This is a genomic window from Kribbella antibiotica, from assembly GCF_004349055.1.
Lineage (GTDB): Bacteria > Actinomycetota > Actinomycetes > Propionibacteriales > Kribbellaceae > Kribbella > Kribbella antibiotica.
Window position 1 is genome coordinate 1 of the sequence record NZ_SMKX01000011.1, and the last position, 57,671, is coordinate 57,671.

51 protein-coding genes and 1 riboswitch (1 of these 52 running past the window's edge) are annotated in these 57,671 nt (G+C 67.7%); of the genes, 27 read left to right on the forward strand and 24 right to left on the reverse strand.

Going from position 1 to position 57,671, the window contains the following annotated elements; translation table 11 throughout:
• From E1263_RS42570 to E1263_RS05985, 7 genes are all read left to right on the forward strand, one after another.
• Positions 1–391, forward strand: a 391-nt coding sequence (locus E1263_RS42570) for a hypothetical protein (protein ID WP_165956498.1), incomplete at its 5' end; no start/stop codon positions are given.
• Positions 392–519: 128 nt separating this feature from the next.
• A complete protein-coding gene (locus E1263_RS05960; RefSeq protein ID WP_202868734.1) occupies positions 520–1,131 on the forward strand; it encodes a G5 domain-containing protein in 612 nt (203 codons plus the stop codon).
• A 4-nt stretch (positions 1,132–1,135) separates the two neighbouring features.
• Positions 1,136–2,068, forward strand: coding sequence for an ArsR/SmtB family transcription factor (locus E1263_RS05965; protein WP_165956499.1), 933 nt, complete (start codon positions 1,136–1,138; stop codon positions 2,066–2,068).
• A 4-nt stretch (positions 2,069–2,072) separates the two neighbouring features.
• Positions 2,073–2,188, forward strand: a riboswitch (TPP riboswitch).
• Complete coding sequence (gene thiS, locus E1263_RS05970; protein WP_132166153.1) at positions 2,178–2,408, forward strand: sulfur carrier protein ThiS; 231 nt, start codon at positions 2,178–2,180, stop codon at positions 2,406–2,408. (Overlaps the previous riboswitch by 11 nt.)
• 1 nt (position 2,409) lies before the next feature.
• Positions 2,410–3,186, forward strand: coding sequence for a thiazole synthase (locus E1263_RS05975; RefSeq protein ID WP_132166154.1), 777 nt, complete (start codon positions 2,410–2,412; stop codon positions 3,184–3,186).
• Positions 3,187–3,197: 11 nt separating this feature from the next.
• Entirely contained in the window at positions 3,198–3,971 is a 774-nt protein-coding gene (locus E1263_RS05980; RefSeq protein ID WP_132166155.1) for a GNAT family N-acetyltransferase, read from the forward strand.
• Positions 3,968–4,357 (forward strand): RidA family protein, encoded by a 390-nt coding sequence (locus E1263_RS05985; protein ID WP_132166156.1) that lies wholly within the window; start codon positions 3,968–3,970, stop codon positions 4,355–4,357. Before E1263_RS05980 ends, E1263_RS05985 begins: the two co-directional genes overlap by 4 nt.
• Here E1263_RS05985 and E1263_RS05990 read toward each other — a convergent pair.
• Together E1263_RS05990 and E1263_RS05995 are read right to left on the reverse strand one after the other, a co-directional pair.
• Positions 4,350–5,222 (reverse strand): serine hydrolase, encoded by an 873-nt coding sequence (locus tag E1263_RS05990; protein WP_132166157.1) that lies wholly within the window; start codon positions 5,220–5,222, stop codon positions 4,350–4,352. The genes E1263_RS05985 and E1263_RS05990 overlap by 8 nt on opposite strands.
• On the reverse strand, positions 5,219–6,088 hold the full coding sequence (locus tag E1263_RS05995; protein WP_132166158.1) for a LysR family transcriptional regulator: 870 nt from the start codon (positions 6,086–6,088) through the stop codon (positions 5,219–5,221). Before E1263_RS05995 ends, E1263_RS05990 begins: the two co-directional genes overlap by 4 nt.
• Positions 6,089–6,215: 127 nt before the next feature.
• Between E1263_RS05995 and E1263_RS06000 the strand changes: the two genes are divergently transcribed.
• Positions 6,216–7,130 (forward strand): MBL fold metallo-hydrolase, encoded by a 915-nt coding sequence (locus tag E1263_RS06000; RefSeq protein WP_238161091.1) that lies wholly within the window; start codon positions 6,216–6,218, stop codon positions 7,128–7,130.
• On the opposite strand, the gene E1263_RS06005 is transcribed toward E1263_RS06000, so the two are convergent.
• Both E1263_RS06005 and pdxR read right to left on the reverse strand, forming a co-directional pair.
• Complete coding sequence (locus tag E1263_RS06005; protein ID WP_202868735.1) at positions 7,120–7,863, reverse strand: GNAT family N-acetyltransferase; 744 nt, start codon at positions 7,861–7,863, stop codon at positions 7,120–7,122. The genes E1263_RS06000 and E1263_RS06005 overlap by 11 nt on opposite strands.
• A 52-nt stretch (positions 7,864–7,915) precedes the next feature.
• Positions 7,916–9,319 (reverse strand): MocR-like pyridoxine biosynthesis transcription factor PdxR, encoded by a 1,404-nt coding sequence (gene pdxR / locus E1263_RS06010; RefSeq protein ID WP_132166159.1) that lies wholly within the window; start codon positions 9,317–9,319, stop codon positions 7,916–7,918.
• Between the two features lie 46 nt (positions 9,320–9,365).
• Here pdxR and E1263_RS06015 point away from each other — a divergent pair, with 46 nt between their 5' ends.
• Positions 9,366–10,634 carry an FAD-binding oxidoreductase gene (locus E1263_RS06015; protein WP_132166160.1) on the forward strand — a complete coding sequence of 423 codons (1,269 nt, stop codon included), beginning with the start codon at positions 9,366–9,368 and terminating at the stop codon, positions 10,632–10,634.
• Here the strand turns inward: E1263_RS06015 and nhaA are convergent.
• Positions 10,631–12,511 (reverse strand): Na+/H+ antiporter NhaA, encoded by a 1,881-nt coding sequence (nhaA, locus tag E1263_RS06020; protein WP_132166161.1) that lies wholly within the window; start codon positions 12,509–12,511, stop codon positions 10,631–10,633. The genes E1263_RS06015 and nhaA overlap by 4 nt on opposite strands.
• Positions 12,512–12,615: 104 nt before the next feature.
• On the opposite strand from nhaA, the gene E1263_RS06025 reads away from it, so the two are divergent.
• The 4 genes from E1263_RS06025 to E1263_RS06040 are packed head-to-tail and all read left to right on the forward strand — an operon-like array spanning position 12,616 to position 15,392.
• Positions 12,616–13,320, forward strand: a complete 705-nt coding sequence (locus E1263_RS06025) for a GAF and ANTAR domain-containing protein (protein ID WP_238161092.1) — start codon at positions 12,616–12,618, stop codon at positions 13,318–13,320.
• Entirely contained in the window at positions 13,317–13,550 is a 234-nt protein-coding gene (locus E1263_RS06030) for a hypothetical protein (RefSeq protein WP_132166162.1), read from the forward strand. The genes E1263_RS06025 and E1263_RS06030 overlap by 4 nt, the downstream gene beginning before the upstream one ends.
• A 9-nt stretch (positions 13,551–13,559) precedes the next feature.
• Entirely contained in the window at positions 13,560–14,699 is a 1,140-nt protein-coding gene (locus tag E1263_RS06035; RefSeq protein WP_132166163.1) for an ROK family transcriptional regulator, read from the forward strand.
• Between the two features lie 33 nt (positions 14,700–14,732).
• Complete coding sequence (locus tag E1263_RS06040; protein WP_132166164.1) at positions 14,733–15,392, forward strand: GNAT family N-acetyltransferase; 660 nt, start codon at positions 14,733–14,735, stop codon at positions 15,390–15,392.
• On the opposite strand, the gene E1263_RS06045 is transcribed toward E1263_RS06040, so the two are convergent.
• The gene (locus tag E1263_RS06045; RefSeq protein WP_132166165.1) at positions 15,336–15,878 is read right to left on the reverse strand and encodes a CGNR zinc finger domain-containing protein; all 543 of its coding nucleotides are present in this window, start codon (positions 15,876–15,878) and stop codon (positions 15,336–15,338) included. The genes E1263_RS06040 and E1263_RS06045 overlap by 57 nt on opposite strands.
• A 178-nt stretch (positions 15,879–16,056) precedes the next feature.
• On the opposite strand from E1263_RS06045, the gene alr reads away from it, so the two are divergent.
• The 5 genes from alr (at position 16,057) to E1263_RS43120 (ending at position 20,545) form a co-directional block, all read left to right on the forward strand.
• A complete protein-coding gene (gene alr / locus E1263_RS06050) occupies positions 16,057–17,193 on the forward strand; it encodes an alanine racemase (RefSeq protein WP_132166166.1) in 1,137 nt (378 codons plus the stop codon).
• Positions 17,190–18,158, forward strand: a complete 969-nt coding sequence (locus E1263_RS06055; RefSeq protein WP_132166167.1) for a D-alanine--D-alanine ligase family protein — start codon at positions 17,190–17,192, stop codon at positions 18,156–18,158. Before alr ends, E1263_RS06055 begins: the two co-directional genes overlap by 4 nt.
• Positions 18,155–18,778, forward strand: coding sequence for a M15 family metallopeptidase (locus tag E1263_RS06060; RefSeq protein ID WP_132166168.1), 624 nt, complete (start codon positions 18,155–18,157; stop codon positions 18,776–18,778). Before E1263_RS06055 ends, E1263_RS06060 begins: the two co-directional genes overlap by 4 nt.
• 94 nt (positions 18,779–18,872) lie before the next feature.
• Positions 18,873–19,019 carry a hypothetical protein gene (locus E1263_RS42575; RefSeq protein WP_165956500.1) on the forward strand — a complete coding sequence of 49 codons (147 nt, stop codon included), beginning with the start codon at positions 18,873–18,875 and terminating at the stop codon, positions 19,017–19,019.
• Positions 19,019–20,545 (forward strand): N-acetylmuramoyl-L-alanine amidase, encoded by a 1,527-nt coding sequence (locus tag E1263_RS43120; RefSeq protein WP_202868736.1) that lies wholly within the window; start codon positions 19,019–19,021, stop codon positions 20,543–20,545. Before E1263_RS42575 ends, E1263_RS43120 begins: the two co-directional genes overlap by 1 nt.
• A 191-nt stretch (positions 20,546–20,736) precedes the next feature.
• On the opposite strand, the gene E1263_RS06075 is transcribed toward E1263_RS43120, so the two are convergent.
• Genes E1263_RS06075 through E1263_RS06095 form a run of 5 tightly spaced genes read right to left on the reverse strand, consistent with a single transcriptional unit; the run spans position 20,737 to position 26,969 of the window.
• Positions 20,737–21,897, reverse strand: coding sequence for a molybdopterin molybdotransferase MoeA (locus tag E1263_RS06075; RefSeq protein WP_132166169.1), 1,161 nt, complete (start codon positions 21,895–21,897; stop codon positions 20,737–20,739).
• A 32-nt stretch (positions 21,898–21,929) separates the two neighbouring features.
• A complete protein-coding gene (locus E1263_RS06080) occupies positions 21,930–22,142 on the reverse strand; it encodes a formate dehydrogenase subunit delta (protein WP_132166170.1) in 213 nt (70 codons plus the stop codon).
• The gene (gene fdhF / locus E1263_RS06085) at positions 22,139–24,955 is read right to left on the reverse strand and encodes a formate dehydrogenase subunit alpha (protein WP_132166171.1); all 2,817 of its coding nucleotides are present in this window, start codon (positions 24,953–24,955) and stop codon (positions 22,139–22,141) included. Before fdhF ends, E1263_RS06080 begins: the two co-directional genes overlap by 4 nt.
• Positions 24,952–26,478, reverse strand: coding sequence for a formate dehydrogenase beta subunit (locus E1263_RS06090; protein ID WP_132166172.1), 1,527 nt, complete (start codon positions 26,476–26,478; stop codon positions 24,952–24,954). Before E1263_RS06090 ends, fdhF begins: the two co-directional genes overlap by 4 nt.
• Positions 26,475–26,969 (reverse strand): NAD(P)H-dependent oxidoreductase subunit E, encoded by a 495-nt coding sequence (locus tag E1263_RS06095; RefSeq protein WP_132166173.1) that lies wholly within the window; start codon positions 26,967–26,969, stop codon positions 26,475–26,477. The genes E1263_RS06090 and E1263_RS06095 overlap by 4 nt, the downstream gene beginning before the upstream one ends.
• A gap of 142 nt (positions 26,970–27,111) precedes the next feature.
• Here E1263_RS06095 and E1263_RS06100 point away from each other — a divergent pair, with 142 nt between their 5' ends.
• Positions 27,112–28,392: an FAD-dependent oxidoreductase gene (locus E1263_RS06100; protein WP_132166174.1), complete on the forward strand. Its 1,281-nt coding sequence runs from the start codon at positions 27,112–27,114 to the stop codon at positions 28,390–28,392.
• On the opposite strand, the gene E1263_RS06105 is transcribed toward E1263_RS06100, so the two are convergent.
• Both E1263_RS06105 and E1263_RS06110 read right to left on the reverse strand, forming a co-directional pair.
• Entirely contained in the window at positions 28,352–28,777 is a 426-nt protein-coding gene (locus E1263_RS06105; RefSeq protein WP_132166175.1) for a MerR family transcriptional regulator, read from the reverse strand. The genes E1263_RS06100 and E1263_RS06105 overlap by 41 nt on opposite strands.
• Before the next feature lie 9 nt (positions 28,778–28,786).
• Positions 28,787–29,818 carry an aminotransferase class V-fold PLP-dependent enzyme gene (locus tag E1263_RS06110; RefSeq protein ID WP_132166176.1) on the reverse strand — a complete coding sequence of 344 codons (1,032 nt, stop codon included), beginning with the start codon at positions 29,816–29,818 and terminating at the stop codon, positions 28,787–28,789.
• Positions 29,819–29,876: 58 nt separating this feature from the next.
• On the opposite strand from E1263_RS06110, the gene E1263_RS06115 reads away from it, so the two are divergent.
• Positions 29,877–30,920 carry an aldo/keto reductase gene (locus tag E1263_RS06115; RefSeq protein ID WP_132166177.1) on the forward strand — a complete coding sequence of 348 codons (1,044 nt, stop codon included), beginning with the start codon at positions 29,877–29,879 and terminating at the stop codon, positions 30,918–30,920.
• A 4-nt stretch (positions 30,921–30,924) separates the two neighbouring features.
• Here the strand turns inward: E1263_RS06115 and E1263_RS06120 are convergent, their stop codons facing one another.
• Together E1263_RS06120 and E1263_RS06125 are read right to left on the reverse strand one after the other, a co-directional pair.
• Entirely contained in the window at positions 30,925–32,049 is a 1,125-nt protein-coding gene (locus tag E1263_RS06120; protein ID WP_132166178.1) for a glycoside hydrolase family 75 protein, read from the reverse strand.
• 65 nt (positions 32,050–32,114) lie between these two features.
• Positions 32,115–32,537 carry a MarR family winged helix-turn-helix transcriptional regulator gene (locus tag E1263_RS06125; RefSeq protein ID WP_132166179.1) on the reverse strand — a complete coding sequence of 141 codons (423 nt, stop codon included), beginning with the start codon at positions 32,535–32,537 and terminating at the stop codon, positions 32,115–32,117.
• 57 nt (positions 32,538–32,594) lie between these two features.
• Between E1263_RS06125 and E1263_RS06130 the strand changes: the two genes are divergently transcribed.
• Together E1263_RS06130 and E1263_RS42580 are read left to right on the forward strand one after the other, a co-directional pair.
• Positions 32,595–32,999, forward strand: a complete 405-nt coding sequence (locus E1263_RS06130; protein ID WP_132166180.1) for a VOC family protein — start codon at positions 32,595–32,597, stop codon at positions 32,997–32,999.
• A gap of 27 nt (positions 33,000–33,026) precedes the next feature.
• Positions 33,027–33,197, forward strand: coding sequence for a hypothetical protein (locus E1263_RS42580; protein WP_165956501.1), 171 nt, complete (start codon positions 33,027–33,029; stop codon positions 33,195–33,197).
• Here E1263_RS42580 and E1263_RS06135 read toward each other — a convergent pair.
• Positions 33,194–33,640, reverse strand: a complete 447-nt coding sequence (locus tag E1263_RS06135) for a GNAT family N-acetyltransferase (RefSeq protein WP_132166181.1) — start codon at positions 33,638–33,640, stop codon at positions 33,194–33,196. The two genes, E1263_RS42580 and E1263_RS06135, sit on opposite strands and share 4 nt — an antisense overlap.
• A 15-nt stretch (positions 33,641–33,655) precedes the next feature.
• The gene (locus E1263_RS06140; RefSeq protein WP_132166182.1) at positions 33,656–34,369 is read right to left on the reverse strand and encodes a siderophore-interacting protein; all 714 of its coding nucleotides are present in this window, start codon (positions 34,367–34,369) and stop codon (positions 33,656–33,658) included.
• 137 nt (positions 34,370–34,506) lie between these two features.
• Between E1263_RS06140 and E1263_RS06145 the strand changes: the two genes are divergently transcribed.
• Entirely contained in the window at positions 34,507–36,528 is a 2,022-nt protein-coding gene (locus E1263_RS06145; protein ID WP_238161093.1) for a penicillin acylase family protein, read from the forward strand.
• Here the strand turns inward: E1263_RS06145 and E1263_RS06150 are convergent.
• From E1263_RS06150 to E1263_RS06170, 5 genes are all read right to left on the reverse strand, one after another.
• The gene (locus tag E1263_RS06150) at positions 36,473–37,171 is read right to left on the reverse strand and encodes a DUF4328 domain-containing protein (RefSeq protein WP_132166184.1); all 699 of its coding nucleotides are present in this window, start codon (positions 37,169–37,171) and stop codon (positions 36,473–36,475) included. The two genes, E1263_RS06145 and E1263_RS06150, sit on opposite strands and share 56 nt — an antisense overlap.
• 71 nt (positions 37,172–37,242) lie before the next feature.
• Positions 37,243–37,752 (reverse strand): hypothetical protein, encoded by a 510-nt coding sequence (locus E1263_RS06155; protein WP_132166185.1) that lies wholly within the window; start codon positions 37,750–37,752, stop codon positions 37,243–37,245.
• The gene (locus E1263_RS06160) at positions 37,749–48,947 is read right to left on the reverse strand and encodes a WXG100-like domain-containing protein (RefSeq protein WP_132166186.1); all 11,199 of its coding nucleotides are present in this window, start codon (positions 48,945–48,947) and stop codon (positions 37,749–37,751) included. The genes E1263_RS06155 and E1263_RS06160 overlap by 4 nt, the downstream gene beginning before the upstream one ends.
• A gap of 13 nt (positions 48,948–48,960) precedes the next feature.
• Positions 48,961–49,290: a hypothetical protein gene (locus tag E1263_RS06165; protein WP_132166187.1), complete on the reverse strand. Its 330-nt coding sequence runs from the start codon at positions 49,288–49,290 to the stop codon at positions 48,961–48,963.
• On the reverse strand, positions 49,287–49,679 hold the full coding sequence (locus E1263_RS06170; RefSeq protein WP_165956502.1) for a YbaB/EbfC family nucleoid-associated protein: 393 nt from the start codon (positions 49,677–49,679) through the stop codon (positions 49,287–49,289). Before E1263_RS06170 ends, E1263_RS06165 begins: the two co-directional genes overlap by 4 nt.
• Positions 49,680–49,801: 122 nt before the next feature.
• On the opposite strand from E1263_RS06170, the gene mycP reads away from it, so the two are divergent.
• Positions 49,802–51,064 (forward strand): type VII secretion-associated serine protease mycosin, encoded by a 1,263-nt coding sequence (gene mycP / locus E1263_RS06175; protein ID WP_132166189.1) that lies wholly within the window; start codon positions 49,802–49,804, stop codon positions 51,062–51,064.
• A 68-nt stretch (positions 51,065–51,132) separates the two neighbouring features.
• Here mycP and E1263_RS06180 read toward each other — a convergent pair whose 3' ends face one another.
• Together E1263_RS06180 and E1263_RS06185 are read right to left on the reverse strand one after the other, a co-directional pair.
• The gene (locus E1263_RS06180; protein WP_132166190.1) at positions 51,133–51,435 is read right to left on the reverse strand and encodes a hypothetical protein; all 303 of its coding nucleotides are present in this window, start codon (positions 51,433–51,435) and stop codon (positions 51,133–51,135) included.
• A gap of 37 nt (positions 51,436–51,472) precedes the next feature.
• A complete protein-coding gene (locus tag E1263_RS06185; RefSeq protein ID WP_132166191.1) occupies positions 51,473–51,793 on the reverse strand; it encodes a hypothetical protein in 321 nt (106 codons plus the stop codon).
• A gap of 150 nt (positions 51,794–51,943) precedes the next feature.
• On the opposite strand from E1263_RS06185, the gene eccCa reads away from it, so the two are divergent.
• The 3 genes in view from eccCa to E1263_RS06200 are tightly spaced (at most 46 nt apart) and all read left to right on the forward strand, a layout consistent with a single transcriptional unit that may run on beyond the window.
• Complete coding sequence (eccCa, locus tag E1263_RS06190) at positions 51,944–55,903, forward strand: type VII secretion protein EccCa (RefSeq protein ID WP_132166192.1); 3,960 nt, start codon at positions 51,944–51,946, stop codon at positions 55,901–55,903.
• Between the two features lie 46 nt (positions 55,904–55,949).
• Positions 55,950–56,309, forward strand: a complete 360-nt coding sequence (locus E1263_RS06195; RefSeq protein ID WP_132166193.1) for a hypothetical protein — start codon at positions 55,950–55,952, stop codon at positions 56,307–56,309.
• Positions 56,309–57,671, forward strand: the 5' portion of a protein-coding gene (locus E1263_RS06200; protein ID WP_132166194.1) for a hypothetical protein. The gene runs 140 nt beyond the window's last position; the window shows 1,363 of its 1,503 coding nt (coding positions 1–1,363); its start codon is at positions 56,309–56,311; its stop codon lies off the right edge, out of view. Before E1263_RS06195 ends, E1263_RS06200 begins: the two co-directional genes overlap by 1 nt.

Here is a 57,671-nt window from a genome sequence, read left to right on the forward strand (position 1 = left end):
CGCGGCGGGGGTGCTGGGGTTCTTCGGGTTGTGGTCGTTCCAGGCGTTGCGGACGGCGTTGGCGCCGGAGGCGGCCGAGGTGGGGATGGCGCAGACTACGGCGGCGCTGATCGGGGTGCTGACGGTTGCGGCCGGTGGGGTGATCGTGGCGGTGGTTCGGGCTGCGGTGGAGGCTGCGCGGGCGGCGGTTGAGTCGCTGGAGAGTTTCAGTGCGCGGTCGCATCCTTCGGCGGTGTTGTTGCGGGAGGTTCGGCCGGCGGAGGAGCGGTTGTTCGGGGTGTTCGGGCGGCAGGTGCCGGAGCCGCGGATCAGTGCTGGGCCGTTGATCCTGCTGGGGACTCTCGGGCTGGGCGCCGGGGTCGTGTTCGCGGCGTTGGCGGGAGTCGTTTAAACGGCGCTGAGCTCTGGTCCCGGGGTCACTCAGAGTGATATGCAGGGACCTCGCCTTGGGTTGTCCAGGCGCTGACAATCCTGCCGCGGGGGGAACCGACGGCAGGTTTGGGGGGAACTGTGCTGTGCTTGCGTGCTGCGTTCATTGCTGTTGCTGTGCTCGGCTTCGGAGTCGGGTGCGGTACGGCGGACTACACCGAACCGGCTGCCGTCGCCGCTGGGCGGGTGATCACGAAGACGGTGACGGTGCCGGCCGCGCCAACAACCGGTACGCCGACATCCGCCGTACCGGAGACGACGTCGACGCCGCAGCCAAAGCCGGTCACCACGACGAAGTCGGTCGTCGGATACAGCGTGATCCCGTTCAAGAAGAAGACGGTCACGGACGGCGATCTGCCGAAGGGCGACAAGGAGATCCGGACGCCGGGAGCCAACGGTTCGCGGAAGCTCACGTACGAGGTCACGTACGTCGACGGCAAGCAGACCGCGAAGAAGCTGATCCGCCAAGAGGTCGCGAAGCAACCGCGCTCACAGGTGACCGCGGTTGGCACGAAGGTCGAGAAGGCGGAGAGCTCCGGATGCGATCCCAACTACAGCGGCTGCGTGCCCATCGCGAGTGACGTCGACTGCTCCGGCGGCAGCGGGAACGGGCCCGAGTACGTCGCCGGTCCGGTGACCGTCACGGGATCCGACATCTACCGCCTGGACGCCGATCACGATGGAGTCGGCTGCGAGGATTGACCATGTGCTGACCTACGAGCTGACGTCCAAGGACTTGGAGGAGGTTCGGTTCGCGCTGTCGCCTGCGGCGGAAACTGTTCTGTCGCTGCGTGCGCTCCGCGACCCGGGCCGCTTCCCGCTGCAGCTCCCGTGGGTGCGGGCGGTGCAGTCGTTGCTGGAAGGACCGGACTGGGAGGTGCTTGGCCAGCTGGTGAATGCCACGATGGGGAGTCCGGACTTTCTGACGCCGCGGCCGATGTCCCCATTGACGCAGTTCGCGGATGAGCTGGAGATCATTGGGCGCGTCGATCAGGAGACGTTCGAACGACAGCTCGAAGCTGTGAACGGCGAGTCGACGACGCTGACGCCAGGGCGGGTGGTCGAGGCGCTTGGCGACTACTGGCAGACGGTGATGGCGCCGTACTGGAATCGGATGCGGACGATCCTCACCGCCGACATCACCTACCGCGGCCACATCCTCACCCAGCAGGGAACCGGCGCGATGCTCAACGAGCTGGGCCCCGCAATCTCTTATAGCCAAGGGGTCTTGAAGGTCGAGAAGGTCAGCGAGATAAGCCGTTCAGAGAGAATCAACGGCCGCGGCCTGGTCCTCCAACCGACCCTCTTCGGACCACATGCGGTCATCCCGTACGACCCCGGCGCCGACCCGTTCCTCGGCTATCCGCCCCGCGGCCAAGCCAACCTGTGGACGGTCGTCGCCCCGCCCACGCCGCAAGACCTCGCCCAACTCATCGGTACGGCGCGCGCCCGCGTCCTGCGACTTCTCACCCACCCGCGGACCACCACCGACATCGCGGCCGAGCTCCAGGTCACGCCGTCGGCGGTCAGCCAGCACCTCCAGCTGCTCCGCCGTACCGGTCTGGTCGAGCCGCAGCGGGCCGGCAAGCAAGTCCTCTACCGCACTACAGAGTTGGCCCAATTGCTGACGGGGAACTAAAGTCGAAACCAACCGCGGGAGCTCGCACCTGAGTGGGCTGAGAGGGCGACAGAGTGGGCGTCGCCGACCGCTGAACCTGAATCGGGTAATGCCGACGGAGGGAGGACGCATGACGCAGTACGACGAGTCACCGGCCGAGCACGCGGTGTGGGTGAACGGTACGGCGACCAGCAGCGGACCGGGGATGTCGGTCGCGGAGCTGGTCAAGGTGGTGTCGGATCGGCAGACCGGGATCGCGGTTGCGGTGAACCAGAGTGTGCTGACCCGCGACGAGTGGGCAGTCACGATTTTGGCTGCGGGTGACCGGGTCGAGATCGTCGGCGCGGTTCAGGGAGGCTGAGATGGACGACCCCTTCGAGCTCGGCGGCCGGACGTATTCGTCGCGCCTCATCATGGGCACCGGCGGATCGGCCAACCTGGAAGTGATGGAAGAGGCATTGATTGCCTCCGGCACCCAATTGACGACGGTCGCGATGCGTCGGCTGGGCACGGGCCACGAGGGCTCGGTGCTCGACGTACTGAAGAAGCACGGCATCGAGATCCTGCCGAACACGGCCGGCTGTCACACCGCGGCTGAGGCTGTGCTGACCGCGCGGCTGGCCCGCGAGGCGCTGGGGACCAACCTGATCAAGGTCGAGGTTGTCGCCGATGACCATCTGCTGCTGCCTGATCCGTTCGAATTGCTGGACGCCGTGGAGACGCTGGTCGCCGACGGCTTTATCGTCCTCCCCTACACGAACGACGACCCGATCCTGGCCCGCCGCCTCGAGCAGGCCGGTTGCGCGGCCGTGATGCCGTTGGCGGCGCCGATCGGCTCCGCGCTCGGCATCCGCAACCCGCACAACATCGCGCTGATCGCCGAGGCCGCGAACGTCCCGGTGATCGTCGATGCAGGCATCGGTACGGCGAGTGACGCGGCGCTCGCGATGGAGCTCGGCTGCGCGGCGGTCATGCTGGCGACTCCGGTCACCCGGGCGGAGAAACCGGCCCTGATGGCGGCCGCGATGCGGGATGCCGTGAGCGCGGGCCGCAACGCCCGACTGGCCGGGCGGGTGCCGCGTCGGTGGCATTCGGCGCTCGCTTCCTCGCCCACAACCGGACTGCCGACTTCGGGGTAATCTCCAAAGCCATGGACCTGGCGACAGTGATTGCAGCCAACGACAAGTGGATGGGTCCGGCGCCGGAAGGCTCGGAGGTCGTGGAGACCGACGAGTACCGCCTGGTTCGGCTTCCGGACCGGTTCCCGGATCCGCTGCAGGTGCAGTGGATCCGGTCGGCGCGCTCGGCGGACGCTGTTCTCAACAACATCGTCCAGCGGGCGTCGGCGTACGGGCTGTCTGAGCTTCAGGTCTACGAGAAGCTTGGCTCACCTGAGGGCCTCGCTGAGGCGCTGCTCAAGCGGGGTGCCGAGTGCTACGACACCGCCGACGTGCTCGCGCTGGCGCTGCCTGCTGAGCTCGAAGCCAGCGAACTCGAGGCGCGGTGGGTGGCCGAGCTGGAGGACGTCCGCGACGCCAACATCATCGCGTCCACGGTCTTCGGCGGTCCGAGGGCTTCCGATGAGGATCTCGCCTCACGCCTGGCGGCCTACCGTAAGCAGTCCGAGGCGGGCGCCGGTGGGATCCTAGTCGGCTATGTGGACGGCGTCCCGGCCGGAATCTCCGGCCTCGACCTGGTCGACAGCGTGGCGCGGATCTGGGGCGGCGCCGTCCTGGACGAGTTCCGCGGCCACGGCATCTACCGCGCCCTGACTGCCAAACGTCTCCAGTACGCCGCCGAGCACGGCGCCACGATGGCCCTCACCCAGGGCAGGATTTCCACCAGCTCCCCAATCCTCAAGCGCGTCGGTTTCACGTCGTACGGCCAGCAGCGCTCCTACCGTCTTCCCTTGGAGGGTCGATGAACAAGTTCGCATACCCGCAGCCCAAAGGTGTTGCTCCGGGCAACGGTTATAGCCATGTGGTGACCGGGCCTGGGCAGTGGGTTGCGATCGCCGGTCAGGTCGCCCTCGATGCCGACGGCAAGTTTGTCGGCGAAGGTGACGCCGAAGCGCAGACGCGGCAGGTGTTCGCCAATCTGGATGCGGCGCTGAAGGCGGCCGGTGCGACGTGGGACAACGTCGTGAAGCTGAACTACTACCTGACCGACATGGCTGGTCTCCCGGCGCTGCGCACGGTCCGGGATGAGTACGTCGACACCACGCGTCCGCCAGCTAGCACCGCCGTACAGGTGGTTGCGTTGTTCCGGCCGGAAGCACTGATCGAGATCGAGGCGTACGCCGTTATCTGAGCTCGTTGACCGCCAGTTGCGCGGCGAGGCCGATTGCGGCGTCGGCGCGCGGCTGGCGGGAGTCGACGCGCGCCGTCCGGGTGAAGATCGCGACCGCGTAGGCGTCGCCGGCGGGGAGGGTGACGACGCCGACCTCGTGCCGGAGCGCGCCGAAGGTGCCGGTCTTGCCAGCGACGCGGATGGCATCGTGGGGGAAGCCGGAGCCTAGGCGGTGCTGGAAAATTTGCCGTTGCATGGTGGCTTTGGCGAAATCGGTCTGGGCGGCGGAGAGCAGCTCACCTGCCCAGAGTCGTCTGAGCAGCAACGTCATGTCGCGGGGTGTGCTCGCGGAGGCGTTCGCTGCTTCGTAGACGCCGGTCGGGGTGGCTCGGTTGTTGTCAGCCAGTACGGCGAGGGCCGCGTCGGGGTCGTCGAGTCCGGTACGGCGTTGCAGGTCGAGCAGGTTGGCCGCGGTCCCCCGCCGTACCCAGGTTTGTTGCAGGCCAAAGGATTCCAGCAGCTCGGCGAGGCGTTCCAGCCCGACGACGGTGAGGAGCGCATCCGCGGCGGCGTTGTCGGAGACGGTCATCATCATGACCGCGAGATCGCGGAGCGACATCGTCACGGGGTCGGCGAGGAGCGAGAGCCCGGTCGGGCCTGGGGTGCGGGTTGCTGGTTCGAGCGTTAGCTGGGCGCGCGGGTCGAGCTCGCCGTCGTCGACAAGACGGCAGAAGCCAGCCAGGAGTGGAAGCTTGTAAACCGAAGCCATCGGTACGACGGCATCCGCGTCGAGGGAGACTGTCGATGCAGCGTCGTCGAGGGCGACCGCGTGCAGCCAGCCGCGGACGCCGGCGTCGTCGAAGACCGCACGGATCCGGGCGTTCACGGTGTCACCAACGCTTCGGTCAACCGGGCAACAACGTCAACCGGAAACGGGGTCCGGTCCTGCGACCACACCAGGCGCAACCGCGTGGGCAGCGGATCGCCCGCCAGTAGGTGACGGTCGACTCCGGGAGCGGCCAACGAGGAGTCTGCGGTCATGACGATCGCTTGGCCAGCAGCCGCCATCGCCAGCCCGGCCCGCTCGTCCGTCACTACGACCGTCCCACCGTCGGGCCGATGCATCGCCAACGTGTCGAGGAAGAGATCCCGAGCCGCCGGCGCCTCCGCCCGAGACCGAACCGCCACCGGCAACCCCCGCAACGACTTCAGTTCCGCCACAGGGTCTGAAGCCAGTCCAGCCGGTACCAACGCCCAGGTGGGGAGCAGCTGGACCGGGCCAGCCTCAAGGCCGTCTAGGACGGTGGGGTGCAGGACGACGGCGAGAGTGAGTCGGCCGGAGGAGACCTGACTGACGAGGGAGCTGGTTGGGGCGGTGACCACCGTGACTCGGCTGCCGGGGAGCGCCGCGGAGCAGGCGGCGGCTACGGCGGCGCCCGCGCTCACCGGGACCTCGGGGGTGAGGCCAAGGCGGATTTCGGGGCCTTCAGGGTCGCGGGCGACAGCCGCCTGGTGGAGTTCCTCGATGGAGGTCAAGGCGCGGCGGGCGAACGGGAGGAGCGCCGTACCGGCTGGGGTTAGCTCGACGCCGCCGGAGCCTCGCTCGAACAGTTTGGCGCCGACCAAAGCCTCGAGGCGGCGGAGACCCTGAGAGAGCGGGGGCTGGGTAATGCCGACGACGCGGGCGGCGTCGCCGAAGTGTTGCTCTTCGGCGAGCGCGATAAAGATCTGCAGATGCCGTTCAGTCAGCATGATGCCGCTGACCTGCGGTGATATCTCCAGACACTTGCCTCATGCCTGAAAGCATATTCGACACATCCCAAGCGCCTCGCCTTGACTGACACGCGACGGCACGACGGATCGGCGTGAGGAGAACGCAGTGAAGGTGACGCGACGAGGGATGCTGGCCGGCGCGGCCGCGGTTGGGGCGGCAGGAATGGTCGGTGCGCCTGCGGCGGCGCGAACAGTCAGCAAGCCGCCACGGACCCCCGTGGAACTCAAATGGTTCGGCACGCATGCCTGGGAGATTCGCTGCGGCGAGCATGTCGTCCTGACCGACCCGTGGTTGACGCGCTTCCACACCGGCACGTTCACCCCGAAAGGCGCCGACCCGAAGATCAAGATCGTCATCGACAAGGCGGTGGTCGACAAGCACATCAGCAAGGCCGACGCGATCCTGGTCCACCACGGGCACTACGACCACATCACCGACGTGCCTCACGTAGCCGCCCGCACCCAGGCGACCGTGCTCGGCACCCAGACGCACGTCAACCTACTCAAGGCGATGCGCACGCAAGCCGATCTGCTGTCACCGGTCCGCGGTGGCGAATACCTGGTGTTCGACGGCTTCACGATCGAGGTCTACCCGTCGCTGCACTCGTGCGGCGGCAAGCGGCACACGTACGCCTACCCCGGTTACCACCAGGACGCCGTACCGGCTCGGCCGCGCGTGATCGAGGACCTGGTCGAGGGCGGCACGCTCGCCTACGTCATCACGATCGGCGGCCTGCGCATCCTCAGCCTCAGTACGGCGAACTTCGACCCGATCGCCCTGCGCGACCTGCAGGTCGATGTCGCCCTGATCGCCCCCGGCGGCGAACCCGGCGTCACGGATCGCCTTCTGCAGACCATCAAGCCGGTCCCCACTGCAATCGCCACCCACTGGGACGATTTCGACCAGCCGCTGACTGAGCCGGGCGTTCCGTGGACCGACCTAGCTCCGCTCCGCGCCTCGGCCGAGAAGACCGGCGCCAGGTTCGTGACCGTGGATCACCTGCAGAAGATCACCCTTTGACCCGGTAGTGATACCGGGAGACGGTGCTGAAGCCGAAGCGTGCATAGAGGGCCAAGGCTGCGGTGTTGTCCGCGAGCACCGAGAGGAAGACCTGACCGATGCCGCGGGTTGTTGCCTCCTGCAACAACCCGTGCATGACGGCCTGGGCGAGGCCCTGACGACGGAAGGCCGGGTCGACGGCGATGCAGTAGAGACCGGACCAGTCGTCGACCAGGGCGAGGCGACCGATGGCGGCAATGCGACCGTCGACCACGATTCGGGCATACAGCGCCGCGCCGCGGTGGAGGATCTGTCGGGCGACGGCCTGCTCAGCGGATCCACCGCGGCCGTCGTTCTGCCACCAGAACTGCATCCAGGCATCGTCGGCGACCGGAGAAATATTCACCTCGACCGTTGGTGACGGCAGCGCGGCCAACACCTCAGCGACGGCCGCGCACTGCACCGATGTCGGGTTCTTCACCACATACCCGCGGGCCGCGAGCCGGGCATCCAGGTCGGTCGGCTGCGCCGCCGGGCTGATCTGGAACGACGGCGTGATCCCATGCGCCTGGTACAGCGTTTCCACGTAATCCAAGGCCTTACCGAGATCGTACGGCGCTCCGGCCGGGAGCACGGAGTTCGCGCGCAGGGTGACGCCGGCCGCTCGTCGGACCAGCCAGCCGTCGAGTTCGGTGCTGTGCGCGGTAGGCCAGCCCCGGTTCATCAGGTGGTCGATTCCAGCTGCGGTGATCACCTCATCGAGAGTAGAACTCCCGGGATCGAATTGCAATGTGTGGAATATTTATTCACACCGAGCGGGCGACTGCAACCGCCTCGGCGAGCAGATCGACTCCCTCGATGACCGAGCTGACCGTCAGCCCGCCGTACCCGAAGACGAATCCGCCAGGCCCCGGCGGATTCACCCAGTACGGCGCCAGCCCATAGACCCCGAGTCCACGCTCCAGCGCCGCCGCCTGGACCGCTGATTCGGTCAGCCCCTCCGGCAGCATCACCAGCACATGCAGACCGGCCGAGATCCCGGTCGGCACCAACTCCGGCACCCGCACCGCGAGCCGCTCCATCAACGTGTCCCGCAGCTTCCGGTACCGCGGCCGCATCCGCCGCAGATGCCGATCGAACTCACCCCGCGCGACAAAATCCGCAAACGCCAACTGGTCGAACACCGGCGACCCACGATCGTCCATCAGCTTGGCCCGCGACATCGGCTCGACCAACCGCGGCGGCAGAATCATCCACCCCAACCGCAGCCCCGGCGCCAACGTCTTGCTCGCCGTCCCGGCGTACGCGACCCGATCCGGCATCAGCCCCTGAATCGCCCCGACCGGCTCGCGGTCATACCGAAACTCCGCGTCGTAGTCGTCCTCGATCACCAACCCGTCCCGCCGCGCGGCCCACGCGACCAACGCCGCTCGCGTCTCCGCAGACATGACCGCACCCGTCGGGAACTGATGCGCCGAAGTCACCAGTACGACGTCCGCTCCCGACCGCTCGAGCGCGTCGACATCGATCCCGCCCTCAAGAACCGGTACGCCGACCGCCGTCAACCCGGCTTCCGCGGCCGTTCGCCGCAAGTCGTCGTCCGACGGATCCTCGACCGCGAGGCATCGATATCCCTGTGCTGCAAGGACTTTCAGCAGCAACCGCGATCCCTGCGCGAACCCGTGGCAGACCAGCATGTGCTCCGGCCGGGCCGCCGTACCGCGAACGCGATTGAGGTAGTCGGCCAACGCGGTCCGCAGCTCGCCAGTCCCCCGACCGTCCAGATACGCAAGCGTCCGGTCCGGCGTCTCGTTGAGCACGCGGCGCATCGATCGCAACCACGCCGCCCGTGGAAACTGCGATACGTCCGGCCGGCTGTAGCGGAAGTCGATCCGCGGTTCGCCGTCCGGCATCGACCCCGCACCAGCAGCCGAGATCGCAGCCACCGCCGCGACTTCGGTGTATCCACCGCCGCGACTGATCAGGTATCCCTCGGCCACGAGCTGCTGGTACGCCTCGACCACGACACCCCGGGACAGCCCCAGATCCTCGGCGAACGATCGAGTCGACGGCATCACCGAACCGGCCCGCAACAGGCCGTCCCGGATCCGCGCGCGAATCCCGCTCTCCAGCTGCTGATGCAGCGGAGCGCCAGTTGAGCGCTGGAGCTCGATCAGCAGCTCACCGGAACTGGTCCTGATTCGGGTCATAAAACTGGACCTTACTGGAGTACCGCTGCGCTGTCAGGCTGATCCCATGACGACCTTCCTGAACCCCGGAGACCACGGGTACGACGCCGCTCGCTCGATCTGGAACGCGATGATCGACCGCCGGCCGGCCGTGATCGCCCGCTGCACAAGCACCGCCGATGTGGTGGCTGCAGTCCGGCTCGCACGGACGGAAAACCTCGAGATCGGGGTCCGCTGCGGCGGTCACAGCATCGCCGGCCTCGCCGTTCCGGACGGCGGGCTGATGATCGACCTGACCCCGATGGGCGCGGTCGAGATCGACCTCGAGCGCCAGACCGCGATCGTCCAAGGCGGCGCCCTGCTCGGCGAACTCGACAAGGCCGCTCAGCGGTACGGGCTGGCGACGACCGCGGGCAACGTCTCGCACACCGGAGTCGGTGGGCTCACGCTCGGCGGCGGGATGGGCTGGCTCGCCCGCCGATTCGGGCTCGCCTGCGACAACGTCACGTCGTACGAGGTAGTGACTGCGGCGGGCGAGGTCGTCCGGGCGACGGCGGAGGAGAACGCTGACCTGTTCTGGGGACTGCGTGGTGGCGGCGGCAACTTCGGCATCGTCACGTCGTTCGAGTTCCGGCTGCACGAGGTCGGCACGCGGGCCTTGGTTGCCGAGTTCACCTATCCGGCCGAGGCGGCGTACGACGCGCTGCGGGGCTGGCGTGAGCTCAACGCCACCGCGTCGCGGGAGGCGACCTTCACCGCATCAATCTCTTCGGACGGCGTCACGCTTGGGTATGTCTGGGTCGGCCCGCTGGGTGAGGATCTGCTCCCTGACTTCCGTGAACTCGGACCGGTGGTCCACGAGAGCGTTGAATCGATGCCCTACCTGACCTTGCAGACTCGGGACGACAGCGTGCAGGGCCACCGCTATCGCCGGTACTGGAAGGGTCACTACTTCAAGTCGCTGCCCGACGAGGCGATCAAGGCCCTGATCAGCACGCCGGGCGTCTCTGCGAGCCTGCAGGCGTACGGCGGCGCGATCGCCGATACCCCGGACGGCGATGCGGCGTTCAGTCATCGGGACACGTTGTTCGAGTTCGTGACGTCGGCTCGCTGGGAGGACGCCGTGGAAGATGACACGCACATCAGCCGAGTCCGCGAGTACGCCGCGAGCATCGCGCCGTACACGGATGGCATCTATGCCAACACGTTGAACGGCGAGGCGATCCACCGGGCGTTCCCGGCGGAGAAGCTTGCTCGGCTGGCCGAGCTCAAGGCGAAATACGACCCGGAGAACCTCTTCCATCTCAACCAGAACATCGCCCCGGCCGTCGTCTAGGACTGGTTGATTCGGGCGCGGGCCCGGGCGACCTTGATCGCGGTCTTCAGGGTCTCCACGTCGTACGCGCCGTAGTGCCGTTGTCCGTTGATGAAGAACGTCGGCGTCCCGGATACCCCGCTGAGGTCGGCCGACTCCACGTCGCGCGCGACCCGGGCGGCGGCGACGTGCCGCTTCACCTCGTCGTGGATCCGCTGGTTGTCGAGCCCCAACTGCTCGGAGTACGACATCAGGTCCTTGGGCTGCAGTTCTTCCTGGTTGGACAGCAGCAGGTCGTGCATCTCCCAGAACGCGCCCTGCGCATACGCCGCCTCAGCCACCTCGGCCGCGATCTGCGCCCGCGGATGCACGTCCGACAAGGGCAGATGCCGCCACACGTACCGCAGGTCGTCGTCCTGCAGAAGATCCCGTACGACGGGTTCCGCGAGCCCGCAGTACGGGCACTCGAAGTCGCCATATTCGACGAGCGTCACGGACGCCGTCGCGGGGCCGCGGACGTGGTCGATCTCGGGGTCGACCGGGTCGATCAGGTCGACCATCTCTTCGGCCCGCCCGAGGAGCGCGAGCGCCTTCTTCGGCGGACTGAGCAGCTTCACCGACCGGAACACCAGATAGGTCACGGCGGACGAGACGACGACCGCCGACAGCAGACCGATCTTGGCCTCCGCGAGCGCCGGGCCGTCGAACGCGATCGTTGCGATCAGCAACGACACGGTGAAGCCGATGCCGGCGATCGTGCCGCTGCCGGCGACCGCCGCCCAGCCGACCTGCGGTCCGTACTTACCGCCGGAGAAACGGTCCAGCAGCCAGGAGACCACGATGACGGCGACCGGCTTGCCGACCACGTAACCGATCAGGATGCCGAGCGTGACCGGCGAGGTGAACGCCCGGCCGAGGAAGTCCGCGTCGATCGCGACACCGGCGTTGGCCAGGCCGAACAACGGAACGATCAGGTAGCTCGTCCATGGGTGATAGAGGAACTGCAGGCGCTCGTTCGGCGAGATCGCCGTGGTGAGGCCGACGGTCGCGGACCTCGCCAACTCCGGCGTCGGCTGCTCCCGGAAAACCCGGAACAGGCCGCTCGCCTGCTCGAGCTCCTCACGACCGGGCGAGTACGCCGGTGCGGTCAGGCCGATGGCCAGTCCGGCGACGACTGGGTCGACGCCACTCGTGAGCAGTGCGGCCCAGGTGATCACGCCGAGGACGACGTACACCCAAGGTTTGCGGACGCGCAGGATCGCGAGAGTGAGGACGACGGCGAAGGCGACGATCGCGATCAGCAGCGGCGTCAGGTCGATGTTCTCGCTGTAGATCACGGCGATCACGACGAGGGCCAGCAGATCGTCGACGACGAACACGGTCAGCAGGAAGACCCGGACACGATCCGGTACGCCGCGGCCGACCAGCGCGAGCAGGCCGAGCGCGAGCGCGGTGTCGGTCGACATCGCGACACCCCAGCCGTGGGCGGTGTCGGTGCCGAGGTTGAAGGCCAGATAGATGAGGACCGGCGCGGCCATCCCGGAGATGCCCGCGAGCACCGGCAGCACGAACCGGCTGCGGTCCCGCAGGTCGCCGAGATCGAACTCGCGTCGCGCCTCCAGCCCCACGACCAGGAAGAACAGCGTCATCAGACCGCTGTTGATCCACTCCCGCAGGTCCAGCCCGAACGCGTGGTGGTTGAGCTCGAACGACAGGTCGGTGTGCCAGAAACCGTCGTACGAGTCCGGGGCGAGGTTCGCCCAGAGGAGCGCGAGCACGATCGCCGCCGCGAGCACTCCGGAGCTGCCGGCCTCGGTCTGCAGGAAGCTCCGCATCGGAGCCGCGAATTCCCGTTTCCAGTTCGTCCGGCCGCTCAACAGGGCCGGGATGTCCGCCATGTTGCAACCCTACTGCCGGAATCTAGGGTTGAGGCTGCATGATGTCTCCTGCGGACGCCCCAGCCTGGGTGTTCCGATGGATCAGAAGACGTTGGGAGCCCCCGTTGACCGAGCAGGAACTCACCGCTACCTCAGCGGATGCGTTCGCGCGGCTGGCCATCGAGCTGCACGACGCCCCAGGGGTGGAAGAGACGATCGATGCGGTCGTCCAATTCGCGTTACAGGCCTTGAACTGCACGTACGCCGGCCTTGCCCTGTACACGCGGGGTGGCAGCCCGGAGATCGCTGCGGTGACCGATCCGGTCGTCGCCGATGTCTACGAGCTGCAGTTGCGCAGTGACATCGGCCCGCTGGTGACCGCCCTGCGGGACCGGACCACGGTCCTGATCCGTGACACCGAGACCGACGGTCGCTGGCCCGAGTGGACCACCAAGGTCGCCGCCCTCGGCGTCCGCAGCACCCTCGACGTCCCGCTGACCACCGGCGACGCGGCTCGGCAGACCGTCGGCGTACTGGGTCTTTACAGCCCGGTCGCGGACGCGTTCACCGAGGACGACGAGGCGATCGCCCACATCCTCGCCCGGCACGCCTCGGTCGCCGTCGCCTCCGCCCGGCACGAGGAGACGATGGCCCAGGCGGTCGACGCCCGCAAGCTTGTCGGCCAGGCCATGGGCATCCTGATGGAGCGCTTCGACGTCGACGGCGACCGCGCCTTCGCCATCCTCAAGCGCTACTCCCAAGACACCAACACCAAACTCCGCGACGTCGCCCAGCAGCTGATCGACACCCGAAAGCTTCCGCACCCATGACGGTCGAGCAGGTATGGGCGGCACGACGGCTGCGGACGGACATCATCCGGCTGCGGATCGCCACCGGCCTCCTGCTCGTCACCGGCGTAGTGCTCCTGTTCGCCATCTCGCACCCCATGCCCGGCCTGCTGGTAATGCTGAGCGCCACCTTCACCCTCGCCGCGGCCAGCTCCCGCGCAACCCGCCTCCGCCACCTGAAACGGGACGTCGGGCGCGATCTGCGCCCGTAGGCTGTTGGGATGGGGAGTTGGCAGCCGCTGGTTGGGCCTTCTCGGCAGGTCGCGCTTGCGATCCTGCTGGACGGGCCGCTGTCGCGCGCCGAGTTGTCTCGGCGGGTGGGGTTGTCGCCGGGGAGTTTGACGCGGCTGACGAAGCCGATGGTGGAGTCAGGGTTGCTGGTCGAGGTGCCGACCGAGATCGCCGATGCGCGGGTCGGGCGGCCGTCACAGCCGCTCGATCTGGACCCGGCCGCCCATTACTTCGTCGGGATCAAACTGACCGGTGACCGCGCGATCGGCGTACTGACCACTCTGCGGGCCGAGGTGATCGCGAGCCTTGAGCGGCCGCTGACTGATCACGCGCCGTCTGCGGTGGCCGACGTCGTGCTGGAGCTGGCCGATGACCTCGCAGCCCAGTCACCGCGCCCGATCACCGGGCTCGGGGTGACGGTCGGCGGCCGCGTCACGGACCGGAACGAGGTCCGCTGGGGCCCTTACCTGGAGTGGGTCGACGTTCCGTTCGGCGAACTGCTCGCGGCCGGAACCAGTACGCCGATTGTGCTGGCGAACGATCTTGACGCGCTGACCGAAGCCACCCACTGGTTCGGGGCCGGCCGCGGTGCGGACCGATTCGTGCTTCTCACCATCGGGGCCGGGGTGGGGTACGGGCTGGTAGTCCACAACCGCACGGTCGAGAGCCCGGACACCAGCCTCGGCCTGATCGGTCATCACCCACTGCTGGCCCACGACGGTCCGACCTGCGAGCGCGGGCATCGCGACTGCGCGCTCAGCCTGCTCACCGTCGGTTCGATCACCAGCCGCGTCGGCGCAGCGCTCGGTCGCCCGGTCGACTACGAAGAGTGTCTGGATCTCGCACTGAAAGGCGACCCGGCGGCGCACTCTGTCGTCAGCGAGGCCGGATTTGGGCTCGGCAAGATGATCGCCGCGGCCTCGAACTTCACCATGCCTGAGCTCGTCGTCCTCGGCGGTGAGGGCGTCCGGCTCGCTGAGGTCGCTCGGACGTCGCTGCTGGCCGGCCTGCATGCCGACCGGCACCCCTCCGGTGCCGAGCTGCCGATGATCCTGCAGCCTGCCGACTTCACCGAATGGGCCCGCGGTGGCGCGGTGATCGCGATCCAGACCTTCGTGCTCGGTAACTGACTAAACCTTGATAAGCAGTTACACTCACTGATCATGGAGATCGTGAGGCGATGGATCACTGGCTGGCGGCTGTGCCGCGGACTGCAACCACCCGTCGAGTACGACGCTGTGCTCCTCGCGCAGCTCGACCTGCCCGGGCGGGAGCGCGAGATGTTCACGGTGCGCGACAACATCGACCGCCTGGCTCCGGTCGTCACCGAGAGCACGTGGCTGACGGTAGCGACGCCGTACGGCAATGAGGTCGCTTCGGAACTGACCGCGGTTGGGCTGCGGCCATTCGCCGAGCAGAAGGTGCTGATGTCGATCGCGCTGAGTGATCATCCACAGCCGGCGGCACCCACGCCGTACCGGGTGGTCGTGACCACCGAAGGCCCACTCGACCACGTGCAGTTGCTCGCCGATGGCACCGTCGCGGCTCGCGGGATGATGGCGACCGTCGGCGCGGATGCGGTCATGCACGACATCCACACCGACCCGGACCACCGCCGGCGTGGGCTCGGCAGCGTCGTGATGGGTGCGCTCGCCCAGCGTGCACTGGAGCGTGGCGCGGAGAACGGACTACTGATGGCGACCGAGGTCGGCGTCCACCTCTACCGCTCACTCGGCTGGTTGCCGGAAGCAACTATGGTGACGGCGTCAGGCGGAGCGCGCCCGGTGCGCAGCGACCTTGGTGCGGTTCTGGCAGGCCGTTGAGCAGAAGCGCTGGGTGTGATTCTTGGTCGAATCCAGGAACAGTTCGTCACACCGCTCGGCCGCACAACGCCGCAGCCGCTCGGCTTCATGACTCCCGAGCAGCATCGCGACCGCAGTAGCGAACTCGGCGAGCCAGCCGGTGGCCGCCGACACCCCAGGCGCCGCGAAGTGCAGATGCCAGAGCGCCCCGGGCTCCCGCATCAGCTGCGGCGCCGCCTGGGTCCGGCGCAACAGATCGTTGATCAGCTCGACCGCGGCGTCGACATCGGGGAGCAGGCTGAGCGCGTCATACAACTGCCGCGCGCCCGTCTCGTACTCATGGAGCTCGATCGGGATCGTGCGGTTCGTGGTCAGCCGCAGGACGGCGCGGATCGCCTCGTCGTCCGGCGCGATGGCCGGGCGGCCCTGCCGCGTGGGCGCACCGAAGACGTTCGCCAGCGCGATGGCCGCGGTGAGCGACGCCTTGAGGTGATCCGTGGGCTCCACGAGATCCAGTATCCGGGAGCTGCAGGCAGTCACCCCAACTCACTCACAGTGACGAAGCTACGCTGAAACCAACCAAAGGGGCCCACAAGGCGTCCTACCTAGGTCGTACATCAGATCTGCGCAACATCCGCCCCAGATCCGATGAAACTGATGGTTGCCAGCTACAACAATGAGGAACATGAATCTGGTCCACGCCCGGCAGCGTCCGGCGCCGGCGGGAATCGCCGGTCTCTCCGAGGCCGTCGTCGACCTGTCGGCGGTGCGTGACAACGTCCGGACATTTCGGCGGCTGACCTCCCAGGACGTGATGGCCGTGGTCAAGGCCGACGCGTTCGGGCACGGCGCCGTACCGATTGCTCGCGCTGCTCTCGAGGCCGGCGCCACCTGGCTCGGCGTCGCGCGCACCGACGAGGCCCTGCAGTTGCGGGCCGCCGGGCTGAACGCCCCGATCCTGACCTGGCTGTATGACGCCGCCGAGCTGATGCTGCTGGGCGACCTGGACGTCGATGTCAGCGTCTCCTCGGTCGCCGAGCTGCAGCAGGTCGCCTCGGTCCCGGCCGTCAAGTACGTGCATCTGAAACTCGATACCGGTCTGCACCGGGCCGGCAGCACCCCCGACCAGTGGATCGAACTGACCCGGGCCGCAGCGCACTACGAGGCGCTCGGCACGCTGGTGGTCCGGGGCATCTGGTCGCATCTGTCGCACGGCGATGATCCGAACGCCGTCCAGAACCGGAAGCAGTTGCAGCTGTTCCGGACCGGGGTGCTGCTGGCCCGGCGCGCAGGACTCACCCCGAGCGTGATCCACCTGGCCAACTCGGCCGGCGCGATCACCCTGGACGCGCCGGAGAACGACGTGATCCGGATCGGCGCCGGGCTGTACGGAATCGACGAGACCGGGATCGGTCTGCGGCCCGCCATGAAGCTGATGAGCAAGGCGATCCAGGTCCGCCGGATCGGCGTCGGCGAAGGCGTTTCGTACGGGCATGATTTCACCGCCGACCGCGCGACGACCGTCCTGCTCGTGCCGGTCGGGTACGCCGACGGGATTCCGCGTGTCGCGATGAAGCAGGCTAGTGTGCTGTGCCGCGGGGTCCGGATGCCGATCGTCGGCAGGATCGCGATGGACCAGTTCGTCGTCGACGCCGGTGCCGTGGCGGTCGATCCGGGCGAGCCGGTGACGATCTTCGGAGACGGTTCGCACGGCGAGCCGACCGCCCAGGACTGGGCGGACTGGGCCGGAACCATCCCGCACGAAATCTACTGTGGCATCGGAACCAGGGTGCCCCGTCGCTACGAGGAGGCAACTCGATGAAGGTCGCGGTCGTGATGGGCGGCGCCAGCCCCGAACACCACGTGTCCCTGGCCAGTGGCAAGGGGATCGCCGACGCGGTCACCGAGCTCGGCCACACCGCGGTCCCGCTCGTCATCGACCAGCAGGGCGAGTGGGCCGACGGCCTGCACGAGGCGATTGACCTCCTGCGCTCTGTGGACGTCGTACTGATCGGTTTGCACGGTGAGTACGGCGAGGACGGCCGCCTGCAGGGCTTCCTCGACCAGCTCAAGGTCAAGTACGTCGGTAGCGGCGTCACCGCGAGCGCGGTCGGCCTCGACAAGCACCTGACCAAGGCTGTTCTGCGCGCGCACGGCATCCCGGTCACCCCGGGGGTGCGGCTGTTCGGCGCGGAGATCTCCGACACCGAGGGCGCGATCCAGAAGCTCAAGGAGGCCGACGTCGAGTTCCCGGTCTTCGTGAAGCCTGCGAACGGTGGTTCCAGCTTCGGCGTGGGCCGCGCGACCGATCTGGCCTCGCTGGCCGATGCGGTTGCCGCGGCGGCCGAGCTCGACCCGCAGGTCCTGGTCGAGAAGGAGATGATCGGTCGCGAGATCGACCTCGCCGTACTGGAGTTCCCGGACGGCCGGGTCGAGGTCGGTCCGGCGCTGGAAATCCACAGCGACCCGTCACAGCCGTTCTTCAACGCGACCGCCAAGTACGACGCCTCGAGCGCGACCCAGTTCGTCATCCCGGCACCGCTCGAGCCCGAGCTGGCCGAGCTGATGCGGCAGACCGCGCTCGACGTCTTCGAGATCCTCGGCTGCCAGGGCCTGGCCCGGGTCGATTTCTTCCTCCCCGCGGACGGCAAGCCGGTCGTCAACGAGATCAACACGCTGCCCGGCTTCACCCCTGCGTCGCAGTTCCCGCAGATGTGGGCCAAGGCCGGCTACTCGTACGCCGATGTTGTCGGCGTGCTGATCGAGACCGCGGTAGCCAAGTCGTGACGGTCCTGCTCAGCGACGAGCGCATCACCCGGATCGAGGCGATCGACAACGGCGAACCGCTCGTCGAGCTCGCCACGCGCGGCATCCAGACTCCCGGTCTGGCCTACTCCCGTGAGGGTGTGGCGGACCGGCTGGTCATCGCGAACACGTTCCTGCCGTCCGGGATTCAGCTGCATGTGGTCGAGGGGCTGCGGCCGCTCGAGCTGCAGCGCGAGTATTTCGACGGCTACTCCGCCGAGCTGCGCAAGCTGAACCCGGACCTGCCCGATGCAGAGATCCACGTGCTGGCGAGCCGTTTCGTCTCCCCGATCGAGGTCGCGCCGCATGTCGCGGGCGCCGCCGTCGACCTCACCCTGGTCGGCGCAAGTGGTCCACTCGATCTCGGTACGCCGATCGATGCGACGCCCGAGCAGAGTGACGGAGCGTGTTTCTTCGCCGCCACCAACATCAGCCGCGAAGCCCGCACCAACCGCGACCTGCTCGCTGATGTCCTCACCGCCGCCGGCCTGGTCAACTACCCGACCGAGTGGTGGCACTGGTCCTACGGTGACCGCTACTGGGCCTACACCTCAGACCAGCCGCACGCGATCTACGGCCCGCAGGCCTGGCCCACCACGTAACTCTGCGTGGGCCATTCCATCTGGATTGCATTGTTTGCTCGGCGGTGAGTCGGCTGGTGCCATGGCTCCATCGATCTTCATCGTTGGAGGAACTATGACCCCGCCCCGGTTTTCCCGTCGCCGTGTTCTCCTCAGCATTCCGGCCGTTGCGATCGCCGCGCGCTTCGCGCTCCCGGCCGCGCCCGCGCAGGCGCTGAAGAAGGCACCTGAGTGCGTCGCTGACCTGATTGCGGCCGGCTGATGGCGAGCATCCCCTGGCTGGCCGACGTACTGCGGGCGGCCGGCGTTCAGGTCGTCGAGGAAGGCAACTGGAAGGCCCGGGGTGTGTCCGGGTCGTTCAACCCGATCGGCGTGCTCTGGCACCACACCGCGGCCCGCTCGAGCGCGACCAACCCTCATCCCGCGCTGGGCATCTGCATCAACGGCCGCTCTGACCTGCAAGGTCCGCTGTGCCACGCGCTGGTCGACTACAACGGCGTGTTCCACATCATCTCCGCCAACCGCGCGAACCACGCGGGCGCGGCCCGGGCCAGCGGTCCGATTCCGGCCGGTGACGGCAACACGATGCTCGTCGGCTGGGAGATCGACTACGACGGCGTCAATCAGCACATGACAGCGGCCCAGTACGACGCCTCCGTGAAGGCGACTGTCGCCGTACTGAAGCAGCTTGGTCGCGACGCCAGCTACGTCCGCGGTCACCGGGAGACCAGTACGACGGGCAAGATCGACCCGTCGTTCATCGACCTGGACGCATTGCGCGCAGAGATCGCTGCGCTGCTCGCTGGTGGCGGCGGCGCGGGTGGTCAGGCGTACCGGTATCAGGACCAGCAGCGTGTTGCCGCGGTCGGCACTGGCGGGAACCTGCTCAGCCTGATGTGGTCGCCGGGGACCGACAAGGTCATCCAGGACTGGGGTTCGAGCAATCTGGCGGGGAAGCCTTTTGGTTTCGTGCACAACGGGCAGCAGCATGTGTTTGCCCGCGGCAAGGACAACACCGTGCGGCACTGGTGGCAGGCGGGGACTGCTGCGCCGGTGCTCGACAACTGGGGTACGACGGGTCGCGTGTTGTCGAACCCGACGGGGTTCGCGTACAAGAACCAGCAACACCTGTTCTACCGCAACCCGGACGGGAACCTGGAGCACAAGTTCTGGGATCAGGGCACCGACCAGATCACCACGGGTGTCTGGGCGGGTGGGGTGCTCGTGGGTAACCCACATGCCTTTGTGCACAAGGATCAACAGCACATCTTCGGTCGCGGCCCGAACGGCGAACTGAAGCACTGGTCATGGGCTCCGGGCGGGAACCCGGCCTTCGACAACTGGGGAATCACCTCCGGTGTCACGTCGGATGTGACCGGTTTCAGCAACGGCGTACAGGCGCATGTCTTCTTCCGCAACGCCGACGGTCAACTCCAGCACCGCTTCGACGACGGCTCAGGCACGATCATCGGTGACGTGTGGACCGGCGGCCCGTTCGTCGGAAACCCGCATGCGTTCACCCACAAGGACCAGCAGCACGTCGTTGCCCGCAAGGAGAACGGCGACCTCGTTCACTTCTACTGGTCCCCCACCATCGATCCGCCGGAGTCCGACAACTGGGGTGCCGTCGGCGTCGTCACCGACGACCCCATCGGCCTCTCGACCAGCGATGCCCACCACGCCTTCTACCGCATCGCCAACGGTTCCCTGGAACACCGCTTCTTCATCGACGCCACCGCCCAGCAAGCCAACGACAACTGGGGCGGCTCCCTCGCCGCCAGCTCGTAACCCCACCTGATGGACCCGCCCACCCCATTTGGTGGGCCCGCTGGACCCCCATTTGGTGGGCTGACCCATCGGAGTGTGGGTGGGCCCACTGCATGCGGTTGGCCCACCCACATCGCGATGGGCTGACCCACCAAATACCGGGCTCGGGCGGTCGCCGTTCGGCGCGATCCGGATCACCGGCGGCCGTGTGATCAGCTGGCCCACGGTCGTGTGCCGGGGTCCAACGGCAACAGCCGAGCCGCGACGGCCTCGGCTGGTCCCGGCTCGACCACCGCGAGCGCGTCAGCTCCTGCGGCGCCCCGCAACATCGCGGACCCGCCGTGCCCCACCGGTACGACGCCCTGCGCCGTCACGCGGACGGGCACCAGCCGAGTGCTGTGCGGGTGACACGCGACCCCACCGGGGATAGCGCCCACTGGCAAGTCGGGCAGCGTCAGGCCCCTGAGCCCGGCAATCGCCGCCACGCCCAACGTCAGAAACGCGGTCAACGCCGCTAATGGGTTTCCCGGCAGTCCGATCACCAACCGCCCGTCGGCCAGCCGCGCCAACGCCTGCGGATGCCCCGGCCGACAAGCCACTCCGTCCACCACGAGTTCCGCCCCCATCTCCCGCAACACCGCCCTCAGGTGATCCGCAGGACCCGATGCAGATGAGCCGGACACCAGAACCACATCAGCATCGGACGACTTGATGGCTGCTAGGAGGGCTGCGTGAGTGTCTGGGAGGTGGTGGATTGGACCAACACCCGCGCCGGCTCGGGTGATGAGGTTGGGGAGCATAGGGCCGAGGGCATCGCGGACACGGCCTGGAGCGGAGGGGCCCTGGTGGACCAGCTCGTCGCCGGTGATGAGGACGGCTACTACTGGTTGCGGGATGACGATAAGGCGGTTGAGGCCGAGGGAGGCTGCTAGGCCGAGGACTGGGCCGTCCACGACGACTCCGGCGGGCAGGACGACCTCACCTGCTTGGCACTCTTCGCCGGCTCGTCTGATGTGCCGCCCAACCTCACTCGGGCCGCAGACCCACTCACCGTCCAGCGCGACATCCTCGTCGCGCAGCACACTCGTCGTACCGGCTGGCACTGCGGCTCCGGTCGTGATGCTGCAGGCCTGCCCGGCCGACAGGTCAAGCGGCGCGGCACACTCAACACCCACATGCCCGACGACCCGCCACGGCCCGCCGCCGCACACGGCGTACCCGTCCATCGCTGACCGATCCACCGGCGGCACCGCGCCCGGCGACACCAACGGCCCAGCCAACACACACCCCACCGCATCCTCCAGCGCACGAGAGACGGCGGCCCGCGGTCGACCGACCACATGTGCCAGCAATCGCGCCGAGTCCCATGACATTTGCTCCCGGTGCGGAGCGTCGTTCGGTTGGGTCACTGGAGTTGTTGGGCGGCTAGTGCTGCGGCGGGAGCTAGGTCGTCGGCGCCGGTTGCCGCGTGGGCGATGAGGGCCTGCTTCATCCGGGGGTCCCAGGTCACGCGGAGGTGGTTGGCGATGGCGGTGGCTGCGTCGGCGGTGGGACGGTGGGCGAATTGCGCCGCGATCTCGTTGGCCAGGCGCACGTACGGCGGGAGGGTGCCGCTCATCGGGCATCACCGACAACCGCCGGCTCGCGGGCCTCAGCCACCGACGTCGGCACCAGATCCACCTGTACGGCGGTCACTTTGTATTCGGGACAATTGGTCGCCCAGTCGGAGTTGTCGGTGGTGATCACGTTGGCGCCCGTGATCGGGTGGTGGAAGGTCGTGTAGCAAACACCCACCGGCATGCGGTCCGAAAGCCTTGCCCGCAGGGTGGTTCGGCCCACTCGACTCGACAACGCAACGGTGTCGTCGTTCTCGATGCCACGAACTTCCGCATCGTGCGGGTGCAGTTCGAGAATGTCTTCCGAGTGCCAAGCAACGTTCGCCGTACGACGGGTCTGCGCGCCGACGTTGTATTGCGACAGGATCCGCCCGGTCGTCAGAATCAGCGGGTATTTCCGCGTCGACCGCTCGGACGTCGGAACGTAGACGGTCTCCATGAACCGCCCCTTGCCACGAGTAAACGTCTCCGAGTGCATGATCGGCGTACCGTCCGGGTGCTCGAGATTGCACGGCCATTGGATCGAACCGACCCGGTCCAACCGCTCGAAGGAGACTCCCATAAAGGTCGGTGTGGTCAAAGCGATTTCGGCCATGATCTCGGCTGCTGAGTTGTAGTGCATCGGATACCCCATCGCCTGCGCGATCTCGCAGACGATCTCCCACTCCTGCTTCCCGGTCTGCGGCGCCATCACCGGACGCACCCGGTTGATCCGCCGCTCCGCGTTGGTGAAGGTCCCGTCCTTCTCCAGGAACGAGGTCCCCGGCAGCAACACGTGCGCGAACTTGGCTGTCTCGTTCACAAACAGGTCCTGCACCACCAGCAGATCCAACGCGCCCAACGCCGCGAACACGTGCTGGGTATTCGGATCCGACTGCGCAATGTCCTCGCCCTGCACGAACAACGCCTTGAACGACCCGTCGATCGCGGCGTCGAACATATTCGGGATCCGGAGCCCTGGCTCGTTCAGCAGCGGCGTACCCCAGAGCTTCTCGTACACCTCGCGCACACCGTCGTCCGACACATGCCGATACCCCGGCAACTCATGCGGGAACGACCCCATGTCGCAGGAACCCTGCACATTGTTCTGCCCCCGCAAGGGATTCACGCCGACCCCTCGCCGACCGATGTTTCCGGTCGCCATCGCGAGGTTGGCCATCCCCATCACCATCGTCGAGCCCTGGCTGTGCTCCGTAACCCCAAGCCCGTAATAGATCGCGCCATTCCCGCCGGTCGCATACAGGCGTGCGGCGGCCCGTACTTCGGAGGCCGGTACGCCGGTAGTCCCGGCCACCGCCTCCGGGCTGTGCACGGGATCCGCGATGAAGGTCTCCCACGCCTCGAATTCCTCGCATCGAGAAGCCACGAACGTCCGGTCGACCAATCCCTCGGTCACCACGACATGCGCCATCGCGTTGATCATCGCGACATTGGTGCCGGGAGCAAGCGAAAGGTGATGCGCAGCCTCGATATGCGGCGACCGCACCAGGTCCGTCTTCCGCGGATCGATCACGATCAACCGCGCACCCTGGCGAATTCGCTTCTTCATCCGCGATCCGAACACCGGGTGCGCATCGGTCGGATTCGCCCCGATCACCAGGATCACATCGGCTTCGTCAACCGACTTGAAGTCCTGCGTCCCGGCAGACTCACCGAACGTCTGCTTCAGACCATAGCCAGTCGGCGAGTGGCAAACCCGAGCACACGTGTCTACGTTGTTGTTGCCGAACACCGCCCGGACCAGCTTCTGAACGGTATAAACCTCTTCGTTGGTCGTCCGCGACGAGGTGATCGCACCGATCGACCCTGGCCCGTACTCGGCCTGAATCTCCCGCAATCGTCTGGCAGTAAAGCCGATCGCCTCTTCCCACGAGACCTTCCGCCACTCGTCCTCGATCGAATCCCGAACCATCGGCTCCAGCACCCGATCCGGGTGACTCGCGTACCCAAACGCGAACCGGCCCTTCACACACGAGTGCCCTTCGTTGGCGCCGCCGTTCTTGTACGGCACCATCCGCACCAGCTCATCACCGCGCAACTCAGCCTTGAACGAGCACCCGACCCCGCAATACGCACAGGTGGTGATCACCGACCGCGTCGGCATCCCCAGCTCAATGACGGACTTCTCCTGCAGCGTCGCCGTCGGGCACGCCTGCACACACGCACCACACGACACACAGTCGGATTCGAAGAACGATCCCCCGGCCCCGGCCGCGACCTTCGAATCGAATCCGCGACCCTCAATCGTCAACGCCAGCGTGCCCTGCACCTCATCGCAGGCCCGCACACATCGCGAGCACGCAATACATTTCGACGCCTCGAAATCGAAGTACGGGTTGGAAGAATCGGTCGGCAGCGCCATGTGGTTCGCGCCCGCGTCGACCCCAGAGCCGTAGCGGACTTCGCGCAACCCCGTGACGCCGGCCATGTCCTGCAATTCGCAGTCGCCATTGGCCGAACACGTCAAACAATCGAGCGGGTGATCAGAGATGTAGAGCTCCATCACGCCACGACGCAACTTGCCGAGCTTCTCGTTCTGCGTCCGCACCACCATCCCTGGCGCGACCGGCGTCGTACAGGAGGCCGGCGTACCGCGCATCCCGTCGATCTCCACGACACACAACCGGCATGACCCAAACGCTTCCAAGTTGTCCGTCGCACACAACTTCGGTACGTCGATCCCCGCTTCCTTGGCCGCCCGCATCACCGACGTACCGGGTGGCACCAGTACGGCGACCCCGTCCACCAGCAGCTCGACAGTCGCCTCGCCGGCCCGGGCCGGCGTACCGAAGTCTGGTTCCTTGAGCAAGCTCATGAGCCGAAGTCCTTTCCGAAGTGGCGGACGGCGCTGCGCACCGGCAGCGGCGTGAGCCCACCCATCGCGCAGAGCGAGCCGTCGGTCATCAGGTCGCACAGATCGCCAAGCACGACAAGGTTTTTCTCCCGGTTGTCACCGGCAACTATTCGGTCGATCGTCTCGACGCCGCGGACCGCGCCGACCCGGCAGGGCGTGCACTTCCCACACGATTCGGCGGCGCAGAACTCGAAGGCGAAACGAGCCATCGCGGCCATGTTCACGGTCTCGTCGAAGACCACGATCCCGCCGTGCCCGACCATCGCACCGGCCGCCGCGAACGCCTCGTAATCCATCGGCAGGTCGAACTGCTCGGTCGGTAAGTACGCCCCCAGCGGCCCACCCACCTGTACGGCGCGAATCGGGCGACCGGACGACGTACCGCCGCCGAAGTCGTTCACCAACTCTCCGAGCGTGATCCCGAAAGCCGTCTCGACGATCCCGCCGCGAGCGACGTTGCCGCCCAGCTGGAAGACCGAAGTCCCCAGCGAACGCCCAACCCCGTACGACGCATAGGCTTCCGCACCATTGGCCAGAATCGTCGGAACCGTTGCCAACGACAACACGTTGTTCACCACAGTCGGCAGTCCGAAAAGCCCCTGCAGAGCAGGGATCGGAGGCTTGGCGCGAACCATTCCACGCTTCCCCTCGAGGCTTTCCAGCATCGAGGTCTCTTCACCGCAGATGTACGCACCAGCGCCGACCCGGACCTGCAGATCGAAGACGAACCCGGAGCCGGAGCCGAGGACATCGTCCCCCAGCCACCCCTCGGTCCGGGCGAGTTCGATCGCGGCCCTGAGCGTCGCCACCGCATCGGGGTATTCGGAGCGCAGGTAGACATACCCTTCCGACGCCCCCACGGCGTACGCCGCGATCGTCATTCCCTCGATCAGCGTGAACGGGTCGCCCTCGATCAGCATCCGGTCCGCGAAGGTCCCCGAGTCACCCTCATCCGCGTTGCAGCACACGAACTTCAGGTCCGCAGAGGCGCCGAGCACCGTCCGCCACTTGATGCCGGTCGGGAAGCCGGCCCCACCACGACCGCGGAGACCGGACTCGACCACGGTCTCCACAACCTCTGCTGGGGTCTGCGCCAACGCCTGACGCAGACCCCGCAATCCGCCGTACGACGTGTAGTCGTCGACGGAGAGTGGATCGGTCACCCCGACCCGGGCGAACGTGAGCCGCTGCTGTTGCCGCATCCACGGCAACGCCTCGACCGAGCCCAGGCAGGCGGCGAGATCCCGCGCGCCCGCAAGCATCCCGCCCGCGACCAGCCCGTCGATGTCCTCGGGAGCAACCGGCCCGTACCCGATCCGCCCAGCGGGCGTCTCGATCTCGACGAGCGGCTCGAGCCACAACATCCCGCGAGAACCGTTCCGCACGACCTCGACCTCAGGTGCCAATACGGCAAGGCGTTCGGCAACCTCATCCGCTCCGACCGACCGAGCCGCTGAGTCGCGCGGCACAAACACCCGGGTCATCGCGCGTCTCCCAGCAGCGCATCGAGCCGAGCGGCCGTCACTCGGCCATGCAGTCGCTCTCCGACCTGCACCGCTGGCCCGAGGGCACAGTTGCCGAAGCAATACACCTCGTCCAGCGTGATCCGACCGTCGTACGTCGTCTCGCCGAACCCACAGCCGACACGCCGCTTCGCATGCTCAGCCAGCTCGACCGCGCCAACTGACCGGCACGCCTCCGCCTGACAGATCGCGACCACCGTCCGCCCAGCCGGCGTACGGCGGAAGTCCTTGTAGAACGTAACCACGCCGTGCACCTCGGCCACCGACAGATTCAGTACGTCGGCAATCACCGGTACGTCGGGCTGGTCGACGTACCCGAGCTCCTCCTGGACCGCATGAAGTATTGGGATCAACGACCCCCGGAGCCCCCGCAGCTCAGTAGCAATCTCCCGCACGCGCACTGCACGCCCAGGAGCCGGAACAGAGGAAGCAGCCACGACCTCACTCGTCATGTATACAACATCCAGTACTCCGGGAGCGTGGTCAAAGCAATGCTGCCTATGACGTGATAGCCAGCGCCTATCAACTCGCCCTGCCCCCAGATCTGCCCGAAGGCGCGGGCAATTCCCCAGCCGGCGTCCCAGGCTGGAACGCATGGGGACGAGGGCTGTGATCGCGGGCGGAAGTGTGGCGGGACTGCTGACGGCGAAGGTGCTCAGTGGCTGGTACGACGAGGTTGTCGTCCTCGACCGGGATGAGCTGCCACTGGACGCCGTACACCGGAAAGGTGTGCCGCAGAGTCGGCACGCGCACGGTCTACTCGCGCGCGGCCATCAGACGATCGAGCGGCTGGTGCCCGGGTTTCGGGACGAGCTGATCGGGCGAGGTGCGCTGGAGAACGACCAGCACAACGACGTCCTCTTGTACAACGAGGGCCGCCTGCTCAAACGCGCTCCGTCGAACCTGACCGGACTACTCGCCGGCCGGCCGCTGATCGAGTCGGTGCTGCGGGCGAAGGTGGCCGAGGTACCGAACATCATCACCCGACCCGGTACGGCGGTCGACGGGCTGACCGCGGAGAGCGGCCGACTGACCGGCGTACGGATCAATGGTGAGCGCCTCGATGCGAATCTCGTCGTCGACGCGACCGGGAGGAGCAACCGCGGACCGACCTGGCTGCGCGAGCTCGGGTACGACGCTGCCCCGGTGGACGAGGTTCGGGCCGGAATCGTCTACACGTCACGGGAGTACCGCCGGGTGCAGGGCGATGCGGACTTCCTCGGCGTGATCTCCGGCCACTATCCGGAGAACCCGGTCGGCTGCGGAGCCGGCGCGAACGACGGCGACCGCTGGCTGGTAACGCTGGTCGGCATGGAGAACAACCCACCGCCTGCCGAGCCCGGCGTCTTCGAGGACTTCGCGGCCCAGCTCGACGGCCCCGAACTGCATCGGTTGATCACGCGGGCCGAACCGCTGACCGAGCCCGTCCGCTACCGGATCGGCCCGAGCGTCCGACGCCGGTACGAGAAGGCCCGTCGGCTTCCCGAGGGCTTCATCGCGGCCGGCGACTCGCTCGTCTGCTTCAACCCGGCGTACGGCCAGGGGATGACGATCGCCGCCCTCGCCGCCGAGCACCTGGCCGAGGTCCTCGAGAACGGCGACGCCCAGCTGACCCGCCGCTATTTCTCCGGCATGGCCAAGATCGTCGACACCGCCTGGGTCATGTCCACCTCCAACGACCGGCGCTTCGACACCACCGCGGACAAGCAGCCGCTGGCCTCCCGCCTGCTCGTCCGCTACCTGAGCCGGCTGAACAAAGCAGCGACAACCGATGTCGTGGTCGGCCGGGCTTTCCTGGAGGTCGCCAATCTGCTCGCCGCGCCGCCGTCCTTGCTCAAGCCGACAACTCTTTTCCGGGTTCTTCGTTCGGGGTAGTCCACAGGCAGCTGGCGGTGCCGGCGGCCACGTGCTCCTCATAGATCGTCACCTTGTGGGTGATGACCCGCATGGCCTCCTGCAGCTCCTCGATCTGCGCGGCGATGTGCTCCTGGTGACTGCGCAGCAGGGCCAACCGGTCGGCCTCGTTGCCAGCGCCCTTGCGGACCAGTTCGGTGTACTGCCGGATGGTGTCCAGCGGCATCCCCGACGAGCGGAACTTGATGCACATGGCCAGCCAGCCGACGTCGTCCTCCGAATAAACCCGTCGGCCGTTGGACTCCCGCCGTACCTGATCGGCCAGTAGCCCTTCGCGCTCGTAGAACCGCAGCGCGTGCACGCTCAGCCCGGTCCGCTCCGCCACCTGCCCAATGCTCAGCCCCATGTTTCGAGACTACGTCGCCTTGAGAGCAGTCAGCGCCTGATGGACGTCGTCGCGGGTGGAGTAGACGTGGAACGACGCCCGCAGCTTGCCGTCGCGAACCGCCGCCCGGATGCCGGCCGCAGCGAACGCGGCCTCGGCACCAGGCCGCTGCACGCTCACGATCGCCGAGTTCGACGGCGGCAACCCGAGCCCGTCGCGGAACTCGTTGGCCAGCTCGAGGTTGTGCTTGTTGATCGTCTCGACGCCGATCTGCTCGACCAACTCGAGCGCGGGAGCCGCACCGACGAAGCAGAACCACGAGGGCGACTGGTCGAAGCGGCGGGCACCCGCGGCCAGCTCCATCCGGTCGCCGTAATACGACGCATGCAGGTCCTCAGCGGCGTACCAGCCCGCGGCCGAGGGGCGGCAGCGCTCCTGCAAGCGGCGCGACAGGTAACCGAGCGTTGCGCCGCGCGGCGACATCAGCCATTTGTAGGTGTGCACGACCAGCGCGTCCACACCATCGACAGTCAGCGGAAGCCAGCCCATGCCCTGACTGGCGTCGATCACCACCAGCGCGTCAATCTCCTTGCTAGCAGCAACAACCGCCGCAAGATCCAGTACGGCGCCGGTCGCCGACTGCACCGCGCTGACCGCGACCACGTCGATCCCCGGCCGGATCGCCGCGACCAGGTCGGCGCCCGGGACCGCGATCACCTCGATACCGCGGTCCTCGTGCACCTTCCACGGGAAGACGTTCGAGGTGAACTCCACGCTGTCGGTCAGGACCTTCGCACCATCCGGCAAAGCGGCGGCAATCGGCGCGAGCGCGGCCGAAACCGTGCTGCCGACGAAGACGTCCGCCGCGTCGGCACCGAGCAGGCGGGCGAACGACTCCCGCGCTCGGGTGGTCGAGCCGTCCCAGGGCTCCCAGGTGGTCGCGCCCACCCGCCAGTCGCTCAGCGCAGCCTGCAACGCCTCCCAGGCCGGTCGCGGCGGCAGTCCGTACGACGCGGTGTTCAACCAGCCCGGCTCAGGGTTCCACAGCTCTTTGTAGTCCACGCTCCCAGCTTACGGAGGACTTGACCTAGACAACGCTCTAGCTTTTACCGTTCGGTCCATGCGCTACAGAACCCTTGGCGGTACCGGCATCGAAGTCAGCATCCAGGCCCTCGGGACGATGATGCTCGGCACAGTCGGTAACCCCGATCACGACGACTGCATCCGGATCGTCCACGCCGCCCTGGACCAGGGCATCAACTTCGTCGACACCGCGGACATGTACTCCGCCGGTGAGTCCGAGGAGATCGTCGGCAAGGCCTTGAAGGGCCGCCGCGACGACGTCGTACTGGCGACCAAGGTGCACTTCCCGCTGGACGACGACAACACCCGCAACCGGCGCGGCAACTCGCGTCGCTGGATCATCCAGGAGGTCGAGAACAGCCTGCGCCGCCTCGACACCGACTGGATCGACCTCTATCAGATCCACCGGCCCGACCACACGACCGAGATCGAGGAGACGCTCTGGGCGCTGACCGACCTGGTCAGCCAGGGCAAGATCCGCGCCTTCGGTACGTCGACCTTCCCGGCCGAGCAGATCGTCGAGGCTTACCACGTGTCGGAGCGCCGCGGGTACGGCAAGTTCCGCACCGAGCAACCGCCGTACTCGATGCTCAGCCGCGGGATCGAGCGGTCGCTGCTGCCGACCGCTCGCCGACTCAACATGGGCGTGCTGACCTGGAGCCCGCTCGCCTGGGGATTCCTGTCCGGCAAGTTCCGCAAGGACCAGCCGATCGACCTCACCACGGGCCGAGCCAGCCTGGCCCCGCACCGCTTCGACCCGACGCTGCCGGTCAACGCCGCGAAATACGACGCCGTCGAGAAACTGGTCGAGGTTGCCGAGGACAACGGCCTGTCGCTGCCCGAACTGGCCCTGGCCTTCGTCACCACCCACCCCGCGGTCACGTCGGTCATCAACGGCCCGCGCACGATGGAGCAGCTCGACGGCCTTCTCAAGGCCGTCGACCGCACCCTCGACGATGCGACCCTCGACCGCATCGACGAGATCGTCCCGCCAGGCACCAACATCTACGACTCCAACGGCGCCTGGCCCGACCCTGCCCTGATTCCCACCGCCCTCCGCCGTCCGCTCGACGACCGCTGAGGGGCTATTTGCCGGCTTGGAGGGCGGTCCAGGTGACTGGGCCGACCACTCCGTCGACGATGAGGGCTCGGGTTCGTTGGTAGTCCTCGGCGGCGGTCTCGGTGGCTGGGCCGAATTGGCCGTCGATGATGACCGTCCGGCCGAGGGCTGCGGTCAAGGAACGTTGCAGGCGACTGACCGCCGTACCGGTGGAGCCGTTGCGGATGGTCGGCTGGTCGCCGGCCGCGAGCAGCGCGGTCCAGGTCTTTGCGCCGATCAGGCCGTCGGAGGGAAGGCCGACTCGGGTCTGGAAGGCCTTCACTGCATCGGTTGTCGCGGTGTCGTAGGTGCCGCTGGGCTCGTTGGTCCCACCGAGCAGACACTGCGCAGCCCGTACGGCGCCGCCGGTCGAACCCGCTTGCAGCGCTGGGTAAGCGGTGAGGTCGAGGTTGGTCGATGCACACGTCTGCGTGTTGTTCACGAACGCGGTTGCAGCCGTCTGCCCCTTGGCGGTGGCGTCGGTCTGGTTCTCGATCGGTACGGCGGAAATCCCGGGGAACAGGATGTACGTCACGACCGCACCGGACACGCCACCGGATGACGGGTTCGGGTTGATCCCGAGCTGCTGGGCCAGTTTGTACGAGCCCTCGCCGATGATCCCGGTCGGACCCTGATCACCGACAACGGCGTACGCGACCTTGTCCTGGTAGACCACTGCGGCGATGGTCGCACCGTTGATCCCAGCGTTCCGGAAGTTCCAGATCGTGCTCGACAGCGGTACGACGATGAACGGCAGACCGGCCGCGTTCAGAGGGCGACCGTCGGACTGGTTCCACGAGGTGTTCGGCTGGAACGACGGGTCGGTGTTCTCGTTGCACTGTGTGGTGCGCTGACCGTCGCAGTCGACATCGAAGTCGGCCGTCCAGTGCACTGCGTCGCCGGATTTGCAGACCGCGACCGTGCGCGATCCGCCGGAGTCCTGCGCGTACTTCCCGTTCGACAACTGCGTTTCGCAGCCGCCGGCGCGAGCTTTCAGCTGGGCCGCAGTCGGCCCGGCGAGCTCATCGGCCTGCACTTGCGGGGTCGGCGCGAGCAGCGCCAGACCGGCCACTGTCAACGCCACGAAACCAATGACAATACGTCGGACCATCTCATCCTCCAGTGGGGCGGAACCGGGGAAATGTAGGTTTTCACCGAGGACGATACCGACAATGGTTAGTTATTGACAGAGTGGACTTTCGCGACCAGTTCCAGCAGCATGGCCCGCTCAGTGGCCGTCAGCGGCTGCAAAGTGGTCTGCTCGACCTCCTGGATCACCGCCCGGGCAGTCTTGAGCGCCCGGCGCCCCTTGGCCGTCAGATCGATCCGGTACCGCCGACGATCGGCCGGATCGCGATCTCTGGCGACCAGCCCCTTGTCGATCAGGTCATCCATCAGCCGGACCATGTCGCTGGTGTCGACGCCGAGCCCGGTCGCCAGCACATGCTGCGCCACCGCCCCTTGATCGGCGAGCTCCGCGAGGGCGGCGTACTCCCACAGGGTCAGCCCCGGACGCTCGGCCAGCCGGGCTGCGATTGCACGCCGGCTCGCCACCGCGACCTTGTGCAGCACGAAAGTCGTCGTACCGGACAGCATCATGGGGTTATTGTAGGCCTTAGCCAATCGTTGGTGATTTCCAACTAATTGAGGTGCAGGATGGATGCGCTCTACCCGCGCTTGCTGGTTCGCGACTTTGCAGCGGCGGCCGACTTCTACACGAAGGCACTGCGCGAACTCTTCGGCGTCGAACCGGTGAAGGTGATCCCCGAGGCGCAGTACGCGAACTGGGATCTGGAAGGACAGACCGGGCTGGTTCTGTTCGGCCGCGATCTGGTCGCCGACACCATCGGTACGGCGGGACTCCCGGCCGAGGCGGAGACTCAGGACAGCTCGATGCTGGTATTCAAGGTGGACTCCGTCGACGCGGGGACCGTCGTACTGGAGAAGCTCGGGGCGACCGTTCTCGCGGCTCCGCAGGATCGCCCGCAGTGGGGTCCGAACCTTCGGACGGCGCATCTTCGCGCTCCGAACGGCACATTGCTCGAACTCCAGACATACTGAAGCTCCATCGATGGACTGGAGAGCGCCATGAGTTTCGACCGTCCTGGACTACCGAAACCCGGCCACGAACTCGATTCGGAGGTCGAGGCCGCGCTGGCCGCAGAGGATGTCGAGGTCGCCGACCACGAGGTCGACACCCCGGAACACCCGGGCGAGGTCTCCGAAGGCCCGCAGCCGAGCCCGCCGCGCCGCCCTTAAGAACGTTCGAACTGGGTGATCTCGACGCCCGGCGCGACCTCGAGACGCGACCGCACGCGGTAGCCGCGGGACGCGTAGAGGTTCATGGCCGGGGCATTGAGGCTGCCGGTCGAGACGCGGCTGACCGGCCGCGGTTCCAGCTTGTCCAGGTGATCGAGCAGGGCCCGACCGTGCCCGCGACGGGCGTGGACCGGGTCGACGATGAGGCGGCTGATCTCGACCACGCCGGGTTCGAGTTCGTAGGCAACCGCGCCGACGAGGGTTTGACCGTCGTACCGGCCGAGCCAATGTTCGGTGGACGCCATGAGCCCGGCCAGGTCCTCCTGCAACGGCGGGATGCCGTCGAAGCCGATCAGCTCGGCCTCGACGGCGTACGCGGCGTGCTGGATCGCCAGCAGCCGCTCGGCGAGCGCGCGGTCGGTCAGGTCGAGTGCGGTGATCACCCGCGCCACGTTAGTTCAGGCAGCGCGCCAGTAGCCAAGGGCTTTGACGCGATGCCTGGGCACCGCAAGCTCCTTGACCACGTACGACGAGAGCGCGCGCGTGGCCTTGGTGTCGCAGGCGATCCACACATAGGCGCCGGCCGGGTCGCCAATGAATTCCGGCAGCTCCTTCTTGACCGCATCGACCAATTCCTGGCTCGACAGATTGCGCACCTCATGCCGCTCGGAGTCGGTCCGGAACGGCAGGTCGCGATCGACCTCATGCGTGGTCTCGAACCAGATCGTCGCGGGCACCTTCGGCGTCACCGCCAGCAGCGAGTTGATCGCAGGCAACGATGCCGGCGCACCGATCACCAGCAACCGCTCCGGCAGCGGATCCGGGATCTCGAAGCCGGTCCCCTGCACGGTCGCGTCGATCGTGTCACCAGGCTGAGCTTTGAGGGACCAGTCGCTCGCGCAGCCGTCATGCAGCGCGAACTCCATACTGAAGGTGCCCTTCTCGACATCGGGATCGACCAGTGTGTACGCGCGCTGATGCGGCTTACCGGCCTTGTCGAACCACAGCCGCACCCACATCGTCGGATGGACGCCGATCGCCGCCAGCAACCCGCCGTCGGTGAAGTGCACCCGGCGATACCGCGCGGCGACCTGCTCCGCGCCCGTCACGGTGAAGGTGAAATCCTTCCCGCGGAAGAGCTTGAGTACCGCACCTTCCCACCCGTGCCCCACGCCGTACCTCCGTCAGAATTGCCGTTGCGGCCGGTCTCGTTCAGTCCATAGGTTGGGCATGAGCGAGCCAGATTTTCTAAGTTAACTGCATAACTAAGGCTACCCTAATTGAAGCGAGGCACGGCGTGAATCCTCAGGTGACCCGCGACGCATATGGCGTTCCCCACCTGCAGGCCGGTGACCCACTCGCCCTCGTTCACCTCCAAGGCGAAACCACCGCCCGCGACCGGGCCTGGCAGCTCGAGCTCGCCCGGCACCGCTTCAACGGAACAACCGCCTCGTTCCTCGGCCCGGAAGCGCTCCCCTGGGACACCTTCGCCCGCCAGGCCCGGCTCGCCGACACCGCTCGCCAGTGCTTCGACGCCCTCGACGACGAGACCCGTGCCTGGGTGACGTCGTACGTCGATGGTGTGAACTCAGCCCTGCCATCGGCCGAGGCCCCCGAATTCGCAGCGACCGGCCTGACCCCCGGCAAGTGGGAGCCGTGGACACCGCTGGGGATCTGGCTCGCCGTCCACATCTTGTTCGCCGGATTCCCGAGCAAGCTGTGGCGCACCCATGTCGCGCAGCGGCTCGGCGAGGAGTACCTGCAGCTGTTCACTTCCGAGGGACCACACACATCCGGCAGCAACGGCTGGCTGATCCCCGGCTCCGCCACGGCAACCGGCCAGGCGATCATCGCCGGCGACCCACATCGCTACATCGAGCACCCCGGCGTCTACCAGCAGATCCGGCTCGCCTGCCCGTCGTACGACGTACTGGGGCTGGCCGTGCCGGGCATCCCCGGCATCGCCCATTTCGGCCATGCGGGGAAGGTGGCGTGGGCAATCACCAACGCCACCGCCGACTACCAGGACCTGTACGCCGAACAACTCCGGCGGACCGGATCGTCGATCGAAGCGCTCGGCCCGTCCGGGTGGGCGCCGGCGTCGTTCCACACTGAGGTCATCGAGGTCGCGGGAGCGGATCCGGTCACGATCGAGGTGATCGAGACCGACCGCGGCCCGATCATCGTGGATCACGCCGGTCAGACACTCAGCCTGCGTTATCCGCCGCGAGTCCTTCGCCGATTGGGGTTCGAGGCGATGCCGCGGTTGCTCCAGGCAACCAGTACCGCAGATATCGACGACATCCTGGAAGACTGGGTCGAGCCGGTCAACGTCGTCTTCGCCGCCGATATCAACGGCGGCCTCCTCCACCGCGTCGCGGGCGTGGTTCCGGAACGTCATCAGGCCAACGGACTTCGCGTCGTACCGGCCTGGGAGTCAGCCTTCGACTGGACCGGCTGGAAGCCAATGCCCAAGGCAACCGTCAACGGCCCGGAGGCAATGGCCAACGCCCGCGGAATCGCCACCCCGCTCGGCGTCGAGTTCGCCGCTCCCCACCGAGTGAACCGCATCCGCGAACTCCTGCACGAGCGCTCCGACTGGTCGATCGACGACATGCGAACCATCCACACCGACACCTACCTCGGCTCGGCCCACCGCATCATCGACCGACTCCCCGAACTCACAGATCTGTCCGCGGAAGCCGTTGCCCTGCGCACCGAACTCGTCGACTGGGACCGCCGCATGGACGCGACGAGCACCACGGCGTCGACGTACGCGGCCGTCCGTAAGGCCGTCATCGCGCGGCTCACCGAACGCTTCAGCATCCTCGAAAACCCCGAGTGCCCCGACATCTTCGCGCCGTACCTGGACACTCTCACCCACGTCTCCTACGCACTCGAAAACCTCCTCGAATCCGCCGACCTGGACGTCATCCCACTCATCCAGGGTGCCCTCGAAGACGTCGCCGCGGCCAAGCCCCGCCAACCCTGGGGCGAGACCCACCAGCTAACGCCGCTACACCCGCTGCGCACACCGCTCTTCACTCCCACCGAAGAACCGATCGACCTGGCCCTCTCCGGCGACCACCACTGCGTCTGGTCCACCTCACCCATGCCCGGCCTGGCCGACCTCTGCATCCGCGCCTCCGCCGCCCGCTTCGCCTGGGACCTCGCCGACCGCTCCGCCAGCACCTGGGTAGTCCCGTTAGGTGCCTCCGGCATCCAAGGCAACGCCCATCACCACGACCAACTTCCGCTGTGGCTCCGCGGCGACCTCATTCCGGCTGATGCCACCAAGCAACCGCCGGCCGCGAACTCTGCATCCGATTGATCGACCGAATCACCTGCACCGCCAAGACAGCTGCGACAACTCCGCTCAACGCGCTGAGAGTCGACCAGACCGCCACGCCCCCAGGAGTCCCGAAGGTCGGCGCCCCGTAGCTCGGCCTGCTGCTGATCTGCCCCTCCGTGTACAACGCCATGTAGTTGCACACCGAAGACCCGATCCAGAACAGCCACCAGACCGAGACGATCGAGTACCGGCTGCTGTCGATCCACGAGTTGCGGACCGCGGTCCGTGGGTCGCTCGCGGTCGCAACGTTCTGCACCACCCGCCCCGGCACCCAGAACGCCAGCACCGGCACGAACCAACCGAGCCCCGACCACAACCGCGAGTACTTGTGCTTCGCGTCGCACAAGAACTCCGAGTTCTCCCGCGCGCGCACCAGCCACACGATGAACAACACCGCGGCCAGCACCGTCGCCACCGGATAAGCCGCCACCAAACCCACCGACACCCACTCCAGCGTGCTCAACTGCTCCACCGGATCAGGATCCGCCCGCCGCCAGTCGATGACCGCGTTCCCGAGGTCCGCCACCGCCGACGCACCGATCGCCCACGAAGCTGCCAGCCCAATACCGCGGATGTTCCGCAACCGCGGCGCCTTCATCCGACCTCGCGTTGCCTGCTGCATGACAGTCCCCTTTCACCTACGAGAACTGTCCCAACTCCCCAACCCCAGTTGGGGAAACCGGCAGCAACCTGTCAGGGGCGATAGGTGGCAAGCACTACTTCCAACCGCAACCGCCGGAACCGTCCCGGTTGCTGGTCGCGAACCTGCCGGCCCTCCTCGGTCCAGAACGCCAAATCCGGTACGTCGTCCTCGCCGACGGGCACGAACTTCAGGACCTCGTCGACCGCTGCGGCCGCGAGCTTCAGGCGTTCCGTGCGGGCAGCCTGATCGTCAACAGGAACGCGGGAAGCGAGCTCATCGGCCAGCCCCAGCCATTGGCCGGCGTCGAGCAGCTCGGACGGTTCGGGTCCGCCGAAGGCGCCGAGGCGGGTCTCGCGCTCGGGCAACTCGAAGAAGTACTCACGGTCCTGCCGGCAGCCCGCACACGTGGTGTCGTAGGCGATGAGCAGTTCACCGTCCGCGGACTGGGTCAGGCCGTGCTCCCAGTTCTCGGTGGTCGTCGAGCAGCCGGCGCACGGCTGTCTGTTCAGCCACAGGATCGCCTCGTCGTGGGTCCGGGCTACCGGCAACTGCGCGGTCATGGGTTCACTCCGATCTCGTGGTGGTGGCCGGTCAAGTAGACCTCGCCGAGGATCGCTGGGAGATTGATCGGCGCGCCGGGACGGTCCGGCCGGGTCGGGTCGAACCCGAGCACCCGGACCGGGACCAGGGCGATCTCGTACCGGACCTCGACCCGGACCGTGACCAGGTCACCGTTCTCCAGCCGATGCCGTTCGCGACGGATACCGCGGGTGTCCGTGACCTGGTCCGATCGCTGGTCGCCACCGGTGAAGCCGCCCTTGAAGCCGGTCTCCCCGACGACATGGGAGGCGCCGGTCGGAGGCGACAGCAGCCGGCCGACGGAGGTCGACGTACTGACTGTCCGGGCGGCTCGGTCGACGATGCCGAGCTCGCCGTCCGGACTGATCTCGCTGACTTCTTGGACCTGCACCGGGACCGCGCGGATCACCACGTCGACGGCCACCGAGGCCTGACTCGGGACCGACAGCCGCAGGAATCGGACTCCCTCCGCTCCGGTCATCCGGGTGAAGGCGGCGTTCAGCACGGTCGGCGCGAGTTGGGCCTCGATCTCCGCGCGGTGCAGCTCGACCCCGGATCGACCGAAGCGACCGGCGGCCGTCAGCCCGTCGATCACCGACGCGGTCAACTGCTCACTGTCGTGCGCTCCGACGGTCTCGACCCAGACCGTCTCCGGCACGCTCCCAGGCTGGGCAGGAACAACCGGACCGAGCTTGGTTTTCGCGAGTCCCGTCGGCAGATGCTGGACCAGCGTCCCGTGCAACTCGATCTCGTCACTGACGATCAGCCCCGGCCGCTCCTCGGTCGGCTGCAGGCGGCTGCGCAGCCGGCCGTTGGTCGGCGCGGGCGACGGGTCATGAGTGACCTCGATCTTCAGCTTGATTCGCCGGCCGATCCGAGTCAGGCCCGAGAACTCCGAGACCCGTTCCATCCTGCTGTGCGTCTCGGCGAACGCGCGGCTGCTGCCTTGCTCCCGGTCCGTCGCCGTCGAACCGTCCATCCCGCTCTCCGCCGTACCGGTCGCTCCACCGGACAGCGTCCGGCCGTGGGTGGTCGTCGAAGCGCGGTCGTCGAACAGGAAGCGCTGGTTCGAGCTGAGCAGGCCGGGATTGGTACCCAGCTCCGTGGCCTCGTCGGACAGTACGGCGGTCACCCGGACCGTGACGTGGCTTCCTGCGTGCTGCCCGTGCTCGATCGCGTACGTGCGGACGAATCCACGACCGCCGAGCATGTCGTCGATGCGGCCCCACCACCGTTTGCCGGCCAGGTCGGCGAACATCGCCGGCGCCAGCACTCCATCACTGTCGACCCGCACCCCGACCCGCCGGGCCACCTCGCGGACGGCGTCCAGGACCGGGCTTGCCGACGTGTCGTCGAGCGCGTCCGTGAAGGCGACCGACTCGATCACGCTGCCGCCGAACCCGTAGCGGTACTGCGGAGGCACCGGCACGGTCGCGGTCGACGGCCGCAATGCTTTCGGCAATACGGCGGCCAACCGATCGCCGAACTGGCCGAGATCGGGGTCGGTCGCAGTCAGCGCGGCGATGATCCGCGCCTCGCCGTGATGCACGGCCAGGGCGGGCGGCGTAGTGGACTTGGACAGGCCAATGCGATAGGCGCGGACCAGGCCGGCCGCAGTGCGGGCGTCGAGCGGCAGGCTGCCGTTCAGGTAGCGCTCAACGGCATCCGCCACCTGCTCGAGCGGAAGTTTGAGTTTGCCGTTGATGTAGAAGCGCAGCGCCTCGGTCTCACCGATCTGGAAGTGCAACTGTCCGTTGCCTGCGTCGTACACATTGCGAGCCGCCGCGGTGTCGACGTTCAGTGTCACCGTAGTGTCCGCCACGAAGACGTAGTGCCGACCGGTGTCGATTGCCGATCGCTCGATCCCGGTGATCAACTGCTGAGTCCGGCCGGCGGAGTACGACCGGCTGCCGCCGCCGTTCACCCCGCCACCGTTGGGACCAGTGGTGTCCTGCGGATTGCCGTCGACCGCGACCGAGTCGGACACCGAGCCGTTGCTCGCCGCCGACCAGGCGACCGACGCGCCCTGGTTGCCGAGACCCAGGTTGATGTCGGCACCGACGCCGTCGGTGACCGAGACCAGCCGCACGTTGCCGACGATCCCGCGCAGGCCGAGCTGATGGCGACCGGCGATCGACCCGGGCGCGGTGATTGCCCCGCTGCGGTACGTCGTACCGGTCCACTCCGGGTGGGCGATCAGGTTGCGCGGATCCAGGAAGTTCTGGACCAGTTCACGGGTCAGCGGATCGTTCAGCAGCTCCGCGGGCAGATGTGACAGCAGATCCGGATTCTGGACGGCGAGGACCAGGATCCGCTGCAGGACAGCCGGCGTGAGCTGGGCGGTGACCGCCTCTTCCATCATCGTGGCCAGGGGCAACAGATCGGAGTCGATCAGCACCCGCGCGGTCCCCTGGGCGTCGTGAATCACCAGCTCGCTGTCCTGCTGCACTTCGCTGACCACCAACCGGTGCCCGAGCTCGAACACGGCCAGCGGTGCCCCGCTCTCCAACAAGGTGACCTGGTTGACCGTGCCACCGGTGAGCGAACTCATCCCGCGACCGAACGCGTTCCGGCCGAGCGAGACCCCGAGCGATCCGCCCTGGCCGTCAACCTTTTCCGAGTCTTTCAGCCCGAACGGCTTGACCCCCACCGGCATCCCCTTGGACCGGCTCGTCGTCCGCCCGGCCGACTCCGAACCGATGTTCAAGGCAACCATCGCTTCGTCCGAGGTCGTGCCGACGAACCGCACGGCGGCCGGGTCCTGGACGAGCTGGATCCGCAGCGTCGTGGTCTCGGTCGGCGCGGCGGTGCGAGTACGGACGAGTTCGACGAGCAGGCCGTCCCGGACCGCGCCGTCGTACCCGGCCTCCAGCCGGTTCGGCGCCAGCTGGGCGGTCAGTTCCTCCAGGTTCGCCAGCTGTGCTTGCCGTTCGAGGGGGTCGGTGGTCAGCAGCTCCACATCGATCCGGCCGTCCGGGGTCATCGGGGGCAGGAACCCACGCTCGGCCAGATGCCGGATCACGTTCTCGATGGCACCCTCCGTACCGGTCACCCGCTGCACGAGGGCAGGCCCGGACCCGACACCTGGCTTCGCCCACTCCGGCAGCTCCATCCGCCGGCCCGCGATGGCGTCCGGCAGTACGTCGCCGCGCAGGTACGGGTTCCCGTTCGGATCCAGCCGGGGCTTCCCTGCCGCGTCGCGGACGATCGCATCCGAGGACACCTTGAGTCCGTGCCGGTACGCGTCGTCGACACGCATCCGAACCAAGGCAATGGAGTCCGACGGGACGGTCCCATGCCGCTGCCCGTTCAGGACGAGCGACACCTCGTGGGTCAGCACCAGCTGATAGCCCTGGGTCGGTCCGACGAACCGGTGCACACCGATGTGCAACGCCGATCCCCCGGCGCTTTGGGATTCGGACCGACCGGCATCCCGGCCGGCCGAGGCCTCGGCGACGTACGCGCTGTCGGTGCCGGCCAGGTCCGTGAAGCCGGCTGCGCCGACCTCGACAGCGCCTTTGCCGGAGACGCCGGTCCCGAAGCTCTGCGACCAGGAGGCGGACCGGAACCCGGTCCGGTCCCGCTCCTGCCAGTGCGCCTCGCTCTGTGCCCCGACCAACTCGGTACGCACGTACTTGACGACCGTCCGGATCTCCAGGTGACCGACCGGTCGACCGTCGGCCGTCAGCGGCCGGATGATCGGCCGGCCGGTCGACTCGGACAACCGGCTAGGCAGGTCCTGGGTGAGCGCTTCCTGGATCTGCTCGCGCAGGTCGCGAGCCTGCTCTCCGAAGGAGCTCAACGGGCCGCCGAACACCCGGCTGACCTTGTCGGTCAGCCGTTGCAGGCCGTCGATCGAGCTGACCATCAGCTCCGGCAGCGGACCCGCCGGTTGCGGCCCGGACGAGACCTGATTCGCAGGTGCGGGCACGGTGTAGGCGTGCGATACCCAGCCACGCACCGGAGCACCGACCAGGTCTGGTTCGACCGGCCGCCAGCGACCGAACTCGCTCTCCCGGACCTGCACGTTCCAGCGGCCCTGCCCTTCGAACAGCACCGCCTCACCACGGTTGTCCTCGGTCGCGCCGTCTTGCGCGTACGCCGCCGCCGAGCCGCCGAGTGCCCGGCTCCGGTTGAATCCGCCGTCGATGCGCAGGGTGACGAACTCCCCCAGTGACCCGATCGACGGGATCTGGTCCATCACCAGCCGGGTGAGGTCGCGCAGTGACTGCGAGGCATTCAGGGTGAACCGCGACGTACCGGCGGTCCCGATCCGGCGGCCGCCCTGGGCTGTCTCGGCATGGACCAGCTGGGACGGTTTGGCACCGGGGTTCAGCACCTCACGCAGGTCTGCGATGTCCAGCGCGATCCGCAGCTCGGCCGGCCGGCCTGCGCCGACCCGCAACACGATGCCGTCCGCCGTCACGAGCTGGCCGAAGCCGGAGTTCAGTCGCAGCTGCAGATCAGCTGCCGTGAAGCGGTGATCAATGCCCAGCCGGTGCAGCTCCTTGTTCAGTTTCTCGGCCAGCTCGGCGAGTCCGGGCAGGTTGCCCACCGACAGCATGTCCGACAGCGCGGTCCGCGGCGGAAGCACCGGGGCAAGCTCCCGCTCAAGCTTCGCCTGCCGCCGCGCGAGCTCGGTCAGGTGTGCAGCCCGCTGATCCTCCGGAAGCCGAAGTACCTCGGCGTACTTGTCCCGCAGCAGTTCGGCCTCGCGAGCTGCCCGCCGGTACGCCGTCATCCGGCGCCGGTGCCAGGCCGCGACGTCGCGCTTCGACTCCGCTTCTCGCAGCTTCTCGCGGACTCGGCGGTGGCGACCCTCGTCCCGTTCCTGAGCAGCCTTGCGAGCCTCCTTGCTCGCGTCCTTGGCCGCTTTCTCGGCCTCCTTGATCGCCTGCCGTTTCCCGCGTTCCAGCGCACGCAACTCGGCCGCCCGGTTCGCCGCCTCCTGATGAGCAGCCGCGAAGTCCACCGGACCGGCGGGCGCGTCCGTCCAGGGCACAGCCGGAGGCGTGTGTCCGAACCGCGCGATAGCCCGGTTCAGCTGCTCGATGTCGTTGCGAATCACGTCGATCGCCGATTGGTCACCGGCGGCGACTGCCTCGCCGTACTGGCGCGACAACAGCCGGAGCTCGTTGAACTGCGCCTCCATGCACGCGTCCTCGACCGCGCCGGTGACCCGCGCCAGCACCCGGGTCACCCGAGAACCGTGACCGTGGAACGCATGCAGCGCATGACTGATCTCGTGCACCCACACCCGACCCAGCTGGTCATTCGCGATCCCGGGCGCAATGTGCACCACGTGCGGGTCTTCGATGGTCCCGGCATGCAGGTACGTCGCTGCCATCCGGCCGCGGCGTACCGGACCGATCTCCACCCGGAAGTGCTGGTCCTCCGACAGGCCGGCCGGACGGACGACGACCAAGTCGTCGTACCGATGTGGCGCGTCTTCGAGCAGGCCGCCGAAATCCTGCTGGCGGGTCGTCGCCGCCGCGTCCAGCACGGCATCGAGATCCAGCGCGCCCTCGGTGGCGGCCCGGCCGTTCACCACGAACCGCGAGCCGCGCACCTCACGGCTGTAGTGCGGCCCCGGAGGCGGCTTCGGGTGGCCGTGCGGGTTGTAGTTCGGATTGAGCGCCTGCTGAATCGCCGTCCGCGCGGTACCTGCCTGCGAGTCCCGCCCGAACCAGTCGAACTCCTGGTCGCTGACCCGATCCGCCCGGGCCCGGATCTCCTCGATCGGAGCCAGCCGATCGCGGTTCGGCCGGTTCACCTCGGTCTTCGGCTCGGCGGTGCCCCTCAACTCCACCAGCTGCCCGGCCGCACGGGGTCGCACCACCTCGATGACCACCTGTTTGCCGGCGGCGATGTCGGCAAGCCACTGCTCCTCAAGCCGTGCGTACTCGACGGGATCGACAGTCGCGCCGTCCGGAAGCAGGAAGGCGATACCACCCGGCCCGAACAGCCGGTAGCCGAGAACGTTGCCGTCGGCATCGAGCGGGATGCCACTACGGGCGGCTGCGGCTCGCCCCACTGCTTCGACGGCCGGTTTGAGCTTCGGATCCGTCGCCCGCACGGTCGCGACGACCTTGTCCACGACGCCGTCAGGCCCTTCGGTCCGCACCACTTCGTTCACGCCCAGGTACGTCGTACCGGCTGTTTCGGTGGCGTGCAGGGCCTCTGTCTGAACGAGCCCGACGTAGACCTGCCCGGTCACGTTGTCGAAGGTGACGGCCCGGATCTCGACGATCTTCTCGCCGCCGTTCCTGGTGTCGATCACCGTGTAGACGACATCGACCGCGTCCGGTCGGGCCTTGCCCGGTCTCGGCATGACCACGACCTCGACCTCCAGGCCCTGCTTGAGCAAGGCCCCCCACTCCTCCTCCATCTGGTTGTAGGCGGCGGAGTTGAAGTTCGCGTTCTGCGCGAAGAGGTTGTGGAAGTCGTCGTTCTGGAAGAACCGCCAGGCCAGGAGATGCCCGCCGCTGTCGGTCGCAAAGCCGTACTTGTCATTCACGGCCTTGCGTTTACCGGCCCCCTGGTTGCCGCGGTCGGACTCGTCGGCGTACCCCGCATAGTCCTCGCGCAGGCGGGCCACAGCCCGACGGAGGCGGCCGTCCTCGCCGACCTCCCAACGCGCCTCGTTCCGCCCGAACGTCCCGCGCTTGGAGACGTTGAAGTACGCGATGTCCCCGTCCGCGTCGCGCTCTGCCTGTTCGTCGAAGCCCGGTCGTACCGGCCCGAGCTGCGCCGGCGAATCAGCCGGGGTGAACCACCGGCTCTCCGGACCCTTCGGTACCGGCAAGCCCTGCTGTTCCAACGACCGCCGCGACGCCTCCAACTCCAGCCGCAGCTTCGCCTCCAACGCCCAGTCCTCCGGCCGCCCGGTCTGCTCCGCCACCTCTCTGGCGTTGGACAACTGGCGGGCCACCACACTGTGCTCGTTGACCTGAGCCGCCGCACACGCATCGGTGACCGGACCGTTCGAAGTCTGCAGGTTCATCGGGCCGTACATCTCGTGCAGCGCATGGCTGATCTCGTGCACCCATGCCCGCGTCAGCTGGTCGGTTCGCAAGGTCCGGTCGATCCGGGTCCGATGCGGTGTACCGTCGGTAGACAAGGTCGTCTGCGCGATCTTGTCGCCCGGAATGCGCCCCTCTTCGAGCCGGAACTCGTGGCGCCCGAACGCTGTCTCGACCGTGACGACGTTGCCGTCCACCTGCGGCTTGCCGTTGATCAGCCCACCGAAGTCCTGCTCCGCCATCGTCCGCGCCGCATCCATCACCTCCGCGTCCACTGCCGGCGCTGCCCCCGGACCCCGGCTGTTGCCTTCGATACCCGGCCGCTTCGGCGCATGCACCGTGCCCGGACCGCCGGTGATCTTCAGGCCGGACATGTCGTACTCGTCGATGATGATGCCCTCAGCAACAACCTTCCCGCCGCTGAAGGAAACCTTGGCCTTGACCATGAAGTAGCGGACGTTGCCGAGTTCGGCCTGGGTCTTGATCGCATCGACCAGTTCCGCCATCGTCGTGATCGGCGTCGCCACCTCCGGCCGGGCCGGCCGCACGCGGACCCGATCCGGACCGCCGTGTTCCGAAGGCAGCGCGACCCGCTCCACAGCGAACGAGTCGAACACCGCGACGGCCTCGTTGCCGAGCCCCTCCGGGCGATGCACGTCCTCGCGGATGGCTGTCAGCAGACTGTCGAGATACTCCGGGTGCCCCTGCAGGTACTGCACCAGGTCAAGTCCTCGCCGCGGCACGGGCTTCCCGCCGGGGCCCTTGGCTTCGACCACATCGAACCCACGGATCTCACGGGTGACCTTGTCCACCCGGATGTACAGCTGGTCCATCCGGCCGGCCCCACCGTTGGCGGCGAAGAACACCCGGTAGACATCCAGCCCCTGCGAGCGGGCCTCGACACCGAGCCACCGCAACATCGACTCCGCGAAGAGCTCACCGACCCACTCTCCCTCGGTCGTCGACCGCTTCCCGGTGAACTCCGGCTGCCGCAGGCCGTCCAGGATCTCCTGCCGCTGCTCGGCGCTGAGCTCGTTCCACGCCTGCAGCTCCGCGTCGGACATCTGGATCTCGACCGGCCGGCGCGTTTCCGTCGCGCTGTCGTTCCACAGGTCGACAGCGTCCTGCCGATCGGCGATCTCGGCGGCATCGTGACCAAGATCGGAATGCGTGAACGGCACGAAGATCCGGGGGAATCGGCGCCCTGGGACCACCTCGACGTTCTTGGGCACGAAGTCGCCGTCCGCGGTCACGTTCATCACCGGAACGCCGACCTGTTGGACCACTCCGTCCGACGTCCGGACCGGGAATGTCTCGCGCCCCGGCTTGGCGTCGCCGTGCCGGTTGACGTTCCCCTGGTTCTGCCCGGTATGCGGCTTGGCGAAGTAGTACTGACGCATCACCTTGGCGCGCGGAGTCAACCGGCCGTTCGCGTCCCTCTCGTTCAGCAACTCCGAGAACTGCTGCACCGCCTCGGACCGCAGCGACTTCCCACCGGCCCTGGCCCCCACCTGGACTGTGTGGCGACCGACCTGCTCCTGCCCGGCCAGCTCCTGCCGGGCATTCATCCGCGCCGCGAGCCCTTCGTCGAGCAACTCGAGTTCGCGCCGCCGGATCTCCTCGACCGCCCGGTCCTCAGCCCGCCCGGTCCGATCGGCGATCTCCTTGGCCTCACGAATCTGCCGCTCCACCAGCCGCCGCTCGTCCAGCGCCGCCTCGATACACGCATCCTCGGTGTGCCCGTGCTCGCCGGCCTTGACCCGCAACAGTTCCCGCACCGAGTGGCTGATCTCGTGCACCAACGCACGAGCCAACTGATCGGCCCGTACGCCGGAATCGATGACGGTCTCGTGAACCCCATCGGCCCCCAGGGTCGTCTGCGCCACGTTGCGCCCCGCCACCGACCCGAGACCCACCGCGAAGCGCATCGGTCCGAGACCCTCGACGTCCAGCACCATGTGCCCGGCATCGAAGGTGAGCTCGCCGTTGATCTCGAACCCGAAGTCCTCGGCCTGCACCGACTGGGCGGCCTCCGCCAGCTGCTGATTCGAAGCAGCCGCGGTCTCACCTGCCGCGAACCCCGGTCCCTCGGGCGCGTTCACCACCCGCCCCGCCGGTCGACCCGGACCCGGACCCGCACTCACAGCCCCAGCAAGCACGCGAGTCTCCAATGACTCCGCAGTCCCCGGCCCGGTCGGGTCCGTCACGCTCTCCGGCTCCACCTCCGCTGCAGCCTCGGGAGAGTTCGCCAACTCCTCCGCGGACGCCACCAAAGCGCCCGACAATTCGGACTCGGTGGAATCAGGCGTACCCGCCTGTTCGGACTCGGTGGCGTCAGGCGCCTGCTCGGACTCGTTGGTGTCCGGACCGTCCGGCGGACCAGGCGGCCCGCCCTGGGACTCGGACAGCTCACCAGGGTTCTTGGCTTGCTTACCTGGCTGCGGTACGCCGCGTCCGTCCATCCCGGCCTGAAGCTGAACGGGTGCCTGCACCCCGGCAACCGGCGCCGTACCGGGGACGACCGGCGCACCGACCGGCGCGACCGCCGGCGCACTATCGATGCCTTGAGCAACATTCGGGTCAACGTGGGCCGAGGTGTGCGCGGGTCCCGCCGCAGAGCCGGTTCCGCCCTCGACCGGCGCCAGACCGTCACCAGGAGCATCCACCGTCTCGGCGTGACCTACCTCGGCCCCCGGTGCATCCGCCGGTCCGGCTTCGCCCGGAAGAGTCTGGCCAGGCGTCTGCTCGACGTCGCCGGGTGTGTCCGTCCCCTCCGGACCTGTTGTGGCCGCAGGGGCCGCGGTGGTGTCATCCTCCACAGCCACATCGTCCTGCTGATGGTGATTCTCTTGGCTGGTCTGTTGCGTGCGGTGACCACCGTCCTGCACCGCATGCCCCGCAGGACGAGTGAGACCGTCCAGGTCCTGATTCGCCCCCTGCTGTGACGTGCCGCCCTGATGCGAAGCCCCGGTTTGCGGGGCAGCCTGGTTCGCCCCGGCCTGTTGCCCGGCGTTCTGCCCGGACGGTGCGGTCTGCGACGTGTTCTGGCCGGTTGGCGCAGTCTGTGAGCCAGGTTGCGTGGCACTCCCCGAATCGAGTCTCCCAGCGCCTTGAGTGGCCGGGTCGACGGCAGGGGCCGGCCGCGCCTCGCTCGGCGGTCCACCGGGCGGCGGTCCGCCAGGATCACTATGGCCACGGTCGAACACGACATCGCCGAGCGAGTGACCTCCTTGGTGAGACACGATGCGCGAGCCACCCAGCAACCCTGCGCCCAGTCCCTGGTCGTAGATCGCCTTCAGATAGTCCTCACCGAAGGGGTTACGCCCTTCGGCCACCGCCTGCACGATGGTGTTCGACACCGGCGACGAGATGCCGTTGGCGACGATCGCCTCTGCGGTGTCGTTGACACCTTTGCGGAGTCCGCTCGGCAGCACCCTGGTGACCCCCCGGACCGGCGCGGTGATGACCCGGCCGATCGGAGCAACCGGGATGTTGACCAAGGCTCCGACACCACCCGCCGCGGCCGCCTGGCCGACCTGGCCCCAGTCGATGGAGTCCCGGACCCCGCGCGCCATGTCCAGCGCTTGGCCGGTCAGGTCGACCAGCGGTTCCTCGATCATCTCGTTGGCGACGCCGAGTGCGAACTTGGTCAACCTGGGCGCGGCTGCCGCCATCCGGGCGGCCGCTGCGGCGACGAAGGCAGCGATTCGGCCGGCTGCTCCCTCGATGATGAACCGGCGCGCCAGGTCACCGAGGCCGGGTGGCAGCGCGAAGCTCGCGGCGAACGCGACCACGTTCGCGATCAGCTCGGCGTAGATCTGGTTCTTGACCTGGACGATGGTGCGGGCGTATTGGTCGCTGATGCTGCTCAGCTGCCGCATCCCCTCGACCAGCTTGGCCGTCCCGACGTACCTCGAGTTCAGCATCCGGTCGACCTTGGAATGGAAGATCGTGCCGTTGATGTCCCGCCAGACTGCCGGCAGCTTGTTGTTGGCGTCGGTCGCCGTCGTGACTTGGCTTTCCAGAACGTCAGCGGCCCGTTGCCACTGCTGCGCCAGCCGGAAGGCGGCATCCTCGTCGACCCAGATCGGGAACGTGTTGTCGAGCATCCGGCGGAGCTCCGGCCACAGGCTGGTCGTCGGCTCGGGAATCATCGATCGCTCCCGCTCACGTGATGTTGTTCAGCCGATCGGTCATGTTCTCCAGCGTCGCCTTGTAGATCGCGACACCCTTGCGGCCGGTGGCGACCGCCGGGCTGATCTTCTGCACGAGCCCGTCGGCGCGCTCGGTGAGCCCAGGCTCGACGGCGTTGTAGTTCTCCCGGAACTGTTTGCTGATGTCGTCGAAGCCCTGCACCTTGCCCTCGTCCGCGCTGATACCGCGTTTCAGCGTCTTCCACTCCTTGTCCCAGGCCTTGATCGGCACCTCGATCATGTTCAGCATGGTCGGCGCGTCGTCGACCGACATGTCCAGGTCGCCAGTGCCACCGGTGGTCATCGGGCACCTCCCGTCCGCCGATTGCCGGACCGCTCGAGCTCGGACAGCAGTGGCCCGAACTCGAGGTCGTCACCTTTCGGTGCCGGTTGGCCGGGCAGCGCTGCCGAGTACGTCGCCAACGCGTCCTGCTGCGCGTTCGTCCGGGCCATGGCGACCGCCGCGACGATCTGCGCCGCCAGCTCTTCCGGCGCGTACTCGCGGTAGACGCGAGTATCGAGGTACAACGCGGTGAGTTCGCCACGGCCGTTGGCCGTGGCCTCTACCAGTCCGTCGGCGGCTTCGCCGGTTGCGGTGGTGGCGGCAACGGCCTCCTGAGCGGCCAGCAGTTGACGCTCGAGTTGCTCGACGTCGGACAGCAGGCCGGGTCCGGTCCGGACTGGTTCTGCCATGGCGGCACCTCCTCGATCGTTTCCCGAGCCCCACATTGACCGGCGTACGGCGGGTGCTGAGGACGCTGACCTCTTCCTGCCAGGCGCCCGCGAGACCATCGTGCGGCGGAAACCATCGAACGATGAGAACTCCAGCCACGCTCGTCACCATCGGCCTGTTGACTTGTGCGGTCGCCCAGCCGGCGGCCGCGGCGCCACCGAAGGGCGCCTGCAGCAACCCGGAGCCTGGCCGGCCCGTGATCAAACAGTTGCCGTGGGCCCAGGACCTGCTGGGCGTCGAACGCGTCTGGCCGCAGACCAACGGTGCCCGAGTGACAGTGGCGGTCGTGGACTCCGGTGTCGACGCCGACAACCCGCAGCTTCGGGGCCGGGTGCTGGCCGGGCAGGACTTCCACCACCACGGCAAGCTGCCCGGCAGCTACGACTGCGTCTCGCACGGTACGTCGGTCGCCGGCATCATCGCCGCCACGCCGACCTCCGGGATCGGCTTCCACGGTATCGCGCCCGGCGCGACGATCCTGCCGGTCCGGGTCACCGACCGTGAGGCGAACGAAGGTGAGGCAGCTCGCACGATCGATCCCAATGTGCTTGCCCGAGGCATCGTCTACGCGGTTGACCAGGGCGCCCGCGTGATCAACCTGTCGCTGTCCGGATCCGCGGACCGCAAGGTGATCCGGGAGGCCATCGCCTACGCGGTCGGCAGCGATGTGGTCGTGGTCGCGGCAGCCGGCAACCGCCAGACCAACGGCGCGGACTCGACCCCGTCCTATCCAGCTGAATACCCCGGAGTGCTCGGGGTAGGGGCGATCGGCATCGACGGCGCACGTGTCAATGGCTCCCAGACCGGCTCGTACGTCGACATCGTCGCACCGGGCGGCGACGTACTGTCCACGACTCGGGTCAGCGGCCACAACTACATGTCAGGCACCAGCTTCGCCGCACCCTTTGTGTCGGCAACGGCCGCCCTGGTGCGCTCGGCGTGGCCCGAACTGACTGCTGAACAGGTGATTCAGCGCATCGAAGCAACCGCCAGTCCGGCGCGCGGCGGCAGAGCCAGCAACGAGTACGGCGCCGGAGTCGTCGACCCGTATCGCGCAGTCACCGAGGGCATGCTGGCCAAGGGTGCCGTGATTCCAGCGGCAGCCGCGACACCGCCGGACCCTCAGGTGGTTGTGGCTCGGGCCTGGTGGCGCGATGCCGGCTCCCGAGCGCGCGAGCTCACCGGCCTGTCGTTGGGCATGGCAACAATCGTGCTGATCCTCGCGATCGTCCTGGCGGCCGGTCGACGTCGGCGCTGGACGGCGTCCCGCGCCGAGACGGCTCCACGTACCCGGCGCCGCACTGAAGAGCCGCTGCCGGAGCATCTGTTCGACCGTTCGCTCTGACGATCGAGGGCAGACAGCGAAGTGCCCGGCTGGGATTGCTCCCAGCCGGGCACTTCATCGTCGAGCGGTTACGTCCGCAAAGCCGCGATCGAACTGGCGATGCTCTGCTGCGCATGCTGCCCGTTCATGTTGATGTCGCCGAGGCCCTTCGCCTGCGCGTGCGCGATCTGCGCGTTCTGCATGACCCGGTCGCGGTTCATCTGCACCGCAGCCAACGCGTCCTGGCCCTCCTGACTCTGCCAGCCATCCGGCAGGAACTGCATGATGCCCCGTGCCTGATCATCGACGGTCGTTTCCTCGAAGTTCGCCCCAACGGTGTGCTTGGTGGCGACCTCGTCGATCGTTTCGAACCTCATGTACATCTCGGTCATAACTGTCCTCCACTGGATTCGGGAGCGGCCTGGTCGGTCAGGCCGTCATTCCGCCGGTCACGCCACCCAGGATGGAGGCGTTGGACTCCACCGCGTTCAGCATCGTGTTGCCGACCCACTGCGCGGTGCCTTCCTGATCGTTGAGGTGGTTGATGTTCGGCTGGCTGTCGTCCAGCTTGTACTGGATGTTGTTGGCGGCGGCGACCATCGGACGGTCGCGCAGCCCGGTGGCGAGTTCGTCGCCGGCGGCAACCAAACGCTGGTTGCTGCCGACCAAGTGGTCGCGAGTCTCACCGGCGACCGCACCCCATTGCGTGCGGATCTGGTCGCCGAAGCCCTGGAAGAATGCATCTGCCACGAGCCTCTCCTTTCGTGATAGGTCCCTGGACGCTCAACGCTAGGAGCAGCCGGTACGCCGGCATGGGGCCTCGGCACGTTCCTGCCATCACGCAGCACGGTGCCGCTGGGCGCGCGACGATCTTTCTGCGTACCAGGAGAGGTGGTCGAAATGTCGACGATGCTTGTCAGGCGGCCGGACCGGCAGCCGGCACCCACGATGCCCGCCGGCGAATTGTTGCTCTCGGCACCCCCGGAGGTGCCCGAGCCCGGTGGCCGGCAGTGGGCGCAGGCCCTGATGGTGCTGCCGATGATCGCGATGATGGGCGCGATGATGCTGATGTTCTCCGGGAGCGTCGGCGGCGGTCTGCGCTATGCGATCTACGGCCTCTTCGGCGTCGCGATGATCGGCATGATCGTCGGCGGCCTCTTCATGCGCAGCGGCGGCGGCAAGGCAGAGATGGGGCACGCGCGCCGGACCTATCTGCGGGAGCTGGCGCAGCAGCGGACGCGATTGACCCGGGCGGTCGACCAGCAGCGCGAGACCATGGAGTACCTGCACCCGTCGCCGGAAACCCTGTGGACACTGGTCGCCGGCCACCGGCTGTGGGAGCGGCGTCGTGACCACGAGGACTTCGGGATCACCCGGATCGGGGTCGGCCCGCAGGCACCGGCGATGGACATCGTTGCCCCGGACACCCAACCGCTGGAGCGGCTGGAACCGTTGTCCGCCATGGCTTTGCGGCGATTTGTAGCGACGTACGCCGCGGTGAACGACCTGCCGATCGCAATGGCCATCACCGGGTTCGCGAAACTCCACCTGACCGGCGCCCGGGAGCGCACGGACAGTCTGGCCCGCGCGATGCTCTGCCAGCTCGCGACCGCGCACGCCCCGGACAACCTACGGATAGCGGTCGTTGCGGGCGCCGCCGAGACCGCGACCTGGGACTGGGTCAAGTGGTTGCCGCACGCCCTGCATCCGGATCAGACCGACGCGCTCGGTCCGGTCCGGATGATCGCTCCGTCGATCAGTGCCGTCGAAGCCATCCTGGACGACCTGCTGGCCGGACGGCCGCGGTTCGACCTCGAGTCGGAGTACGTCGGCAACGGGCCACACCTGGTCGTCGTCGTGGTCGGCGGTGAAACGCAGGGATCGGACCATCTGCTGGCCGACCGGGGTCTCGAAGGTGTGACCGTCATCGATCTGGTCACGCAGCCACCCCGCTCGCTGGACGCCAGCGCAGTGGTTCTCGACGTTGCGGGCGATGGCGCGCTGACCAGCGAGACGATCGACGGTGTCACGCCACTCGGCAAGGCCGACACGCTGTCTGTCATGGCCGCCGAAGGGCTGGCCCGGCAGCTCGCGCCGCTGCGGCTCACCGCCGGCGCCCAGAGCGACCAGCCGTTGACCGCCGACCTCGGCCTGGGTGAGCTGCTCGAGCTGGGTGATCCCTACGAATTCGACCCGGCCGATACCTGGATCGCCCGGCCGAGCCGGGACAAGCTCCGGATCCGGTACGGCCTGCGGGCCGACGGAATGCCGATCGAGCTCGACCTCAAGGAATCGGCACAGGAAGGTATGGGCCCGCACGGTTTGTTGATCGGGGCCACCGGCTCCGGCAAGAGCGAGCTGCTCCGGACGCTGGTTCTCGGCCTCGCGATCACGCACCCGCCGCGGTCGCTGAACTTCGCGCTGATCGACTACAAGGGTGGCGCGACGTTCGCGACCTTGGACAAGCTGCCGCACACCAGTGCGGTGATCACCAACCTGGCCGACGAACTCGACCTGGTCGACCGGATGACGGACGCCATCAACGGCGAGCTGATCCGGCGGCAGGAGCTGCTCCGCGACGCCGGCAACTTCGCGTCACTGCGGGACTACGAGAAGGCCCGGATGGCCGGTGCTCCGCTGGCCGAGGTGCCGACGCTGCTGGTGGTGTGCGACGAGTTCAGCGAGCTGCTCAGCGACCGGCCCGACTTCATCGACATGTTCGTCCAGATCGGCCGAGTGGGCCGGTCGCTCGGTGTCCATCTGCTGCTGGCCAGCCAGCGGCTGGACGAGGGGCGGCTGCGCGGACTCGAAGCCCATCTGTCGTTCAAGATCGGGCTGCGGACCTTCTCCGACATGGACAGCCGCGCGGTACTCGGCGTCAACGACGCGTTTTTGTTGCCCAGGGCCCCTGGTCACGGCTATCTGCGGATCGGCACCGAGCCGCTGGATCGCTTCCGGTCGGCGTACGTGTCCGGTGTGCATCGACGCGCGGTTCACGGTGACAGTGCGCTGGTCGTCGACGACTCGCTCGTCCTGTACGAGTACACCAGCGGATACGTCGCTCCCACCATCGAGCCGGAGGCCGCGGACGACCGTCCCGAGGACGACCCGTTCGACCAGAGTGTCGGTGAGACCCTGCTGGACATCCTGGTCGAGCGGATGCAGGGCCGCGGCGACACCGCCCACCAGATCTGGCTGCCACCACTGGACGAATCACCAGGTCTCGACGAGGTTCTCGGTGCACCGAGGGTCGATGGCGAGCGTGGTCTGACCGCCGGCGATCCGCAGCTCGCCGGAAGCCTGTGTGCAGTGGCCGGGTACGTCGACCGGCCGCTGGAGCAGCGTCGAGACCCGCTGCTGCTCGATCTGTCCGCCGGGGGTGGGCACCTCGCGCTGTGCGGAGCGCCGCACAGCGGCAAGAGCACGGCGTTGGCCTCGATCGTCATGTCGCTGGCGCTGACCCACACGCCCGCCGAGATCCAGTTCTACTGCCTCGACTTCGGTGGCGGCGTGCTCGGCAGCCTCCGCGATCTACCGCACGTCGGCGGCGTGTCCGGACGGCAGGACACCAACTCCGTCCGCCGGACCGTCTCCGAGGCCGCGAACCTCATCGCGCATCGGGAGCGGGAGTTCGCGGCATTGGGGATCGACAGCATGGACACCTACCGGGCTCGCCGGCGAGCCGGGACGGTACCGCCGTCGCCGTACGGCGATGTCTTCCTCGTCATCGACGGCTGGGGCACGATTCGCAACGACTTCGACGACCTCGAGGTCATGCTCGCCGACATCGCGACCCGGGGGCTGGCCTACGGCGTTCATCTGATGGTCAGCGCCGCCCGCTGGTTCGAGATCCGGACCGCCGTTCGTGACCTGGCCGGCACCAAGCTCGAGTTCCGGATCGGCGACCCGATCGACTCGTTCCTCGACCGCAAGGCCGCTGTTCTGGTGCCGGACGGCAGCCCCGGCCGGGGCATCCTGGCCAGCAGGCATCAGTTCCTGACCGCCAAGCCGCACCTGAGCACCGACAGCGGTGAGCGGATGACCGACGGCGTCGGAAAGCTCATCGAGCGGATCGCCGCGAACTGGAACGGTGATTCGGCGCCCCGGATCCTGCTGCTGCCGGGCGAGGTGCCGTTCGAGAACCTGGACGGCCAGAGCAGCCAGGAGACCGGCCTGGCCGTCGCAGTGGCTGAACGCGACCTCTCGCCGGTCCGGCTCGACTTCACGACGGATCCGTGTTTGATCGTCCTCGGGGATACCGCATCCGGGAAGAGCTCCTTCCTCCGCACCGTGATCCGCCGGATCGAACAGGTCCATACACCCGCCGACGCCCGGCTGCTCGTCATCGACCATCGCCGAAGCCTGCTCGGCGCTGTCAACGAGTCCTACCTGCTCGGCTACGGGACGAACCTGCAGAGCACGCAAAGCCTCGTCGTCCAGATCTGCGAAGCGCTGACCGAACGCCTGCCTGGCCCCGATGTGACCCCTGAGCAACTGCGCGAGAAGTCCTGGTGGTCGGGACCGGACGTCTACATCTTGATCGACGACTACGACCTGGTCGCCACAACCCAGGACCATCCGCTGATGCCGCTGTTGCCGTTCATCGCGCAGGCAGGCGACATCGGCCTCCATGTCATAGCGGCCCGACGGACCGGTGGCGCGATGCGCGGTCTGTTCGAGCCGCTCCTGGCCCGGCTGCGCGATATCGCGTCGCCCGGTCTGCTGCTGTCCGGTAACCGCGACGAGGGCGTTCTCCTCGGCGGGCTCCGGCCCCAGCAGCTACCCCCTGGCCGCGGCCAGCTGATCAGCCGGCAGGGCTCGGTCCGCCTTGTGCAATTGACTCTGCCACCGCAGACCTGACTGCCGGCCCCCGTACGAAAACACAGCACACGAAAGGAGAAAGACCATGAGAGAGAAGCCAGATCCAAACCCACATCCCGGCACCGGGCAGCCCGACCTCGGGATGGCGGACATCGGAGGTTTCACCAAAGCTGCCCAAGGCTACGTCACGGCATCCGACCAGCTCCAAAATGCGGCGGACGGCCTGACCGCCGTCGCCGGCGCGGGGGCCGTCGGCAACTTGAGCAGCACCGGCAAGCTCGTCGAGCTCATCAACTCCGCGCACAACCAGGCTGCGGCGGAGATCAGCAGGATGGCACAAGGTGCCGAGACCTGGGCGACGGTCAACCAGCAACTCTTCACCGTGGCCGAACACACCCTGACCTTTTCGGCCGACACCCTCAATGCCATCAGAGGAGGCAAATAATGGGCGGGATCGCAGGACACGCGCATCCGGTCGGGGACTACGCCAAGCAGGCCGAAGGCGCGACCGACCTCCCCGCGTTGAAGGAGATGGCCAACTACTTCAAGACGATCCTCGACACCGAGCCCAAGACGATGCAGTACCTCAGGCAGGAAGCAGTCGAGTGGCCACGGGCCGGCGAGCGGATCCAGCAGGGTGGCGACACCTTTCTGCGAACCGCCCGCGACGTGAAGTCCCTGTGGATCGATGCCCAGGGAACCGCCTATATGGCAGCCGCGACGGTCAGTGCCAACTCCATCTCCCGCAGCGCTGAGGCCATCACCGGCTCGACTGCCGGTGGTCCATCGGGAGGCGGGAAGACCGATCTTGCCGGTCAGGTCGACGTCCTGTCGAACAACCTGGACACGATCCGGACCTCGGTCGCCACGGTGATCACCAGCATCGGCAATGCCATCGGTGCAGAGATGATGAGCGGCGGCGAAGCGGTCACCGGAGTCAAAATGGATCTGACGCCGCTGCAGGGTGCCCTGAAACAGGTCGGTGCACAAATGGACCTGCTCGCGAACCAGTACCTGGCCTTCGGGCAGCAAGTGGTCACCATGGCCAATGGAATCAAGTGGGAAGGCGCTGACGACGGTGGCGCCTCAGCGGCCGGCCCGAAGAAAGACCCCAGCAACCGAACGGCTGCACCGAGTGCCACCGCTCCCCAGAGCGCACCTCCCGGCGGGACCCCACCTGATACCGGTGGCGAAGGGGCCCCGGAGGCCGGTGGCGAAGGAGCTCCGGAAGGCGGCGCCGCCGGCGGGGAGACTCCGGGTGGCGGCGATCCCGGCCTGTCCGGAATGCCGCCCATCGATACCCCGCAGGTGCCAGGAATCTCAAACCTGCCGCCAAGCACGATCCCGAAGCCACATGTCACCCCGATCACTCCGATTCCACCGCTCGGGGCGTTCCAGAAGAGCCCAGTTGGTGGCGGTAAGGGCGGTGGTGGGCTTGGTCTCGGCGGGCTGGGCGGTGCCAAGGCGGGCGGCGGGCTTGGTGGCGCCAAGGTCGGCGGGCTGAAGGGGATCGACAGCCTGCCGGTGGCGGCCAAGGGCATCGGGGAGGGTTCGGCGGGTGTCACCACTGGCCGGGCTCCGACGCTCAACGGGCAGACGTCCGCCGGCGGAAGCGCCGGCGGAGCTGCGGGTGGCGGATCGCCGATGATGCCGCCGATGTCCGGGGCCGGTGCTGGTGGCGGTGGAGGCGGCGGGAAACCCGGCAACGGGTCGACCAAGCCGAACGGCCGGCAGCGGCAGCGGGCCGGTGGCCCGACACCGGGGGTACCGGATCGCCTGCGGGGCAAGGCCGGACAGCGAGGTGGGC

Coding starts and splice junctions, on each gene's coding strand:
- E1263_RS06160 (WP_132166186.1), bottom strand. CDS start 48,947: ATGATTCCCGAGCCGACGACCAGCCTGTGGCCGGAGCTCCGCCGGATG.
- E1263_RS06180 (WP_132166190.1), bottom strand. CDS start 51,435: ATGACCGAGATGTACATGAGGTTCGAAACGATCGACGAGGTCGCCACC.
- E1263_RS05995 (WP_132166158.1), bottom strand. CDS start 6,088: ATGCTGACTGAACGGCATCTGCAGATCTTTATCGCGCTCGCCGAAGAG.
- E1263_RS05975 (WP_132166154.1), top strand. CDS start 2,410: ATGGACGACCCCTTCGAGCTCGGCGGCCGGACGTATTCGTCGCGCCTC.
- E1263_RS06165 (WP_132166187.1), bottom strand. CDS start 49,290: ATGACCACCGGTGGCACTGGCGACCTGGACATGTCGGTCGACGACGCG.
- E1263_RS06115 (WP_132166177.1), top strand. CDS start 29,877: ATGCGCTACAGAACCCTTGGCGGTACCGGCATCGAAGTCAGCATCCAG.
- E1263_RS42580 (WP_165956501.1), top strand. CDS start 33,027: ATGAGTTTCGACCGTCCTGGACTACCGAAACCCGGCCACGAACTCGAT.
- E1263_RS06150 (WP_132166184.1), bottom strand. CDS start 37,171: ATGCAGCAGGCAACGCGAGGTCGGATGAAGGCGCCGCGGTTGCGGAAC.
- E1263_RS06055 (WP_132166167.1), top strand. CDS start 17,190: ATGAAGGTCGCGGTCGTGATGGGCGGCGCCAGCCCCGAACACCACGTG.
- pdxR (WP_132166159.1), bottom strand. CDS start 9,319: ATGACCCGAATCAGGACCAGTTCCGGTGAGCTGCTGATCGAGCTCCAG.
- E1263_RS06105 (WP_132166175.1), bottom strand. CDS start 28,777: ATGGGGCTGAGCATTGGGCAGGTGGCGGAGCGGACCGGGCTGAGCGTG.
- nhaA (WP_132166161.1), bottom strand. CDS start 12,511: ATGGCGGACATCCCGGCCCTGTTGAGCGGCCGGACGAACTGGAAACGG.
- E1263_RS06170 (WP_165956502.1), bottom strand. CDS start 49,679: ATGGCAGAACCAGTCCGGACCGGACCCGGCCTGCTGTCCGACGTCGAG.
- fdhF (WP_132166171.1), bottom strand. CDS start 24,955: ATGAGCTTGCTCAAGGAACCAGACTTCGGTACGCCGGCCCGGGCCGGC.
- E1263_RS06120 (WP_132166178.1), bottom strand. CDS start 32,049: ATGGTCCGACGTATTGTCATTGGTTTCGTGGCGTTGACAGTGGCCGGT.
- thiS (WP_132166153.1), top strand. CDS start 2,178: ATGACGCAGTACGACGAGTCACCGGCCGAGCACGCGGTGTGGGTGAAC.
- E1263_RS06035 (WP_132166163.1), top strand. CDS start 13,560: ATGGGGAGTTGGCAGCCGCTGGTTGGGCCTTCTCGGCAGGTCGCGCTT.
- E1263_RS05985 (WP_132166156.1), top strand. CDS start 3,968: ATGAACAAGTTCGCATACCCGCAGCCCAAAGGTGTTGCTCCGGGCAAC.
- E1263_RS06100 (WP_132166174.1), top strand. CDS start 27,112: ATGGGGACGAGGGCTGTGATCGCGGGCGGAAGTGTGGCGGGACTGCTG.
- E1263_RS43120 (WP_202868736.1), top strand. CDS start 19,019: ATGGCGAGCATCCCCTGGCTGGCCGACGTACTGCGGGCGGCCGGCGTT.
- E1263_RS05980 (WP_132166155.1), top strand. CDS start 3,198: ATGGACCTGGCGACAGTGATTGCAGCCAACGACAAGTGGATGGGTCCG.
- E1263_RS06125 (WP_132166179.1), bottom strand. CDS start 32,537: ATGATGCTGTCCGGTACGACGACTTTCGTGCTGCACAAGGTCGCGGTG.
- E1263_RS06155 (WP_132166185.1), bottom strand. CDS start 37,752: ATGACCGCGCAGTTGCCGGTAGCCCGGACCCACGACGAGGCGATCCTG.
- E1263_RS06090 (WP_132166172.1), bottom strand. CDS start 26,478: ATGACCCGGGTGTTTGTGCCGCGCGACTCAGCGGCTCGGTCGGTCGGA.
- E1263_RS06195 (WP_132166193.1), top strand. CDS start 55,950: ATGAGAGAGAAGCCAGATCCAAACCCACATCCCGGCACCGGGCAGCCC.
- E1263_RS06095 (WP_132166173.1), bottom strand. CDS start 26,969: ATGACGAGTGAGGTCGTGGCTGCTTCCTCTGTTCCGGCTCCTGGGCGT.
- E1263_RS06080 (WP_132166170.1), bottom strand. CDS start 22,142: ATGAGCGGCACCCTCCCGCCGTACGTGCGCCTGGCCAACGAGATCGCG.
- E1263_RS06015 (WP_132166160.1), top strand. CDS start 9,366: ATGACGACCTTCCTGAACCCCGGAGACCACGGGTACGACGCCGCTCGC.
- eccCa (WP_132166192.1), top strand. CDS start 51,944: ATGTCGACGATGCTTGTCAGGCGGCCGGACCGGCAGCCGGCACCCACG.
- E1263_RS06075 (WP_132166169.1), bottom strand. CDS start 21,897: ATGTCATGGGACTCGGCGCGATTGCTGGCACATGTGGTCGGTCGACCG.
- E1263_RS42575 (WP_165956500.1), top strand. CDS start 18,873: ATGACCCCGCCCCGGTTTTCCCGTCGCCGTGTTCTCCTCAGCATTCCG.
- mycP (WP_132166189.1), top strand. CDS start 49,802: ATGAGAACTCCAGCCACGCTCGTCACCATCGGCCTGTTGACTTGTGCG.
- E1263_RS06030 (WP_132166162.1), top strand. CDS start 13,317: ATGACGGTCGAGCAGGTATGGGCGGCACGACGGCTGCGGACGGACATC.
- E1263_RS06130 (WP_132166180.1), top strand. CDS start 32,595: ATGGATGCGCTCTACCCGCGCTTGCTGGTTCGCGACTTTGCAGCGGCG.
- E1263_RS06040 (WP_132166164.1), top strand. CDS start 14,733: ATGGAGATCGTGAGGCGATGGATCACTGGCTGGCGGCTGTGCCGCGGA.
- alr (WP_132166166.1), top strand. CDS start 16,057: ATGAATCTGGTCCACGCCCGGCAGCGTCCGGCGCCGGCGGGAATCGCC.